Here is a 57671-nt window from a genome sequence, read left to right as displayed (position 1 = left end):
GTCGGTGAAGGACCGGCCGGGCACCGGCTTGGCGACGAGCGCGACGGCGGTGAAGAAGTTGACCTGGCCGATCGCGAACATCAGGGTGGCGAGCGCCTTCGGCTCGTAGTGCTCGGCCACCTGCGCGTACAGCGCGTCGGAGACCCGCTCGCCGTCCGTGGACGGCTGGAGCACGGCCTCCACGAGGGCCAGCGCGGCGCGCTCGGCACCGGTGAAGTACGGCGAGTCCCACCAGGACGCCACCGAGGCGATCCGCTCCTCCGACTGCCCGGCCTTGCGCAGGAAACCCGTGTGCAGGACGGTCAGGTAGGTGCTGCCGGCGATCTGACCGGCGCGCAGCTGGACCAGACTGATCGTGGAGCGCGGCACCGACCCGTTGCCGGTGACCTTGAACAGTGCCGCCGACACCTCCGCCAGCTCGGGGACGAGCTCCGCGGGGTCCTCGGCCATCCGCGGAACCATCGGGATCTCCGCCGTGATCGAACGCGTTTCCATCGCCGTCTCCTCAAGGTCGCTTCGCTTGCTGTCACCGACCTGACGGACCGCGGCGGAGAAGTGTGACGGAGGCCCCGGAGCGAGAACGGGCCTAGAGCCAGCTCGCGAACTCCAGGAGGAGTTCCGCGTCCCGTTCACGGCCCACGCGGCGGGCCCGCACCCCCGACTCCACCGCGCGGAACAGGGTCCAGCCCCGCAGCCGCTCCCGGTCGACCTCCAGCGACTCCGCCAGCCGCTTCACCCGCCGCCGGGTCGTCGTCGCCCCCGACGCCTGCGCGATGAGGTCCTCCACGCGGTCCCGCACCAGCCGGGCCAGGTCGAACGCGTGCTCCCCGACCACCGGGTCAGGCCCCACCGCCAGCCACGGCATGCGCTCCCCGGACAGCACCTTGCTCTGCCGGAACGTCCCGTGCAGCAGACGGTGCTCGGGCGGCGCCGCCACCAGCTCCTCGCGGGCCGTCAGCGCCGCCTCCACCAGCGGGGCCACCTCCGGGTCGGCCGCCGCGCTCGCCCGCATCGCCCGCGCCTGCCGCTCCGTCCGCTCGGCCACCGTCTCGAAACCGTGTCCGTCCGGCGGGTCCACCCAGAGCCGGCGCAGCGTTCCCGCCGCCTCCAGCAACGCCTTCGCCTCCGGCAACGACCGCACCGACACGTCCGGGTGCAGCCGCTCCAGCAGCAGTACCCCCTCGGTCGCGCCCGGGACCGGCTCCAGCAACTGGACCGCCCCCAGACCGCCCCAGTGGGCCAGCGCGGCCCGCTCGCTCTCCGGGCGCGCCCGGCGCGGCGCCAGCTTCAGCACGGCGGGCGTCCCGTCGGCCGTCCGGACCAGCACGACCAGGCTGCTGCGCCCGCCCGGCACCTGCACCCGCTCCACGGTCAACTCACGCTGTGCGACGGCCCCGCGCGCCGCCTCCGGCAGCTTCGCCAGCCAGTCGTCGCCCTCGGGCGCCGTCTCACCGAGCGCCCTCACCAGACGCTTCGGCGGTTCGAAAACCATGCGCGAGTCGTTCCCTTCCTGCTGTACGCGGTGCCCGTCACGCCGTCGGCGCCGGGGTCCCCGAAGCCGTACCGCCCCGCTCGGCGAGCCCAGGGAAGGCTACGCTCTCGCCGCTCCAGCGCACCGACCGCACCGCCGCCTCCCGCATCGCCTCGGCGGCTCCCCGCCGCCGCTCGCCCCCGCTCGCCCGCACCAGATCGGCGTACACCCCGGCCACCCGGTCCTCCAGCTCCGCCGCCAGCCGGACCGCCGCCGCCGCGTCCGGGACCGGGAACGGCAGCGCGTACCCCGCGGCGGCGGCGACGGGTGCGCCCCCCGCGTCCTTCACCGCGCGCACCAGTGCGTCCCTGCGCGCCCGGTGCGCGTCGTACGCCGTCCGTGCCTCGGTGCGCCGGTCCTTGCCGATCCGCCCGCCGACGACCCCGTAGCCGTACACCGCCGCGTGCTCCGCCGCCAGGGCGGCCTGCAGGGCCCGCAGTTCCCGGTCCTTCGCCTCGCGCGACTCGCTCACCCTCGTGCCTCCGTCAGCAGGTACACATGTGCCGCGCCGGCCGCCGCGACCGAGGCCAGCAGCCGGGCCAGCTCGCCCGGCGCGTCCAGCAGCGCCTCGGTGCGCCGGTCGGCGATCTCCCGCTCGGCGGCGGCGAGTCCGGCGAGGGCGTCCTTCTCCTTCGCGGGCACGGCGGCCGGCGGGGGGACCGCGGGCGCGCCCGACCCGGACGACGACGGCGCGGGCGACGGCTTCGCCGTGTCCCCGAACGCCTCCGCGTGCCGTACGACCTCCGCGCGCAGCGGCCGCAGCCGCTCCGCCAGCTTCGGATGCGCGGCCACGACCGCGTCGTACCGCTCGGCCAGCTCCCTGCTGTCCCGGGCCGCACGCGCGCGTGCCCGGTCGGCGGCCGAGGGACGGCTGCCGCCGGAGCCCTCGGGGTCCTCGGACCCGGCGGAGCAGCCCGCCACCAGCAGGGCCGCCGGGGCGACGGCGAGCAGACTCCTTCTGCGCGGCCCCGAACGGGCGCGCGGAGACGGGGGGAACGACACGGCAGACGTCCTCGGGGGCTCGTACGAACGTAGCGACGAAAAGCGGGGCGGAGGGCCCGTGATCACCGTACCCGTGCGCCCGCGCGGGGGCGCTCAGCGGCACCCTCCGTGACCGGGTGGACGGCAACACCCTCTGCGACCGGATACCCTTTGACCAGACACGCGCACCGTCCCACAACAGCACACGCGGCCGAGGAGTCACCCGGATGAGCACCACCCAGAGCGAGAGGCTTCGAGAACTTCTGGAACCGCTCGTCAGCTCCCAGGGTCTGGACCTCGAAGAGATCGCCGTGGACGCGGTCGGCCGCAAGCGTGTGCTGCGCGTCGTCGTCGACTCCGACACCGGAGCGGACCTCGACCGGATCGCCGATGTGAGCCGCGCGCTCTCGGCGAAGCTCGACGAGACGGACGCGATGGGCGGCGGGGAGTACACCCTCGAGGTCGGGACCCCGGGCGCGGAGCGCCCCCTCACCGAGCACCGGCACTACGTGCGCGCCACCGGCCGCCTGGTCCGGTTCCAGCTGGCCGAGGGCGGCGAACTGGTCGCCAGGATCCTCGAGGCGGACGACGACGGCCTCGACCTCGAGGTGCCCGGAGTGAAGGGCCGCAAGGCCACCACGCGCAGACTCGCCTTCGACGACATCACCAGGGCGCGTGTCCAGGTCGAGTTCAACCGCAAGGACAACGAGAAGGAAGAGGAGGCGTAATCGTGGACATCGACATGAGTGCACTTCGGCTCTTGGTGAGGGAGAAGGAGATCTCCCTCGACCTGCTGGTCGAAGCGATCGAATCGGCCCTCCTCATCGCCTATCACCGCACCGAGGGAAGCCGCCGGCACGCGCGCGTGGAGCTCAACCGGGAGACCGGACATGTGACCGTGTGGGCGAAGGAGGACCCCGAGGACCTCGAGGAGGGCCAGGAGGCCCGCGCGTTCGACGACACCCCGTCCGGCTTCGGCCGTATCGCCGCCACCACGGCCAAGCAGGTCATCCTGCAGCGCCTGCGCGACGCCGAGGACGACGCGACGCTCGGCGAGTACGCCGGCCGCGAGGGCGACATCGTCACCGGCGTGGTCCAGCAGGGCCGCGACCCGAAGAACGTGCTGGTCGACATCGGCAAGCTGGAGGCCATCCTGCCGGTGCAGGAGCAGGTGCCCGGCGAGACCTATCCGCACGGCCTGCGGCTGCGCAGCTACGTCGTCCGGGTGGCCAAGGGGGTGCGCGGCCCGTCCGTCACCCTGTCGCGCACGCACCCCAACCTGGTGAAGAAGCTCTTCGCCCTGGAGGTGCCGGAGATCGCCGACGGGTCCGTCGAGATCTCCGCGATCGCCCGCGAGGCCGGCCACCGCACCAAGATCGCCGTACGCTCCACCCGCTCGGGCCTGAACGCCAAGGGCGCCTGCATCGGCCCCATGGGCGGCCGGGTGCGCAACGTCATGGGCGAGCTGAACGGCGAGAAGATCGACATCGTCGACTGGTCCGACGACCCGGCCGAGATGGTGGCGAACGCGCTGTCGCCGGCCCGGGTCTCCAAGGTGGACATCGTCGACATGGCGGCCCGCTCGGCCCGCGTGACCGTGCCGGACTACCAGCTGTCCCTGGCGATCGGCAAGGAGGGGCAGAACGCCCGTCTCGCCGCCCGGCTGACCGGCTGGCGGATCGACATCCGGCCGGACACGGAACAGGCCGGGGAATAGATCCAGGCCGCAGGTCGCTGAGATCACGACAGCTTTGCGCGCGGCAAGTGTTCGATTCTTGCCCCAAAGGGGTGAGGTCGGCCCGGGGAGGTAGACTGAGGAGTGTCTGGCCGGACACGTGCTGGCGTATGCCCCGAGCGCACCTGCGTGGGGTGCCGGGAGCGAGCGGTCAAGAGCGAGTTGCTGCGCATCGTGGTGATCGAGGACGCGTGCGTCCCCGATCCTCGCGGTACGCTGCCCGGCCGGGGTGCGTATGTGCATCCCGTCCCGGTCTGTCTCGACCAGGCGGTGCGCCGCAGGGCGTTCCCGCGGGCGCTCCGCGTCCCGGGACCGCTCGACGTAAAGGCGTTGCGCCTCTACGTCGAGCAGGCACAAAGTTGCTGAGCAGCGGCTGACCGCCGACTGGACAGGCAACACGTAAGAACATGCCGCGCGGAAGCCCCCGTGCGGTCTGGTACCTCGCGAGTCGAAAGCAGGTCGAGATTGCGATGAGCACTCGATGAGTACGCGATGAGTACGCCCATGAACTAGCGACGGTCCGGACGCAACCCGGACCTCAAAGGAGCGAAGTGGCTAAGGTCCGGGTCTACGAACTCGCCAAGGAGTTCGGTGTGGAGAGCAAGGTCGTCATGGCCAAGCTCCAGGAACTCGGTGAATTCGTCCGTTCGGCGTCTTCGACCATCGAAGCGCCCGTAGTACGCAAGCTGACCGACGCCTTCCAGCAGGGCGGGGGCAACGGCAAGTCCGCCGCGAAGCCCGGTGCGCCCCGCAAGGCGGCCCCCAGGCCCGCCGCGCCGTCCCCGGCGCAGGCGGCCCGTCCGGCTGCCCCGAAGCCGCCGGCCGCGCCCAAGCCCGCCGCGGCCCAGCCGCCGGCGGCTCCGGCGGCCCCGTCCGCGCCCGCGCCGGTGACCCCCGGTCCGCGTCCGACGCCGGGCCCGCGCCCCGCGCCGCGTCCGGCTCCGGCGGCCCCGGAGTTCCAGGCCCCGCCCGCGGCGGCGGCCCCGGCTCCGTCCGGCCCGAAGCCCGGCGGCGCGCGTCCCGGTGCCCCCAAGCCCGGCGGTCGTCCCGCCGGTCAGGGCGGTCAGGGTGGTCAGGGTCAGGGCGGCCAGGGCCGTCCGGCCGGTCAGGGTCAGCGTCCCGGTGGCGGCGCACCGCGTCCGGGTGGTCGCCCGGCCGGTCCGCGTCCCGGTAACAACCCCTTCACCTCCGGTGGCTCCACCGGCATGGCCCGTCCGCAGGCTCCGCGCCCGCAGGGCGCGCGTCCCGGCCCGGGTGGTCCCGGTGGTCCCGGCGGTGCCGGTCCCCGTCCGCAGGCCCCCGGTGGCCAGGGCGGCGGTCCGCGTCCGCAGGCTCCGGGCGGGCAGCGCCCGACCCCGGGCTCGATGCCGCGTCCGCAGGGCGGTCCCCGTCCCGGTGGCGGCCCCGGCGGTCCGCGTCCGAACCCCGGCATGATGCCGCAGCGTCCCGCTGCCGGCCCGCGTCCCGGCCCCGGCGGCCGCGGTCCGGGCGGTGCGGGTCGTCCCGGCGGCGGTGGCGGCGGTCGTCCCGGTGGCGGCGGCTTCGCCGGCCGTCCGGGTGGCGGCGGCGGTGCCGGTCGTCCCGGTACCGGCGGCGGCTTCGCCGGCCGTCCCGGCGGCGGTGGCGGCGGCTTCGGCGGCGGCGGTGGCCGTCCCGGCTTCGGTGGCCGTCCCGGCGGTCCCGGTGGTCGTGGTGGCACGCAGGGCGCCTTCGGTCGTCCCGGCGGTCCCGCGCGTCGTGGCCGCAAGTCGAAGCGGCAGAGGCGCCAGGAGTACGAGGCCATGCAGGCCCCGTCGGTCGGCGGCGTGATGCTGCCTCGCGGCGGCGGCGAGACCATTCGCCTGTCGCGCGGTGCCTCGCTCACCGACTTCGCGGAGAAGATCAACGCCAACCCGGCGTCGCTCGTCGCGGTCATGATGAACCTCGGCGAGATGGTCACCGCGACCCAGTCCGTCTCCGACGAGACGCTCCAGCTCCTCGCGGACGAGATGAACTACACCGTTCAGATCGTCAGCCCGGAGGAGGAGGACCGCGAGCTGCTCGAGTCCTTCGACCTGGAGTTCGGCGAGGACGAGGGCGACGAGGAGGACCTGGTGGTCCGCCCGCCGGTCGTCACCGTCATGGGTCACGTCGACCACGGAAAGACCCGCCTCCTCGACGCCATCCGCAAGACGAACGTCATCGCGGGCGAGGCCGGCGGCATCACCCAGCACATCGGTGCCTACCAGGTCACGACCGAGGTCAACGAAGAGGATCGCAAGATCACCTTCATCGACACCCCGGGTCACGAGGCGTTCACCGCCATGCGTGCCCGCGGTGCGAAGTCGACCGACATCGCGATCCTGGTCGTCGCGGCCAACGACGGCGTCATGCCGCAGACGGTCGAGGCGCTCAACCACGCCAAGGCGGCCGACGTCCCGATCGTCGTCGCGGTCAACAAGATCGACGTCGAGGGCGCCGACCCGACCAAGGTGCGCGGTCAGCTGACCGAGTACGGCCTGGTGGCCGAGGAGTACGGCGGCGACACCATGTTCGTCGACATCTCCGCCAAGCAGGGTCTGCACATCGACAGCCTCCTCGAGGCCGTCATCCTCACCGCGGACGCCTCGCTCGACCTGCGGGCCAACCCCACGCAGGACGCGCAGGGCATCTCGATCGAGTCCCGGCTCGACCGCGGCCGCGGTGCCGTGGCGACCGTCCTCGTCCAGCGAGGCACCCTGCGGGTCGGCGACACGATGGTGGTGGGCGACGCCTACGGCCGCGTGCGCGCCATGCTCGACGACAACGGCAACAACGTCGCCGAGGCGGGCCCGTCGACGCCGGTCCAGGTCCTGGGCCTGACCAACGTCCCGGGTGCGGGCGACAACTTCATCGTCGTCGACGAGGACCGTACGGCCCGTCAGATCGCCGAGAAGCGCGCCGCCCGTGAGCGCAACGCCGCGTTCGCCAAGCGCACGCGCCGCGTGTCGCTGGAGGACCTGGACAAGGTGCTCAAGGCCGGCGAGGTCCAGCAGCTGAACCTGATCATCAAGGGTGACGCTTCCGGTTCCGTCGAGGCCCTGGAGTCCTCCCTGCTCCAGCTGGACGTCGGCGAAGAGGTCGACATCCGCGTCCTGCACCGCGGCGTCGGTGCGGTCACGGAGTCCGACATCGACCTGGCGATGGGCTCCGACGCCATCGTGATCGGCTTCAACGTGCGCGCCGCCGGGCGGGCACAGCAGATGGCCGAGCGCGAGGGCGTGGACGTCCGCTACTACTCGGTCATCTACCAGGCGATCGAGGAGATCGAGGCGGCCCTCAAGGGCATGCTCAAGCCGGAGTACGAAGAGGTCGAGCTCGGCACGGCGGAGATCCGCGAGGTCTTCCGCTCGTCCAAGCTGGGCAACATCGCGGGTGTGCTCATCCGCTCCGGCGAGGTCAGGCGCAACACCAAGGCGCGCCTGCTGCGCGATGGCAAGGTCATCGCGGAGAACCTCAACATCGAGGGTCTGCGTCGCTTCAAGGACGACGTCACCGAGATCCGCGAAGGCTTCGAGGGCGGTATCAACCTCGGAAACTTCAACGACATCAAGGTCGACGACGTCATCGCGACGTACGAGATGCGCGAGAAGCCGCGGGCGTAACACCCCCCGGTGCGTACCGGCCGGCGGGACCCACCCGGGTCCCGCCGGCCGGCGCGCGTGTGCGCGGCGGGGCGGTCGGCGGAGCACAATATCCGTCGATCGCCGCGCCCCCTTCGATGTACGGTTCTGATGTCCCTGCCCACCACGGATGGCGGGGCCATCGATCCCGTACCGGCGGGTGAACCGGTTGCACATGTATGTGGGGACGCTGTCCTTCGACCTCCTCCTCGGCGACGTACATTCGCTGAAGGAGAAGCGCTCCGTCGTCCGCCCGATCGTCGCCGAGCTCCAGCGCAAGTACGCGGTGAGCGCGGCCGAGGTGGACCACATGAACCTCCATCGCAGGGCGGTCATCGGCCTGGCCATGGTGTCCGGCGACGCGGGGCACCTGAGCGACGTACTGGACCGGTGCGAGCGGCTGGTCGCCGGGCGCCCCGAGGTGGAGCTGCTGTCCGTCAGGCGGCGCTTCCACGGCGAAGACGACTGACGACCACAGCCCAGAGACACGCAGACAGGAAAGAACGGGAGACGGACCAGTGGCCGACAACGCGCGGGCGAAAAGGCTGGCGGACCTCATCCGAGAGGTGGTGGCCCAGAAGCTGCAGCGCGGGATCAAGGACCCGCGGCTCGGCTCGCACGTCACCATCACGGACACCCGGGTCACGGGTGACCTCAGGGAGGCGACCGTCTTCTACACGGTGTACGGGGACGAGGAGGAGCGCAAGGCCGCCGCGGCGGGCCTGGAGAGCGCCAAGGGCGTCCTGCGCTCCGAGGTGGGCCGGGCGGCGGGCGTGAAGTTCACGCCGACCCTGGCCTTCGTCATGGACGCGCTCCCGGACACGGCCCGCACCATCGAGGACCTCCTCGACAAGGCGCGCCAGTCCGACGCCAAGGTGCGCGAGGCGTCCGCGGGCGCCGCGTACGCCGGCGAGGCCGACCCGTACCGCAAGCCGGGCGACGACGAGACGGACGACACCGCCGAATGACCCAGAAGCACACCACGCCCGACGGCCTTGTCATCGTCGACAAGCCGTCGGGCTTCACTTCGCACGACGTGGTCGCCAAGATGCGCGGCATCGCGCGCACCCGGCGCGTCGGCCACGCCGGCACCCTCGACCCGATGGCGACGGGCGTCCTCGTCCTCGGCGTCGAGAGGGCGACCAAGCTCCTCGGCCACCTCGCGCTGACCGAGAAGGAGTACCTGGGCACCATCCGGCTCGGGCAGAACACGCTCACCGACGACGCCGAGGGGGAGATCACCTCCTCCACCGACGCCTCCGCGGTCACCCGCGAGGCCGTCGACGCCGGCGTCGCCGAGCTGACCGGCGACATCATGCAGGTGCCGTCCAGGGTCAGCGCCATCAAGATCAACGGGGTGCGCTCCTACAAGCGGGCCCGGGAGGGCGAGGAGTTCGACATCCCCGCCCGGCCGGTCACCGTCTCCTCGTTCTCCGTGTACGACGTGCGGGAGGCGGTCGCCGAGGACGGCACCCCGGTGCTGGACCTGGTGGTGTCGGTCGTCTGCTCCTCCGGCACCTACATCCGCGCCCTCGCCCGCGACCTGGGCGCAGGACTGGGCGTCGGCGGGCACCTCACCGCGCTGCGCCGCACCCGCGTCGGCCCGTACAAGCTGGACTCCGCGAGGACGCTGGACCAGCTCCAGCAGGAGCTGACGGTGATGCCGATCGCCGAGGCCGCCACGGCCGCGTTCCCGCGCTGGGACGTCGACGACCGGCGGGCCAGGCTGCTCACCAACGGGGTGCGCCTGGAGATGCCCGAGGAGTACGCCGGCTCCGGAGCCGTGGCCGTGTTCGGCCCCGGGGACCGGTTCCTGGCGCTCGTCGAGGAGCAGCGGGGCAAGGCCAGGAGCCTGGCCGTCTTCGGCTGACCGCTTCCGCGGATCCGCCCGTGGAGCGGCGTCACGGGGACGGACGTGACGCCGCTCCACGGCCCCCCTCGGTTCCCCCACCCCTAGGGTGTATCCATCCACCCACGCCTGTTCACCCGTAAGTGCGGGCGCTCGGAGTGAAGCGGGGGAGCGGAAGGGGGCGCGTTCACCGGGCGATCTGTCCCGGTGATCATCCCGGCCCTACTGTCGCAGCCAAGGGCACGGATGCGCGACGGGAGGCTTCGACGATGCCGTCCCCCTACGAACCCCGTGACGAACGGGACATGCCGGACGGGACCCCGGGCCCGTCCGATGTCCTGGTCCGCCTGCACGACCTCGCCGGCCGGCCGCGCGGAACCGGCTTCGTGGCCGATCACCACGGCACGGTGCTCACCAGCCACGAGGCGGTCGACGGCCTGCCCCGGATCGTGCTGCACGCGGCGGGCGACCGCCGGTGCGTGGTGACCGCGGACGCGGTGACCCCGCTGCCCGCGCTCGGCCTGGCCCTGGTCCGCAGCGAAGGGCTCGGCGTCGCCCCGCTGCCGGTCACCGCGCGGCGCACCGTCCGGCCCGGCACCTATGTGCGGATCGCCGCCGGAGGCTGGCGCGAGGCGCGCGTGCTGGGCACGAGCGCCGTGACCTACACCGCCACCGACCGCGCGTACCCCCTCGGCGACGCCCTGGAGCTGGCGGTCGGCACCGCGGGCCGGGACGCGCTGCGGCTCGGCGGCGGCGCCACCGGCGGCCCGGTGCTCGACGCCACCACCAATGCCGTGCTCGGCGTCCTCGGCACCGCGCTCCGCTCGGGCGACCGCGACGGGGGCTTCGCCGTACCGCTGCCTCCCCCTGCCGCCACCGGAGGGCCGCTCGCCGAGCTGCTCGCCGAGAACGAGGCGACGGTCCCGGCCCACGGAGCCGACCTCAACCTCGCCGGGCTGGTGCAGCTCACGGCCTGCTCGGTCGGAGGGGACGGGGCGCCCGGTGCCGTGGGGTCCGTCGTCCGGTCCGCCGCGCGCGCGGGGTCCTCCTCGGCCGGCGGGGACGGGGCGCCCGGTGCCGTGGAGCCCGTCGTCCGGCCCGCCGTACTCGCGGAGTTCGCCGCGTTCGAGCGGGGCGAGGCCGCCGTCCTGGGCCTGGTCGGGCCGCCCGGCAGCGGTCGTACGACGCAACTCGCGGCGCTCGCCGCCCGCCGTCACCGCGCGGGCCGGCCCACGCTCCGGCTGCGCGGTGCCGACCTGGAGGAGGGCGACGGCTCGGTCGCGGACGCCGCCCGCCGGGCACTGGACCGGGCCGCCGCTGTCGTCGCCGCCTCCCGCACCCCGTTCCCGGCCGGCCCGGACGCCCTCGGCGACGTGAGCCCGGAGCACCTGGCCGGGTTCGCCCGCACGGCCGGCCGGCCCCTGCTGCTGCTCCTCGACGGCCCCGAGGAGGTCCTGCTCGACAGGCCGGCCGAGTGGACCGCCGGGACCGCGCGGTGGCTGCGGACGACGGGAGCCCGGCTGGTGGTGGCGTGCCGCGCGGAGCACTGGGAGGAGGCGGGGTTCCCGGAAGAGCTGCTGCACGCCGGCGCACCCCGCCCCGACGGGCTCCCCGCCTGCGTGGCCCTCGGCGACCTCACCACCGAGGAGGCCCACGAGGCGCGTGCCCGCCACGGCATCCCCGAGGGCGCGGTCGCCGACACCGACGCCCGCCACCCCCTGACCCTGCGGATGCTCGCGGACATCCGGTCCGCCCTCGCTGGTGCCACCCCCGACACCCCCGACACCCCCGTCGACCGCGACGACGTCTTCTCGGCCCACCTGGACCTGGTGTGCCTGCGGATCGCCGTCCGCCTCGCCGACGGGAACGGCATCCGCGGCACCGCCGTACGCCGACTCGCCGCCAAGGTCGCCGGGCAGGTGCACGAGGCCGCCCGGCGCAGCCTCGGCACGGGCGGGCTGGACCGGGAGACGTTCGACGCGGTGTTCCCCCGGGGACCCGCCCCCGGCCGGCTCGGCGGCGGCACCGGCTGGGCCTCGGCCGTGCTCGCCGAGGGGCTCCTCGTCCCGGCCGGGACGACCGGCTACCGGTTCGCGGACGAGGAGCTGGCCGACTGGCTCCACGGCACCCACCTCGACGTGGACGACGCCCTGCGCGCCCTGGTCCACACCGCCCCCACCACCCCGGCCACCCACGACGGCCGCACCCCGCGGCCCGCTGTCGCCGAGGACGGCTCCACGCCGCCCGGCCACCGGACCGGGCCCGCCGCCGCTTCCGGCGACCGGGATGCCACTGAGGGCTCTCTTCCGCCGGCCGGCCGCAGGACCGGCGCGGCCGACGGGTGCCGCACCGTGCCGGCCGCCCGGGCCGCCTCCGGCGACCGGGACGCCGCCGAGGTTCCTCTCCCGCGGTCCGGCCGCCGGACCGGTCCGGCGGCCGATCGTCGTGCTCTGCCCGCTGTCGCCTTCGACCCCTGGACCGTTGTCGGTCCCGACCCCTGGGCCGTCGCCGACACCGACTACCGGCCCGTCGCCGACACCGACTACCGGCCCGCCGACGACGGCCTTCTCCCGGCGCGGTCCTTCCGTCGCGGCGGTGCGGCGGAAGGCGCCCACCCGGGAACCGCCGCCGATGGCGGTGGGACGGGTGCGGCGGCCGGCCCGGGGCCCGCGGCCGACGGCGGCGGGGCCGTCGGACGCCCGCCACTGCCCGCCGTCGACTCCGGCGCACGGTCACGGTCCGCAGCCGGTCTCCGTCTCCCACCGGCCGGCCGTCGGGCCGCCCCCGACACCGAAGCCGTCCTCCCGGACGCCGCCCCCGTCCCGCACCACCGCGTCGGTGTCGTCGTCGAGGCCCTGCTGTTCCTCGCGCGGCGGCACGGGAGCCGGCGGCTCTCCTCGCGGCTCATGGATCTGGTGCACGCCCTCGACGCCGCTCCGGGTTCCTGGTGGGCCGCCCGCCTGCTCGGCGGAACCCTCACGCGCGTGGCCGACGCGACGCCGTACACGGACGTGCTGCGGCTGCTGGCCGACCGTCTCGTGGCCTGGCGGGAGCAGCGGCGGAGCGCGCCGCCGGAGCTGGGGCCCGCCTTCTGGACCGCTCTCCGGCTGCCGTTGGAAACGCGGTGCGCACTGCTGCGCCGGCTCGTCCACGCCGACGGCCCTCCGCGCGGGAACGGGCCCCGCTTCCTCGACGCCGCCGCCCGGCTGCTCGCCGCCGACCCCGTCGCCGTACTGCCGTACCTCATCCGCTGGTTCGAGGACGAGCGGCCGCTGCCCGCCACCCCGCACGCCACCGTGGCGACCGCCGCGCAGGCGCTCCTGCACACCCACCGGCGCGCGGCCCCGGACGCGTTGACGGAGGCGCTCGCCGACAGCGCGCACCGGCGGGCCGACCAGCTGCTCACCGTGCTGGCGGCGGAGGAGCCCGCCGCTATGTGCAGGGCCGTCGACCGGTGGGCGAAGGACGAACGACCCGCACGCCGGGCCACGGCCATCGCCTACGGCCTGCTCGTCGCGCCGTACGCGCGCGACGACACCGACCGCACCCTGCTGCGGTACGCGGCGCTCGCCGTCCTCGTCCGCACCGCCGACCGCGAGCTGCACGGCGGCGCCCTCGCCCTCCTCGTGCGCGACCCGAACAGCAGGGAGCGCCACCTCCCGCGGGCCCTGGAGCGCTTCGCGGCCGGCGACCCCCACCTCCCGCCGAGCGCGCTCGTCCCCGCCCTCGACACCCACCCGGAGCCCGTCCTCGACGCCTTCCGGACCAGGCTCGGCGGAGCCGGCGCGGGCGAGACGTTCCGTGTCCTCGCCGACGCCGCCCCACCCGCCCTGGCCCGCCCGGTCGCCGCACTCGTCCGGGAGACGGTGCGGCGGCGACCGGAGCTGACGGGACACGTGGCCGCGTACGCCGACGGGCGGCTGGAGGAGGGCCCGGCCGCCCGTGCCGTACTGAGGACCCTGCTCACCGACCTGCTCGACGGCGGCCCGCAACCACTCCGGGTGGCCCTCGCCGGCGTCCTCGCCGGCCCCGGGACACCGGCCTCCCGCCCGCTGCGCCGCGAACTGCTGGACACCCTGCTCGCCCGCGAGTCCGACCCCGCCGTCCTGGAGGCGGTGCTGCGCGCCGCGGCCCGGAACACCGGCCCCGAGCCGCGCGTCCTCGTCCACCGCACCGGGCTGCTCCTCGTCCGCACCACGGAGGGCGCCGCCCGCTTCGACCGCTGCCTGGCCGACCTGGGCCGTCATGTGCCGGGCTTCGCCGCCGCCCTGGCCGGCTGGCTGACGGACGCCCCGGGCGAGTGGGCCGTGCTCGTCGGGCCCGCCACCCGCCGGACGATCGAGAACCCGGCCGGCGCGGGCGTCCCCGCCTGACCCCGGCCGGCACGTGCGCCCCGTCACACAGCCCCCATGCCGGTGCGGGCCCCCGGCATACGGCATGGCACCCTTAGAGCTGCGCGGAGAAGTCCGCGGACTCGGGTTCGTCCGACGAGGTTTCGACAAGGAGCAGGCACAGTGCAGCGCTGGCGTGGCTTGGAGGACATCCCCCAGGACTGGGGGCGCAGCGTCGTCACCATCGGCTCCTACGACGGAGTCCACCGCGGGCACCAGCTGATCATCCGGCATGCCGTGGACCGCGCCCGGGACCTCGGCGTCCCCGCCGTCGTCGTCACCTTCGACCCGCACCCCAGCGAGGTCGTCCGCCCCGGCAGCCACCCCCCGCTGCTCGCCCCGCACCACCGGCGCGCCGAACTCATGGCCGACCTCGGTGTCGACGCGGTCCTCATCCTGCCCTTCACCACCGAGTTCTCGAAGCTGTCCGCCGCCGACTTCGTCGTCAAGGTGCTGGTCGACAAGCTGCACGCCAAGGCGGTCGTCGAGGGCCCCAACTTCCGCTTCGGCCACAGGGCCGCGGGCACCGTGGAGTTCCTCGCCGAGCAGGGCCGGGTCTACGACTTCGACGTCGAGGTCGTCGACCTGTACGTGTCCGGTGAGGCGGGTGGCGGCGAGCCGTTCTCCTCCACGCTCACCCGCCGCCTGGTCGCCGAGGGCGAGGTCGGGGGCGCCGCCGAGATCCTCGGCCGCCCGCACCGGGTGGAGGGCGTCGTCGTCCGGGGCGCCCAGCGCGGCCGCGACCTGGGCTTCCCCACGGCCAACGTCGAGACCCTCCCGCACACCGCGATCCCCGCCGACGGCGTCTACGCCGGCTGGCTGCACGCCCAGGGCGAGGCCATGCCGGCCGCGATCTCCGTCGGCACCAACCCCCAGTTCGACGGCACCGAGCGCACGGTCGAGGCGTACGCCATCGACCGCGTCGACCTCGACCTGTACGGGCTCCACGTCGCCGTCGACTTCCTGGCCTTCGTGCGCGGCCAGGCGAAGTTCGACACGCTGGAGGCGCTGCTGGAGCAGATGGCCGAGGACGTCGAGCGCTGCAAGGACCTCGTGGCCGCGGCCGGGAAGCCGTAGCCGGTCAGCTCCTCCCGGCGTGCGCCCAGTGGCACGCCACCTGGGCCGCGCCGCCCCCGCCGAGGATCCCCGGGTCCCGGCCCCGGCACGCCTCCGCCACCCCCGCCCGGTCCGCCTCACCGCCCGCCAGGACCTGGCAGCGGGCGTGGAACCGGCACCCGGACGGGACGCGGGACGGGTCCGGGGGCTCGCCCGTGAGGATCACCGGCTCGCCCGGCGCCTCGGGGAGGACCGACAGCAGGGCCCGGGTGTACGGATGCCGGGGGGCCGTCAGGACCCGCTCCACCGGCCCGGTCTCCACGATCCGGCCCAGGTACATCACCGCGACCCGGTCGGCGATGTTCCAGGCCAGCCCCAGATCGTGCGTGACCACCAGCGCGGACAGGCCCAGCTCGGCGCGCAGCCGCAGCAGCAGGGCGAGGATCTCCCCGCGTACGGACGCGTCGAGGGAGGCCACCGGCTCGTCGGCGACGAGGAGTTCGGGTTCCAGCACCAGCGCGCCCGCGATCACCACGCGCTGCCGCTGACCGCCGGACAGCTCGTGCGGATAGCGCAGGAAGAAGCGTTCCGGCGGGCGCAGCCCGGCCCGGGACAGGGCGCCGGCGACCGCAGCCCGCTCGTCACCGCCGTGGCCGTGGATGCGCAGCCCCTCGGCCACCGCGTCGTACACCGTGTGCCGCGGATTGAGCGAGCCGCTCGGGTCCTGCAGCACCAGCTGCACGCGCTTGCGGTACGCCTTCAGGGAGCGGCCGGAGTACTCCAGCGGCCGCCCGTCGAAGGTGATCCGGCCCGCGGTCGGCTCGACCAGGCCCAGCAGGGCGCGGGCCAGCGTCGTCTTGCCGCAGCCCGACTCGCCGACCAGGGCGACGATCTCACCGGGACGGATGTCCAGGTGGACACCGTCCACGGCCCGAGCGTCCGGGGCGCCGTGCCGGCCCGGAAAGGTGACGTGCACGCCCTCGGCACCGAGGAGGGGGGAAGTGGTCATGGGGTACGGGGCCTCGCTTCCTGCGGGGAGTCCGGTCCACCGGGCGCCGTACCTTCCGGAGCGACCCGCACGCACGCCGCCCACCGGTCCGTTCCCGCCTCCCGGAGCGGTGGGTCCTCCGTGGCGCAGGAGTCCAGGGCCACCGGGCACCGCGGACGGAACGCGCAGCCCGACGGCAGCGCCGCCGGGTCCGGCGGATCGCCCGGCAGACCGCGCGGCGCGAAGCGCGACGCCGGGTCGCCGATGCGCGGGAACGCGGCCGACAGCGCCCGGGCGTACGGATGACGGGCGGCCTCGTACACCTGTCCCGCCGGGCCCTCCTCGACCACCCGGCCCGCGTACATCACCGCGAGCCGGTCGCACGTTCCGGCGAGGACCGCCAGATCGTGGCTGATCATGATCAGCCCGACGTCCTGGTCCGCGACCAGCCGCTCGATCAGCCGCAGGATCTGCGCCTGGATCATCACGTCCAGCGCGGTCGTCGGCTCGTCGGCGATGATCAGCCGCGGATCGCAGGCCAGCGCCATGGCGATCATGACGCGCTGCCGCTGACCGCCGGACAGTTCGTGCGGGTAGGCCGTCGCACGGGCGGCCGGAAGACCGACCTGCTCCAGCAGCTCCCCGGTCTTCTTCCGCGCCCCCGCCACCGTGGCCTTCCGGTGCAGCAGGACCGGCTCGGCGATCTGGTCGCCGACGCGCCGCACGGGGTTGAGGGAGTGCATCGCCCCCTGGAACACGATGGACGCCCCGGCCCAGCGGACCGCCCGTACCCGGCCCCACTTCATGGCCAGCACGTCCTCGCCGTCCAGCAGGACCTCGCCGCCCACCCGGGTCCCCGCCGGCAGCAGCCGCAGCAGCGCCAGCGCCAGGGTGGACTTGCCGCAGCCCGACTCCCCGGCGATCCCCAGCTTGCGGCCCGCCTCCAGCCGCAGGTCCACCCCGCGCACGGCGGCCGCCCCGCCCGCGTACGTGACCGTCAGTCCCCTGACGTCGAGCAGAGTCAACGGGCCACCCCCAGCCTGGGGTTGAGGACGGACTCCACGGCCCGTCCGCACAGCGTGAACGCCAGCGCCACCACGGCGATGGCGATGCCCGGCGGCACCAGGTACCACCAGTGCCCGGCACTGACCGCACCCGCCTCCCGGGCGTCCTGCAGCAGCCCGCCCCACGACACCACCGTCGGATCGCCGAGCCCCAGGAACGCCAGCGTCGCCTCCGCCAGGATCGCCGAGGAGATGATCAGCGTCGTCTGCGCCAGCACCAGCGGCATCACATTGGGCAGCACGTGCCGGGACATGACGTGCCAGTGCCCGCCGCCGAGCGCCCGCGCCCGCTCGATGTACGGCCGGGTCTCCACCGCCAGCGTCTGCGCCCGCACCAGCCGTGCCGTCGTCGGCCAGGTCGTCACCCCGATCGCCACGACGATCGTCAGCAGTGAGCGGGACATCACCGTGGCCAGCGCGATCGCCAGCACCAGCGTCGGCATCACCAGGAACCAGTCGGTGATCCGCATCATCACCGTCGCGTACCAGCCCCGGAAGTGCCCCGCCGTCACCCCGATCACCATGCCGATCGCCACCGACAGCACGGCCGCGAGCAGCCCCACCAGCAGCGACACCCGCGACCCCCAGATCACCAGGCCGAGCAGGTTCCGCCCGAACCGGTCCGCGCCGAAGGGCAGTTCACCACTCGGGCGCTCCAGCGGGCTGCCCGGCGCGTCGGTCACGTCGGCCACGTCGGAGCCGACGAGCAGCGGAGCGGCCACGGCGAGCAGCACGAACAGCGCGAGCGTCGCCAGACCGAGGACACCGGCCCGGTGCGTACGGTACTGCCGCCAGAACCGCGCGGCCGAGGCCCGGCGCCGCTGCCACGCCAGGGCGCGAGGGCGCGCGGCCGGCATCTTCTCGGTCGTCATCGGCCCACCCGGGGATCGAACAGCGGATAGATCAGATCGGCGAGCGTGTTCATCAGGATCACCGCGGCGGCGAACACGAGGAACAGCCCCTGCACCAGCGGCAGATCGGGCACGCTCAGCGCCTGGTAGAACAGCCCGCCCAGCCCCGGCCAGGAGAAGACCGTCTCCACCAGGATCACTCCGGCCACCGTCCGCCCGAGGTTGATGAAGATCAGCGTCACGGTCGGCAGCAGCGCGTTGGGCACGGCGTGCCGACGCCGTACGAGGTCGTCGCGCAGCCCCTTGGCCCGCGCGGTGGTCAGATAGTCGCTGCCCATCTCGTCCAGCAGCGCCGACCGCGTCACCAGCAGCGTCTGCCCGTACTCCACGGCCACCAGCGTCACCACCGGCAGCACGAGGTGATGCGCCACGTCCACGACGTACGCGAAGCCCGCCTCACCGCCCGACTCCATGCCACCGGTCGGGAACAGCCCCGGCAGCGGACCGATCCCCACCGACAGCGTGACGATGAGCAGCAGCCCCAGCCAGAAGGACGGCAGGGAGTACAGCGTCAGCGCCAGCCCGGTGTGGAACCGGTCCCCGAACCGCCCGTGCCGCCACGCCGACCGGGTGCCGAGGACGATGCCGAGCACCGTGTACAGCACGAAGGCGGTGCCGGTGAGCAGCAGCGTGTTCGGCAACGCCTCCGAGATCTTGTCGACCACGGGCGCGTTGAACTGGTACGACGTGCCCAGATCGCCGGTGAGCGCCTTGCCGCAGTAGTCGGTGAACTGCTGCCACAGCGGCAGGTCCAGCCCGAACTGCTCCCGGTACACCGCCAGTTGCTCGGCCGAGACCTGCCGTCCCCCGGTCATGAACTTCACCGGGTCGCCGGGGATCAGCCGGAACAGGAAGAAACCGGTGATGAGGACGGCGAGGAGGGACACGGCCGCGCCGGCCACCTTGCCCGCCACGTACCGCGGATAGGCGGTGGTGGCACGGCCGCCGCGGGGCCCGCGGCCGGCCGCCGGTCCGTCCTGCACCGGACCGGCGGCGGCCCCCGTGCTCCCGCCGACCGATGCGGATGTCGCGTCGGAGGTCATGGGTTCCCGTCCGCCGCCTACTCGCGGTCCTCGGCCGTGGCCCGTCGCCGCAGCGCGACGAACGCCCCCAGCCCCGCGAGGACGACGACACCCGCGACGATCCCGGCGACCACGCCCGTCGACGACGAACCACCGCCCGTGTCCCCGGAGTCCGCCGCCGGCACCGCCGACCACCAGCTCCAGTAGCCGTCCTGGCCGTAGATGTTGCCCGCCTCCGCCGGCATGGTGGTGATCGACTCGATGTGGTCCGTGCGGTACGCCTCGACCGCGTTCGGATACGCCATGACGTTCATGTACCCGAGGTCGTACAGCCGCGACTCCATCTGCTTGACGATGTCCGCCCGCTTGCCGGCGTCGTACTCGGCGAGCTGCCGGGCGTAGAGCTCGTCGTACGTCTCGTCGCAGATGAAGTTGTCGGTCGCGCCGGTCTCCTCCGGGGTCGCCGGGAGCGCCGCGCAGGTGTGGATGGACAGTACGAAGTCGGGGTCCGGGTTGACCGACCAGCCGTCGAAGGCGAGGTCGTACTCGCCGGCGAGCCAGGGATCGGTCACGTTGTCCAGGCAGTTGAGCGTGACCCCGATACCGAGGTCGCCCCACCACTCCTCGAGGTACTGGCCGATCGCCTTGTCGTTCGGGTCGGTGGCGTGGCACAGCACGCGGTAGTCGATCGGCCTGCCGTCCTTGCCGACGCGTTTGCCGTCGCCGTTCTTCGTGTAGCCGGCCTCGTCGAGCAGCCGGGCCGCCCTGGCAGGGTCGTACGCCAGCTCCTGTTCGGCCGACGGTTCCCAGAAGTACTGGGAGAAGCGCGGCGGGATGTAGCCCGCTCCCTCCACGGCGTGCCCCTGGAAGACCTTCTCGATGATGGTCTTCCGGTCCACCGCCATGAACAGCGCGTTGCGCACCCGCCGGTCGAGCAGCGAGGGGTGCCCGTCACCCATCTTCTCGCCGTTCTTCGCCTTGGCGCCCGGGTTGGTGGCGAGGGCGTAGAAGCGGCGGCCCGGGGCGTCGTTGACGCGGATGTTCTTCTCGCCCTTCAGCGAGTCCGCCTGCGCGGGCGTCAGGGAGGGCGACCCGGCGACGAACGACACCTCGCCCTTGCGCAGCGCCGACACCGCGGCGTCCTGGTCCTTGTAGTAGCGGAAGACCAGCTCGTCGAACTTGGGCGCCCCGCGCCAGAAGTCCTTGTTCGCCTTCAGCCGCACATGGCTGTCCGCCTTGTAGTCGGTGAGGACGAACGGCCCGTTGCCGACGACGGGGAAGTCCTTGTCGTTGTTGAACTTCGCGTAGTCGTCGACCTTCTCCCACACATGCCGGGGCACGATCGGCACGTCCAGCGCCGTCATCGTGGCCTGCGGCTTCTTCAGCTCGATGACCAGCTTGGTGGGGCTCGGCGCGGTCACCTTCTCGAAGTTGGCGACGAAGCTGCCGTTCGCGGTGGCGGCGCCGGGGTCGGACATCATCGTGTTGAACGTCCAGGCCGCGTCCTCGGCCGTGGCCTGCTTCCCGTCCGACCACGTGGAGTCGGAGCGGATGGTGTACGTCCAGGTCAGCTTGTCCGGCGACGACTCCCACGCGGTGGCCAGACCGGGGACGACGTGGTTGTCCTCGGCGTCGTAGTTCGTCAGGTACTCGTAGGTGAGCCGGTGGATGCTCGTACTGAGCAGCCGTACCGCCAGGAACGGGCTGAGCGAGTCGACGCTCTGCGCCACCGCGACGGTCAGCACCTTGGTGCCGTCGTCGGCCGCCCGGGCCTGCTGCGGCGCCGGGCCGAGCGGGGTGGCGAGCCCGGCGCCGAGGGTGAGCGCGGCGGCGCCGGCCGCCATGACGAGCCGGGTGCGTCCCCGGGTGCGGTGGTGACCGCCGTACTGATCGTTCGTGTCCATGGTCGCTGACCTCACGTCATCGCTCGCACGGGAAGGACGGGCTGATCAGATGAGTGATGAGTGTGTCTATCAGCGACAGCTGCGAGCGTCAACGGCGCGTGCACCCCATGTGGCCTGCGAAAACAAGGAGTTGACGCACATGATGCCGCCCATTGGTCGAGACCACTGACGCGTTCCTGGCCAACGCCTGACGGCGGACTCCTCGGACCGAGGCCGGAGGGACCGCCGGTCCGCCCGGGCGGCCCCCTAGGCCAGGTCGACCGGCCGTGTCCGCAGCTTGGCGGCGATGCGGGCCAGGGCGCGCTGGTCCGAGGCGGTCAGCGGGTCGAGTACCAGCCGGCGCACCGCGTCCACATGGGTCGGCGCGGCCGCGACGACGACCTCGTAGCCCGCGTCGGTCAGGGCGGCGATGGTGAAGCGGCCGTCGTCGGGGTCGGGGTAACGCTCGACCCACCCCCGCGCCTCGAACCGCTTGACGACGTTGGACAGACGGGAGAGCGAGCCGTTCGTGAGATACGCCAGCTCGCTCATGCGCAGCCGGCGCTCCGGGGTCTCGGAGATGTGGCTGAGGGTCAGGTACTCGAAGAGCGTGAGGCCGGCCTCGCGCTGCAACGGCGACTCCAGCCGCCCCGGCAGCAGCAGGACGAGTGAGATCAGGCCGGTCCAGGCCTCCTTCTCGTCCGCGGTGAGCCACTGGGGTTCGTCGGGTGCGGCACCGCTGGTGTCGGGGACTGGGGCACTGCTCATCCGGACAGGTTACCAATCGGCCATGACTTCATGCATGAAGTCAACCGTGGTACGTTCACTTCATACGTGAAGTCAATCGAGAGGATTTCCCGATGTCTGGCACCACCACGGACGTCTCCCGTGCCCCGGAGTTCTTCGTCACCCCCGGCTACGGCCCGAAACACCTGGACCTGCTGCACTACAGCCAGGCGGTGCGCGTCGGCGACCGTGTCGAGATCTCGGGCCAGGGGGGATGGGACGACGACACGAACTTCCCGGAGGCCCTCGAGGACGAGATCGTCCAGGCCTTCGACAACGTAGAAAGGACCCTTGCCGAGGCGGGCGCCACCTGGCGCGACGTCATCGCCGTGGACTCGTTCCACATCCCCGGCGCCACGGACTCCATCGGCGAGGACCACAACCGGGTCATGGTCGACCAGTTCCGCCGGCGCATGGGTGAGCGCGCGCCCATCTGGACGCAGATCGGGGTGGCGGCGCTCGGCGCACCGGGCATGCGCGTCGAGATCCGCGTCACGGCCGTCGTCGGCCACGAGGGCTGACCCCGCCGCGAACAGCGGCAGGGGCGGGCCTCCCGTCACCCGGGAGATCCGCCCCTGCCACGTCGGAGCGCCCCTTACCGCTGCGGGGGCGGCTGCTGTCCGGGCGGGGCCGGATAGGGCTGGCCCGGGACCTGCGGATACGGGTGGCCGGGCTGGGCCGGGGGCTGTCCGGGCGGCGCCTGCTGGGGGTACGGGCCCGGCTGACCGGGGACGGCCTGACCGGGCATGGGCTGACCGGGCATGGGCTGACCGGGCATGGGCTGACCCGGGAAGGGCTGACCGGGGACGGGTTGCCCCGGGGCGGGGTGACCGGGGAAGGGCTGACCGGGGGCGCCCTGGCCCGGCAGCGGCGGGGCGGCGACCGGCGGCGGGTTGCCGTCGGAGGTCCACAGACCGTGCGACTGCTGATGCCGTACGAAGTCCTCGGCGACCATCGCCGCGAGGTTGAAGTACGCCTCCCGCACCTTCGGCCGCATCATGTCGAGGTCGACCTCCGCACCCGCGGCCAGGTGCTCGTCGAACGGTACGACGATCACGCCCCGGCATCGGGTCTGGAAGTGCGCCACGATGTCGTCGACCTTGATCATCTTGCCGGTCTCGCGCACCCCGGAGATCACGGTGAGGGACCGCGAGACGAGGTCCGCGTACCCGTGCGCGGACAGCCAGTCCAGCGTCGTACTGGCGCTGCTCGCACCGTCCACGGACGGCGTGGAGATGATGATCAGCTGGTCGGCGAGGTCCAGCACGCCGCGCATGGCGCTGTAGAGCAGACCTGTACCGGAGTCGGTGAGGATGACCGGGTACTGCTTGCCGAGCACGTCGATCGCGCGCCGGTAGTCCTCGTCGTTGAAGGTCGTGGACACGGCCGGGTCCACGTCGTTGGCGATGATCTCCAGACCGGACGGCGCCTGGGAGGTGAACCGCCGGATGTCCATGTACGAGTTGAGGTACGGGATCGCCTGGACGAGGTCGCGGATGGTGGCCCCGGTCTCGCGCCGCACCCGGCGGCCGAGCGTACCGGCGTCCGGGTTGGCGTCGATCGCGAGGATCTTGTCCTGCCGCTCGGTGGCGAGGGTGGCGCCGAGGGCGGTGGTCGTGGTCGTCTTGCCGACGCCGCCCTTGAGGCTGATGACGGCGATGCGGTAGCAGGACAGCACCGGCGTACGGATCAGCTCCAGCTTCCGCTGCCGCTCGGCCTCCTCCTTCTTCCCGCCCAGCTTGAAACGCGAACCGCCGGCCGCGGGGCGGCTGCTCTTCGCCTTCTGCTTCCGGCTGTTGAGCAGCCGGTCCGAGGACAGCTCCACGGCGGCGGTGTAACCGAGGGGCGCCGCACCGGGGTTGGTCGGCTGCCGCTGGTCGTGCTGTATGGGCTGCGGCCAGGCGGCCCCGGTACGCGGATCGACGGGCTGCTGCTGCGGCACACCGGGCTGCTGCCCCTGCTGCGGCTGCGGGGGGATGCCGGGCTGCTGCGGCTGCTGAGGGAAGCCGTAAGCGCCGGGCTGGGCCGGGGGAGCCGGGGCGGCACCCGGCTGGGGGAAGCCGTAGCCGGCCTGCGGGCCGGGCACGGGCGGGGTGCCGGGCTGGGGCTGCGCGGAGGGCTGCTGCGGGACTGCCGCACCGGGCTGCTGGGGGGCCGACGCCGGGCCGGGTGCGGGGGCGGCCTCGGGCTGCGGGTTCGCCGTGCCGGGGGCACCGGCGGGCGGGAAGCCGTAACCGGCGGGCTGGGCCGGAGGAGTCGGGGCGGCACCCGGCTGGGGGAAGCCGTAGCCGGCGGGAGCGCTGGGCGCTGGGGCCCCGGGCTGCTGTGCGGGGGGCTGGGGGAAGCCGTAACCGGCCTGTGGGGCGGTCGGCGGGTTCCAGGCGGCGGGGGCGGGCTGCGGTGCCTGGGGCTGGAACGGCGGCTGCTGAGCGGGGGCGGCCGGCTGGTCCTGCGCCGCCGCGGGCAGAGGCTGTGCGCCCGCGTCCGCCGGCTGGACGGGTGCCTGCGGTGGCTGCGCGGGCCACTGGTCGGGCGGCGCCGGGGCGGCGGGGTGCGCCGGGGCGGCGGGGTGCGCCGACGGCACCGGGGGCACGCCCTGCGGTGCCGGGAGAGTCCAGGCGGGCGGGGCGTCGGGCGCGGCCGGGGCGGCGTCCCGGGACGTGTCGCCCTCGGGAGCCGCGCCGGCCGGCGCCGGATCGTCCGCCGGTCCGGTGTCCTCGGGGCCGGTCTTCGGCTCCGCCGGAGCGGCGTCGCCCTCCACGTCGGTCACCGAGGACCCGGCATCCTCGGTTTCCGCCTCGTCGGCCGTGATGTCCTCGGGGCCGGAGACCGCGCCGGCGCCGGGCTCGTCGGCCGTACCGGAAGCTTCCTCGGAGCCGTCGGCGTCCGACGGGCCGTCGGGGGTCCCCGCAGCGCTCTCGGCGTCGTCGTGGGTTCCGCCCTCACCGTCGGACGGCTCCAGCCGCACCTCGGCCTCGGCCCCGGACTCGGCCTCGGCCCCGGACTCTGCTTCCGCGCCCGCCTCGCGCTCCGCGATCTCCCGCTTCAGCGCGGCGGCGGAGAAGCGGATCGTCGCACCGCTCTCCAGATCACCGTTGTCGGCCTGGAAACCACCGACCGGGCTGTCCGGCACGGCCGGAGGGAAAGCCGCCCCCGACTCCGCGGGCTCCTTCTCCGCTTCCGGCCGCTGTGGCTCGAACCCACTCCCCACCGGAAGCCTCGGCACGGCCACCGGCTCCCCGGAGGGCGGCGCGGGCGGCGTGAACGGCGCGGCGGGCGCGGGCGCCGGAGGCGTGAACGGGGCGCCCGATGAGGGCGCGGGCGCCGGCGGAGTGAAGGGCGCCCCCGGCGCGGGCGCGTGCGGCGGCGGAGTCGACCCCGGCAGCGGCGGAACGGGTCCACCGGAGGAAGGAGCCGAAGGAGCCGAGAAAGCCGGAGAAGCCGAAGGATCCGAAGCAGGCGAGGAGGGCGACGAACCGGATGAAGCGGACGACGCCCCCGGCTCCGAACTCCCCGAAGCGTTCTGCGTGTACCAGGCCGGCGGCGCGTAGTCGATGGTGAACTCGCCCGTCGTCTCGATGGCGGACTCCGCGTCGGGCTGGTCATCGCCGGGTGTCGCCCAGCCCCCGAGCGTCCCGTCCCGATCGCTGCTCACAGTTCCTCCTGGTGTGGTCGAGCACCCTTGTGCCGTGCTGGGGCGACCATTTCTCGTCGTCCGACGTGTCCGAAAAGGAAACGAAGTCGTCCGAACCGGCCCTCCCTGTGGGACGCCGATGCCCGGCCTCCGGGTTCTGGCGTCGCGCCGGGTACCACCCTAATCACCAGTAGCCCCGCCCCGTCAGCCCCGCCCACCGCGCAGCACCTGCGGTGGGCGTCACGCGCCGTCACCCACCGGTCGGCAAACACCTACAGATACGTCAAACCGCACATGACGCCCGAAGGGCTGTGAGTCGTCCGGTCAGTCCATACGACGCGGCGTTCCCACCAGACCGATCTCGGCGTCCGTCGGCTGCGTCATCACGTACTGCCGGTCCCGCTCCGTACACCACAAGGTGACGCCGTCGGCGAGCGTGGGAAGCGCCTCGTACTCGGCCCGGGGCAATCCCGTCACCCGCCCGATCTCCACCGCCTCATCAGGTGAGACGCGTTGCACACCCACCAGGCGTGCCTGACGCGCCAGCCTGGGCGCGACCGGACTCAGATAGGGCAGAAGCGTGAGGACGGACTGCCAGGGCGCCGAGGTCACCCGCCCGCGCGGCGGTCGCATGCCGCAGTCCCGGATCACCAGGACGGGACCCGTCGCCGAGGCACCGAGCGGCGGTACCCGGCCCACCTCGTGCACGGTCATCCCGGACTGGCCGCCGCCGACCGCCTGCACGACCTGCGCCCAGTGACCGGGCCGACCGGTCTCCACCGCGACCCGCGCCCCCGTCGCCGCCGCGCGCAGCGCCAGCACCTGCGTCGTCCACAGACCACCGATGAGCAGGATGTCGAACGGTGTCGGGCGGTTCACCCCGAGAACAGCGGGCTGTCCCTCGGCGTTCACACCCACCACGACTCCGTCGTCGCCTATGGGCAGGGCCAGCATGTCGGCCTCGGCCAAGGACAGTGTGTGCCGTGGGTGCCGGGGTCCCAGCAACCCGAACCCGGTGCGCAGGCGGTCCCGGAGACCGACGGGCGGCTGCGCACCGGCGACCGGACCGGCCGGTGTGGTGGATGTCGGCATGACCATCAGCGGGCACCTCCGAGCGGCAGAGTGGCGAGCACACCGGGCAGTTGCTCCCGGTCCAGGCGTACGATCCCGGTCCGCGCCCGGCGTGCGGTGTGCTCCAGTGCGCGGCGGGCCTCGGCCAGCTCGGTGCTGCTGCGACCGGTGACCCGCATGTGTCCGGTGACCGCCACGTCCCGCTGCCCGCTGCGGGCCAGGGTCAGGCTGAACGTCGTCGCCAGCGCGGGAACCGCCGTCAACTCGGCGACGAGCTGGGGCAGACCGTCGCCGGGACCGCCGAGCGGGGGCCAGCGACGGACCCAGTACGTGGTGTGCCTGCGGTTGTCGCACCGCCAGCTGCGGCTGGACTCCTCGGTCCGCCGCCGGGGCGCGTCGCTCTGTCCGGCCTGGGCGGTCACCATGGGGTTGGCGCACGCCGACGTACTGATGGCGGCCGTCAGTTCCTCCTCGGTCAGCAGGCTCGCCCGGAAACCGGCGCCCGTCAGCCGGCTGGACAGGTGCTCCGCCGACCGCACCAGGCACTTCTGCGCCCCGAGGAGCCCGCCACCACGCGCGGCCACCGCTTCAGGACAGAGCTCGTGGTCGAGTTTCAGCGCGATCCACATGATGCGGACCGCCGGCGAGACGCTTTCGGTCTGCAACTGCTGGTAGTTGGTCACCACGACGGACTGCTGGGGCAGGTGGGGCGCGGGCGCGGGCTGCGTGTGCAGCACGACCTGAGCCGACTCCAGCCGGATGCCGTCCACCTCCAGCGCGTCCCGGACCAGCGCGAGCGGAAGCGGCCTGCGACCGCGCTCGGCACGCAGGGCACCGGCGTCGGCCTCCACCTGGAGGACAGCGCTGAGGAAGCTCCCGTCACCCACCATGCCCACCGGCCGCCGGTCACGGTCGCCACCGTGGTCGTAGGTGTGCGTCCGCAGGTTCGGCTCACACTCCACCGCGGGCATCAGACCGGGGTCGACGTCCGGCGGTACCGGGGCTTTCGCCGCTCTCCGGAGGCGGGCACGCAGAGCCAGCCGACTGCTCAGCCAGTCCGGCAGGGAGTGTCCACGCCGCCGTACGACCGCGAGCACACAGAGGAGGACGGCGACGACGGCACCCGGTATCAGGACGAAAGGGCCGATGAGCCAGCCGCACACCACCAGGGCGGCCGCCAACTCCAGCAGCACCAGCCGTTGGACCAGGAAGGAGCCGCCGTGCCCCGAACGCGTCCGCAGACGGGGTACGGCGGCCCTCGATATCGCCGATTGCGATCGCGACCGGGTCCGTGGCGCGGAAGCCATCACTGAAAAACCCCCGAACTCTCCCTAAAACACTGCCCGCAGGAAACCGGCAGGGCCCCAGCACCCTACCCGTGCCACACACCCGAACGCGCAGCAGGCATAGTAGGGGCCGGGACTGACAGTCGGGGTTCCAGAGGCAGCCGGGGGTGCGGGGACTGATGTTCAGTGGCCACCCACTGAACATCCACCGGTCCTCCACTTCCTCGCACGGGGAGAGAACGAAAGCAGATGGCATCACGGCGCGATGAACTGAACGCCTACACCTTCGCGAAGCGCCGCACGCTCGCGTCCTTCCTGCAGCCCTCCCCCTCGGGTTCGGAAGAGGACGCCCCCAAACCACTCAGGGCGGTCGTGCCGGGCGTCATCGTCGGCGTGGTCGTCCTCGCCGTGTTCGGCGCGATCGGCCTGTTCAGTCCCACGGCCCCGAAGGGGTGGGACGAACCGGGGGCACACGTGATCGTGGCCAGCGACTCCACCACGCGGTACGTCGTGCTCAAGACGGACGGGAAGAAGCAGCTGCACCCCGTCCTCAACATGGCGTCCGCGAAGCTCCTCCTGGACCCCGACAAGGACAGCGTCATCACCGTCAAGGAGAAGGTCCTCGACAGCGGCGAACCACCGCACGGCGCCACGATCGGCATCCCCTACGCGCCCGACCGGCTGCCCTCGCCCGAGGAGGCCGAGGCCGCCAAGCGCTGGGCGGTCTGCGAACGGCCCGGCGCCGGCGGCCGCGCCATCCAGAAGGCGGCGTTCGTTCTCGCGGAGAAGGAGTGGTCCAGGACCGAGGGCTCCGGCAGGCTCACCGGGGGCGAGCTGATGTACGTCGTCGGCCCGGACGGCACCTCCCCGTACGTGGTCGACTCCCGCGGCTCCGCCTACCCGCTGGCCGACCCGGCCGACAAGGAACTCCTCAAGGCCCTCGACACCCAGGGGCGCGCCCCGCAGCGCGTGTCCCAGGAGTGGCTGGACACCCTTCACCAGGGCGACCCGATCTCCATCCCGGAGATCCCGGGCACACCGGGCGCGGAAGCGGGAGCCGCCGAGGCCCTCCGCCAGTACGACAAGGTCGGCATGGTCATCAAGGCGTACGACGGCCGGCGCATGCAGTACTACGTCGTCCTGCCCGGCGAGGTGGCGCGCATCTCCGAGTTCACCGCCACCCTGCTGCTCAACAGCGGCGACCTGGTCGGTGTCGGGCAGGCGGGCGAGGCCCAGCAGGTCAGCCCCGGCGCGGTCGTCGACAGCACGGACTTCGAGGGGGAGAGGAACTGGCCGTCGTACCGGCCGAAGACGGTCAACGACGGCACCACCGCGGCCTCCGGCCACAACACCGTCTGCAACGTCCTGCGCTCGGTGGACGCCAAGAACGGCAGGACGACCCTGTCCACCTGGGTGGGCACCGATTTCCCGGCGCAGTTGCCCACCGGCTCGTCCAGCGCCTACGTCACCCCGGGCTCCGGCCAGCTCTACCGGCAGTTCCAGGGCACGGAGACCGACGCCGGCGGGGTCTTCCTGGTCACCGACACGGGGCTGCGCTACGCCCTGCAGTCCAACAGCGACAGCGCCACGGACGACGAGGGGATCGGAACCTCCGACAAGCAGCGTGAGCAGGGACTCAACGAGGCCAAGATCGCCCAGACCCGCCTCGGCTACGAGAAGGTCGCACCCTCTCCCGTCCCGGCACAGTGGTCGACGTTCCTGCCCACCGGTCCGCGCCTGTCGGAAGCGGCTGCGCGGCAGCCGCAGGGTTCCTAACCGCCACGGCCCGTCAGGAAGCGACCAGCCATGCCGACACACACCCGCACCGGACGTGACGCCACCGAACGGACCGAGGACGCACGCGCGGTCCGACACCCCCGCGCACTGCCGCGCACGACGCTGACCGTGCTCGCCGCCACCGTCCTCACGGGGACCGTCCTGGTGTTCCCGGCAGCCCCCGAGGCACGGGCGGACGACGCCGGACGATGCACGTTCCCGTCCAAGAAGTACGAGGGCCGGCCGTGGGCGCTGCAACGCGTCAACCTCGACGCGCTGTGGGCACAGTCGAAGGGGGAGGACGTCCGGGTCGCGGTGATCGACACGGGCGTCGACGTGAAGAACCCCCAGCTCTCCGACGCCGTCGACGCGTCGAAGGGCAGGAACCTCCTGCCGTCGAAGAACGCCAAGGGCGAGAAGATCGAGCGCGGCAACGCGCAGGGCACCACCGACACCGTCGGCCACGGCACCCGCGTGGCCGGCATCATCGCGGCCCGCCCCGCCGAAGGCACCGGCTTCGTCGGTCTGGCCCCCGAGGCCACGATCATCCCGATCAAGCAGAACGACGCGGAGGGCAACGGCACCGCCGAGACCCTCGCGGCCGCGATCCGCCACGCCGTCCAGGCGGGCGCCGACGTCATCAACATCTCCCAGGACACGGCCAACGCCGTCCGGCCCGACCCGAGCCTGGAGGAGGCGGTCGACCACGCCCTGGACCAGGAGGTCGTGATCGTCGCCTCGGCCGGGAACGACGGCCTCGGAGGCAACGTCAAGGTCACCTACCCGGCCTCCTACGAGGGCGTTCTCGCCGTGGCGGCATCCGACCGCAACAACGAACGGGCGCCCTTCTCCCAGTCCGGTGAGTTCGTGGGCGTGGCCGCCCCCGGCGTCGACATGGTGTCCACCGTCCCCGGCAACGGCCACTGCGCGGACAACGGCACCAGCTTCTCCGCCCCGTACGTGGCCGGGGTGGCGGCACTGCTGAAGGCCAAGTTCCCGAAGTGGACCGCCCGCCAGATCGTCGCCCAGATCGAACAGACCGCGGAACGCTCGATCCCCGGCCACGACCGCCTGGTCGGCTGGGGCGTGATCGACCCCGTCAAGGCCCTCACGGACGTCGATCCGGCCCGCCCCGTGGAATCCCCCCGGGCCGAGGAAGGGGCGATCCGCGCGAAGGCGCCCGCCGTGGCCCCCCTGCACTTCGGCGAGACGGCCGAGGAACGCAACACCCGTCTGGGGACGTACGTGGTGGTCGGCGGCCTGGTCCTGGCGGCGGGCCTGACCGGTACGGCGGTCGCGGTGCGAGACGCACGACGCCGGCACGGAGGCCGGGGAGGCCACGCATGACACAACTGTCGATGATCTGTTTGGTCCTGGCCGCCGTGCTGCTCGCGATGGCCTGCGTCAAGGCCGACCGCGTACGGGCCTGGCGCGCGTCCCTCAACCCGTCGGCCCCCGACGTCCCGGACGCGGCCTTCGTCGTCACGCGCCTGGTGCTGGTCACGATGGCCGTGCTCCTGATCGTCGTGGGCTTCCGCGGCCTGGCCGTCGAGGACGACGCGGAGTGGAGCGCCGACGAACTGACCAGCGCCGTGGAGCAGGCGGTGACGGCCCTGGACGGCACGACGAGACTCGAGGGCTCCAGCGGCAGCGACTCCGCGGTCGACGAGGAGAACGCCACGATGATCGAGGACGAGGTCGTGGAACACGGCGGCGGCGACGCCCCGCAACTCGGAGTCGAGGCCCGCCCGACCGCCGGCAACACGGCCACCGACTCGACCTACACCGTCTCGGGCGACGGCGCGGGAGTCGCCTTCTGCGTCCACGTGCAGCGCACCCGCTCCAAGAAGCACGACCATCTGGTCCCGAGCCTCAGCGGAGGCGATGGAACGACGATACCGGGCTACGCGTACGCGGTGACGAGCCGCAAGGGCGCCTGCTGACCCTCCCGCCCGCCCCTCAACGACACACCGCGGAACGCTCGACCGCCCGGGTGTACGCGGTGAGCTTCCTCAGCGCTGACGCTCCAGGGTGAGGACGGCTGCGGCGATTGACGACAGGCGGTGCGGGCTGCAGCGGGCCCTGCGGAAGATCCGCCAGGACCTCAGCCTTGCGACACCTCGTTCGACTCTTGGTGAGCCCGTCGTCGGCGACCTTGGGGCCGCCGTACGTGCCCGGCCTGCCGGGGCCGCCGAAACCACCGCCCCCGTCCAGCTCGTTGAGCTGCATCTGCGGGGAACCCCGCTGTCGTCGCAGGGCATCGGCCTTGAGCTGCTCCCACTCGTCCCATGCCATGGACGGTTGCCTTCCCCGTGTACAGGACCGTCAGCGCCGTTGCCGGCCGGACGGCACCCAGCGGCGTCCGGACTCCGGCACAAGCCGGCGACCCACCCGAGCAACACCGAGACGCTGGGGCTTCCCTACCCTTGTTGCTGGCGTAAAGGTTCTGGGTGGATCCACCCGTTCCGGTCGAGATGACAGGTGAAGCGCACCTCGATGTCGACATCGTGTCCGCACGCGCGGTGTGATGAGGGCGCCGACCGGGCATCGGCCGAAAAGGCACCTCCAGGGCACAGCCGTAACTGAGTTGGCACACATCACGATTGGCTCTGTCGTACCCGTTGGTTAGAGTGGCGATCACGACTGGTTTGCGAACGTAGGGCGCACAACTGGCCAGCTGGTCGGTCTCGGCCGACGGTGTCACGGGGAAACGGGGAGGGAGCGACGTGCTTCCAGCAGACATGGTGGGTGGCGTGTCCGCCACCAGGGCACTGAACCTGGAAGTCGCCGACGAGGCGCTGACCACGTTCGTGAAGCGTGTGGACGGCGTACTGCGCGATCTGGAGGGCTCCGCCGCCCACCCCACGCGGGTCGGCGGCCAGACCATCAAGCCCACGTCGCTGAACAGCGGCAGTACGGCCGCTTTCCCGGAGGCGCACGGGCTGTACCTCCAGTACAACCGTGTCCACGAGGAACTGACCGCGCTCTCCAAGACACTGCACCTGCAGATCGAGGCGATCGGCATCGCCGTCAAGGGCGCGCACGTGGGCTTCGACAACCTCGAAGAGGAACAGCGCCGTCGTTTCTGGGCCATCCAGACGCAGATCGGACAGATTCAGGACGCCAGGGACGGCGAACAGCGTGCCAAGGGCGGGGACACCAGCGGGAGCCTGTGACGATGACCGACAAGAAGCACGAGGCGGACCTGGAGCGGGTCTCCCAGCAGAACTTCCTCACGGACTTCACCCGAGGCGTCGAGGAGCGGCCCGCGTTCGACCCTCTCAGCAGGCTGATGCGCACGGCGGTCGAATCGACCCCCGTCGGGCAGGCCCTGCAGGGGCGTACGAACTTCGAGAACCACAGCCTCAACGCCATGGTCGACCTGGTCGAGCAGACCGACCCCGAGGACCTGGAGTCCTCGGGCAAGGCTCTCTGGTCGGCGCGGGACGCCATCAAGGACGCGGCCAAGGAGTTGGACGGCCACATCGAAAGGGTCCACTGGGTCGGGGAGTCGGGCGAGGCGTTCCGCAAGTGGGGGCGTTCGCTCGTCACCGACACGTACGCGTTGAGCGACTTCGCCGGCGGAGCGGGTGACCAGATCACCGCCGCGGCCGTGGGTCTTGCGGACGTCCGCAAGGCGATGCCCCCTCGCGACACCCGCACGGAGGCCATGCGCCCCGGCCAGTTCCCGAAGGACGAGCGGGTCGAGAGCAACGACGAGTACACCGCGGCCCTGAAGGTGGAGAAGAACCGCCAAGAGGCGATCAACCAGATGAACCGGTTGTCGTCGTACTACGCGGTGTCCCAGGAGCAACTGGCGGCGCTGGAGCCGCCGAAGTTCAAGGCGATGCCGGATGTGGGGGTGCCGAAGCCGAAGGAAGGAGGCTATCGGGGGCCGGGTTCGCCCGAAACGCCGATTTACGGAACGATTCAGGAAACGGCAACAGGGGAAGTCGCGAGGCACCGTCCGGCGGTTGCTGTGGAAGCGCATGCTGCTCCGCAGAGCATGCGCGGTCTCGCGGTACCTGGGGATGTCACCACCGACAAGAGCGTCGACCTCGGCGCCTCCGTCGGGACGACCATTGACAGTGTCGGCACGCTGCCGCCCCCGACAACGGCCGCCGCGGGACAAACGACACCTATTGGTGTCCCCGGCGCCGCGGGTGGGGCAGCCAACCCCGCTACGAACGGCTTCGGCGCCCCGCTCCCTCCGGTTCTCTCGGGCCGTTCCGACGGGCGGTCAAGCGGTGCGCGCCCTTCCTTGCCCGTCGCGGCGCAAGGGCGGGCGGGTGCGGTCCGTGGGAGTGCTTCGGGCGTGACGCCGGGGCACACGGCGGCCGGAGCACCCTTGGGTCAAGTGGGTCGAGCAGCAGCCGCAGGAGTGACGGCGGCTCAGGGGAGAACCTCCGCTGCCGGGCCGCTGCCCATGGGACCGGGGGTGAGCGGTGGCACACCGCGGGCCGGCGGTGCGGCGACGCCTCGGGCGATGGGGAACACGGTCACGGGCGCCGGCAGCACAGGCGGCGTGGTGGGAGGTCGACCCTCGCCTGTGGCCGGGAGCCCGGTGAGAGGCGGACAGAGGATCCCTCCGGGCACGGTGGCCGGTGCTGAGACGACCTCCGGTTCCCGGCCCGCAGCCGGTCGGCTCGGGCAGTCTGGTGTCTTCGGGGCAGATGCTGCCCCAGCACGATCTGGTTCGAGCACAGTCAACGGGCGAGGAGGCTCGGCTGTGCCCGGAATTGTCGGGAACCCTGCTGGGCGACAATCCGCCTCCAACGCAACGCGCAACGGCATGACTCAGGGCGGAACCGGCTTGGTCCGGGGACCCGGTGGTCGTGGCAGGCCCGGTGATGCCCGTAGAGCGGAGAGAACACAGCGACCCTCGCGCGTGGCGGGGGACGAGGAGACGAGCGAAGCCGGCAAACCGCGGCACGACGCACCACCAGTCAACTAAAGCGCTAGCGAGGACTCACCACACCATGAAGTCAGGGACACGTCGAGGGCGACGCGTACGTGCCATGGGCGCCGTCGTGAGCGCCCTGGTCACGGCGAGCGTGGCGTTCGCCCCGGGCGCTGCTGCCGCCGATGTCCAGTCGGAGCAGTGGTACCTGGAGCCCATGCAGGCCGAGCAGATGTGGAAGGTCAGCACGGGCAAGGGCATCAAGGTCGCGGTCATCGACTCCGGAGTCAATCCCCGCACTGATTCGCTCAAAGGGCAGGTTCTCGTTGACGAGGTGCCTGAGAACGTTGCTTACGGCGCCACCGACGACTACGACGGCCATGGAACGACCATGGCCGAACTGATCGCCGGTACTGGAGCGAACGGTGGTATCCAGGGGCTTGCACCCGGAGCGAAAATCGTTCCGTACCGGATTCCATTCGAGAGCCAGCCGGACGGTGAGGACAAACGGAAGACGGCTACACCAGCGGAAGCCCTCCGAGCAGTTGCGGATACCGACGCGCAGATCGTCAGCATGTCATTTGGCGTAAATGCCGTTTACCCTGAGGTCGAAGCCGCGATCAAGTATGTTGCTTCGAAGGGGAAAATTTTGATTGCTGCCGTAGGAAACCACGGCGGTGAATTCATTGCATATCCGGCCGCCTACCCGTACGTCCTGGGCGTCTCGTCCATCGATGAGTCCAGCAAAGTATCGGACTTTGCTGCCTACGGCAACTACGTTGACCTTGTGGCTCCGGGGGAGAACATCCCGTCATACTGCCGACCCGATTTCAGTACCTACTGCCACGATAATCAGGGCACGAGCCATGCCACCGCCATCACCGCCGCAGCCGCCGCCCTCATCTGGTCCGCGCACCCCGACTGGACCGCGAACCAGGTCACCCGCGCGCTGATCGACACTGCGGGCCGCAAGTGGGCGAAGGACAAGCCGACGCAGAAGTCCGGGTACGGAACCATCCGGCCGCGCGCTGTGCTCGCGGACCCGAACTACGACGCCGGTGACCCCTACTCCGATCCGCTCGGCAAGTGGAACAAGAAGGATGGGGAGAAGCTGGTGACGGAGATCGCGCCGGCCTCGGCCTCTCCCTCCCCCTCTGCAACAGGCGCGTCACAGGGTGAGGGGTCCACTTCCGCGAACAAGGCGGCCGGAGCAGGATCGAAGGCGGAGACCGTGTCCGCGGAGTCGTCGGACGACAGCAACACGCTGTGGATCGCCGTGGGTGCCGCCGCGGCGGTGATCGTGATCGGCGGGGCCACCTTCGGAGTGCTGCGCGCACGACGCGCACGGTGACACCAGCTTCGCCGCCCGCTCGTACCCGCCCAGCTCGAGAAGGCCGAAAGACCGAACCGGGCGGACACCCCGTATCACCGCCGTAAGCCACTGAGCCACAACAGTTGGAATCCAGAACAGAGACAGGGAGGGCCGGCTGACCATGGCCGTCGACCAGAAACTCGAAGATGCAGCAGTAGTCAAGCTACAGAAGGACATGTACGAGAAGTTCGAGAACATCCGGAAGCGGGTGCGCAGCCTCCAGGGTGTGATCGACAGCCTCGAGGGGCAGTGGCACGGCATCGGTCGTGCCGCGTTCGACACCAAGCAGTACGAGATCAACACGTCCCTGCAGAACATGGGTCGCGTCCTCGCCGACGTCATCGACGCGATGACCACGGCGCGCAACATCAAGGACAGCAAGGAAGACGAAGTCCGCGCCTCCGTGAACAAGATCAACGTCCTGGACGGCGCTCCCACGGTGCAGCCGTCCCCGTTCAGCTCGTTCTGAGCCGGCGGAATTCCCGGTCATCGGTCAACAGCACACACGAGCGAGACGAGGTAGGCAGAGATGAGCCGTAACAACGAGGGACTGCAAGTCGGTTACGACGGTCTCGACATCGCGGCGACCACCATCGCCAACGAGGCGAAGCAGCTCGAGGAGGACCTCCAGCAGCTCCGGCAGATGGTGGTCAACAGCAAGCAGTACTGGGCGGGCAAGGCGCAGGACACCTTCGACGAGAAGCTGCGGCGCTGGGACAAGGAAGCCAGTGACATCCACCAGGCCCTGATGGGCATCGGCCAGGTCGTGGGTTCGTCCGGCGGTACGTACATGGAAGGCGACCTGGCGGCGTCCCGATACCTGCAGTAAGCCTTTCTCGTAACCGGCCGTCACTCGTCGTGATCGCCGGATTGGACTGGACTCCGCCGTCCTCAAGTCGGTACAGCCGTAAGGCCCCTGGCAGGAACGATCTTGCAAAAGAAGGATCCGGCCGAGGGGCCTCACGTGCTGACCGGTGTCACATACGCCGCCGTGCGACGAGCGACACCCGCAGGAGTGACGCGCGCCGACCCGCTTCCGTCGGGTCGTGCCGACCCTGATCAATCCCGAATACGAAAATGCGAGGGACGGCTTCCGTCACTCGGTCAAGAAGCCCTTGGAGGACAAGCCGACCGGGGCCCATGAAACCTACAGCAAGGTCATCCGAGGTCTCCGCGGAATGGGTAAATAGTCGGCTCCTAGCTCTGGAAAAGCTTCAAGGTGGGCCCTCAGGAATGGCAGCCGAGCTTTTTCTTGTAGGCGTCGAAGTAGGAAGGCACGAGCTTCTCCAGCAAGGCTTGTGACTTCCCGTTCCATTGGATGTCGTTCACCTCGACGGACAGCACATCACCTTTATCGCTGACCCCAGGGCATGGGATCACCGTTGCTACTCCGAAGTGCCATGAGGCATATTTGCCACCTTTTATGTAACGCAAGTTCTTCACTTCGTACGTCAGGAAGTGATCGCGTAGTTCATATCCGTTTTCGTGCCAACGGGCGTCACTGACTACGGAGTCGTTCCCGTCCACATACATGTGGCAGAACTGGCCTTCTGTGAAAGTAAAATGGCCGGTGTCCTGTTCCAGATTTTCGCCGTCGTCGAGCAGGGATTCCAAGACTTCCTTGTCGGCGGGGATTCCACAGATGTTGTCCGGGACGGGATATGAGAGCCCTTTGTCGTCGGATGCGCCACAGGCGGTGAGTGGCAGCGCAACGAGGATGGCTGACAGTAGCCTCTTCAGTGGCAAGGGTAGGTCCTGCTCTCTAGTGGTTCGACGAGTCGGATGCGGCTCATGTGCCATCTCCCGAGGAATTCCACTGAGCACCGTCGGAGTGACTCACGCCAGCCTGAGTGCGAATGCCTAGCAGGATGTGATCGCGTGTTACCTGGCCGATTCCCTCATGACGCGCGAAATAGCTCTCGGCGGCCGCCATCGATGCCGTTACGGCAGCCTCTCTTCCCTTGGAGTATTCTTTTCCTGCGTCGTGCTCGGCCTTGTCTGAAGTGTCCATCTCGATACTCTTCACGACGCTTTCGGATACATCTTCAGCCAGCCAATTGATCGGCTCTCCTACCACGGAGAAGGGGGCGGGAATAGCGCTTGTCCCCAGCCCCACGATTCGGTTGACCCATTTTGCGTTGTCAGCCACCGCCTCGTTGTACTCCTTGTTCGAGGCCGTGTGGTAGTCATAGATCGCATCAGCCCGCGAGTTGCTCATGATCCCCGCGATGGCGGCTCCCGGCGCCACCAGGTGCCCGACGCGCGCACCGTCCTCCGCGGTCAGATCCTTCCCCTCCGTCCGCAGGAACTCATGCACCACGTTCGTCGTGTACGCCTGCTGCGCGGAAGTGATCGCGTTGTACGCATCCGGATCCTGTCCGACCAGACCGAGGAACTTCTGGGCGTTTCCGGGATCCAGGTTGGCAGCCGCGCCATTGACCGGGAAAATCCTGCTGTCGGACGGCTCCATGTACATCGACCGCTGGAAGTCGCCGATGTAGTCCGCAGAGATGTTGCCCAGACTGTCCCGCAGCGCGTAGAGCGGGCCGGTCTTCTCCTCCTCCAGGTCCCCGTTCATGTTGTGCGTCAGCAGGTCCGGGTTTTTGGTGAACTTCTCCACGATGTCGTGGACCAGCTTCGCCTGCGCCTCGCTGTGCTTGACCGAGGGGTCGATCGTGTTGCTGTCGTACGGGTGGCCCGTCGCGGCGGCCTCCAGGGCGTGGCCGAGGGCGTTCGGCCCGAAGTTGAGCGCGTTCTTCGCCGCCTCCTCATCCGCGAGGACGTGATGGCTGTTCGTGTCGGTCGTCCACTCGAAGTCCTTCTTGGTGAAAAGGTCGAGGTAGGACTTGAAGTCCGTCTTCTCACCGGACTTGATCGTGCCGTCCTCGTTGTACGCCGTGGGCTTCTCCGTGAAGAACTGCTCGGCCGCCTCAGGGCTGTGTCCGAGCGCCTCGAGCACGCTGTTCAGCGGATCGTTGCCGCTGCCGAGCTTTCCGGAAGGGTTGAACCCGTAACGGTCGTCGCTGGTGCCGGGCCTGCTGGACACGAAGCGGTGCGGATCGTCCTGGTGGAGCTGGGTGATGTGCTCCGCGATGGGGGTCAGGAACGCCGGATCGTAGTTCCCGTAACGGAGCAGACCGCCCAGGACCTGGTATCCGTAGGGCTTGCTCCACATGCCGCGTTCCCACTCGATCTTCTGGGTGCCCAGCTTGCGGAACTCCGCCCCCCACCACGAGGGCAGATGCTGCCGGTCGCCCTTGACGCTCTGCGGGGTGTAGGGGTCGGTCGCGTTGGCCAGGGCATGGCCCATGTACTTCTGCAGGTCCTGCACGCCGGCCAGACGGGTCTTCGAGGCCTCCTCGTCGGTGCCGTGGATCGACATGGCCGCGTAGAACTCGAGCGTCTGCCTCGGTCCGCCCAGACCCTCGAAGAACTCGGTCGCGAACTCGCCGTCCTTCTCACGCCCGTTGTGGCGCAGTAGCCTGTTCAGTTCGGCGAGTTCGCGGTCGCTCATGTCCTCGCGCATCTTGGCGAGTTCCAGGGCCCGTTCGACCTGCGCGTCATCGAGCGAACCGTACTTCGCGTGACCGGCGTTGTGCGGGTCGCTCCCATGCGCCCGCTTGAGCGCCAGCTTGGTGGAGAGGTCGATGTCGTTGGCGTGGGCGACTTTCCCCGTGATGGAGTCGGCGTAGCGCTGCCGGTCCTGCTTCGTGTCGTCCTTGCCGTCCTTCGCATCGGCGCCCGACTGGGGCTGGACGCCCACACTCACCGTTCCGTCGCCGTTGTCCTGAACGGTGTAGCCCTTTCCCTTGGCCTCGTTGGTGAGTGTCCTGACGCTCTTCTGCAATGCTTCGAGCTCACGATGGGCGTCGTCCAGAACCTGGAAAATGCTGTTGGCCTCCGTGTGGAGGTCCGCGAACTCCTTGGCGGTCTTGTCCACGAACCCCCGTGTGACGCCGGCGTTCACACCTTCCCAGCGTGCGCGGTCGGACTTCTTCTTGAGGCCGTCACGTGCGTCGGTCTCAAGCTGTTTCAGGTTGGTGACCGCCTTCTTCCAGTCCGATACCGCGGTCCCCAGCCTGCCGAGGTCGACCTGCATCAGGTCGTTGTAGGTGACGGACATACCTGAGCTTCCCCTCCCCCCGTGCTACTTGAAGTACTTGCCGAGCTCCGAGACGGGCACTGCGGACCCGTTGCGGTTCCTGACGACGGCGGCGATCTCGGCATCGTCATCGGCGTGCCGCTTCTTGCTGAAGTCCAGGTGGTTCGAGATGTGGGCACATGCCTGACGAACCGCCTTCACCTGGCTCTCCCAGACCGTCAGCGTCGTCATGAGTTCGTCGCCCATGGTGAAGTTGGACTTCGACAGCGCCGATGCCGCCTGGTGCGTGGAACCGGCATGATCGGAGTTCATGCCGGAACCGGCGATGTCCACCTTCTTCACGAGGTCACCGTGCAGGACGAAAGCGTCATGCCCCACGGCGCCGAGATCGTCCTGCTGCACGACCAGGTCGGGCTTGCCGCCGGCGCCCGGCCCTTGAGTGGGAGCCTGGTTCACCTGCATGTGCGTCGACTGCCGGTCGGCAGCCTGCGCCTTTAACTGTTCCCACTCGTCCCACGCCATGGGTCTGCTCCTCCGTTGCTGTCAGCAGGACATGGTCTACCGGTTCTCTTCCGTGCGGCGCTTTCGGGAGAAGCCGCGGTGAAGTCCTCATCCATTCTCTGGCCCCACCGGACCGGAAACAGCCGATACCGGTCAGAAAGCCTCCTCCGCCACAAGCCCCGTCTGCACCAACGGCCGCCCCCGCCGCCGGGAGACGAACACGCCCCGCCCCGGAGGCATCGGACGCGGACGCACGCCGCCCAGCAGATCGCCCTCGGCCGGATCGCCGCTGAGGACCACGCCCTGTGCGCCGAGTTCCTTCAGCCGCTGCATGAAGGGCTCGTATCCGGAGCGGCTCGCGCCCGCGGTGGAACGGGCGATGATGAAGCGCACGCCGACGTCCCGGGCGAGGGGGAGCATCTCGGTCAGGCCGGCCAGGGGGTTGCCGCTCGACGTGGCCACCAGGTCGAAGTCGTCGATGACGATGTAGACCGTCGGCCCCCGCCACCAACTGCGGTCGCGCAGCTGCTGCGGCGTGACGTCCGCGGTCGGTGTGCGCCGCTGCATCAGTTCGGCGAGCGCGTCCATGTGGTGCTGCATCTGGTTCGACATGGGGACGTACTCGGCCAGGTGCGAGGGCGGGGTCACGCCCAGCAGGGAACGCCGGTTGTCGATGACGAACAACTTGCAGTTGTCGCCGTCGTAGCGCTCGGTCAGGCGCCGGATGAGCAGCTTCAGCAGGTTCGACTTGCCGGACTCGCTCTCCCCGAAGATCAGGAAGAAGGGGTCCTGCTCGAAGTCGACGAACACCGGTTCCAGGTTGTCCTCGTCGAGCGCGAAGGAGATCCCCTGACGGGGGAACCGGTCGCCCGGGGGGAGCTGGTGGGCCGGGAACTCCCTCGGCAGCAGGCGCACCACGGGAGCACCGGGCTGCTGCCAGTGCCGGGCCACCTCGGTCCCGAGCGCCTGGGTCGCCTCCGCGAGGTCCGTGTCGGAGGACAGGCCGTCCATCCGCGGGACCGCGGCCATGAAGTGCTGTTTCTGCGGGGTCTGACCGCGACCGGGCACCCCCGTCGGCACGTTGGCCGCGACCTTGCGGTCGAACTCGGAGTCCATGGGATCGCCGAGCCGCAGCTCCAGGCGGTTCATCAACTGGTCCTTGAGGTTGCCGCGGACCTCCATGGAACGGGAAGCGGTGAGGATCAGGTGGATGCCGTAGCCGAGGCCGCGCGTCGCGATGTCCAGCACGATCGGCTCCAGCGCGTCGTAGTCCGTACGGAAGTTCCCCCAGCCGTCGATGACCAGGAAGACGTCGCCCCAGGGCTGGTCGGTCACGGAGATGTCGCCCCGTGCACGGCGGGTACGGAACTCGGCGATCGAGGAGATGCCCGCCGTACGGAAGTACTCCTCGCGGCGCGTCATGACGCCGTACACCTCGGCCGCCGTACGCCGCACCTTCTCGGGGTCCAGGCGTGACGCCACCCCGCCCACGTGCGGGAGCCCCGCCACGGCGGACAGGCCGCCGCCACCGAAGTCCAGCCCGTAGAACTGCACTTCGTGGGGGGTGTGGGTGAGCGCGAAGGACGCGATGATCGAGCGCAGCAGCGTCGACTTCCCGGACTGCGGACCGCCCAGGATCTGCATGTGGCCGGCCGCGCCGCCGAAGTCCACCCACAAGGGGTCGCGACGCTGTTCGTACGGCTTGTCGACGAGGCCGACCGGGATGACGAGCCGGCCCGCGCCCTCGTAGCCGGGCTGGGTCAGGCCGCGGCCGGGCACCTCGGCGAGGCCGGGCAGCAACGCGTCGAGTGACGGCGGGCTGTCCAGCGGGGGCAGCCACACCTGGTGAGCCGCCGGGCCCTGCGCCTCCAGGCGCCGCACGACGACGTCGAGAACGGTGTCGGCCAGCGCGTCGTCCGTCTCGCCGTCCGTCACGCCGTCGGAGGCGTCGCGCTGTCGCGGAACCGCCACGTACCGCACCGGAACCTGCGCGGCCGTGAACAGCACGGGCCGGCGGTCGACGGGCAGGGGGCCGTCGTACGACGCCGCCCGGTCGGCGCCCGAGCGGTACACACCGGAGACGTACGCGGCCTTGAAGCGCACCATCTCGTCCGTACCGAACTTCAGGAAACCCGAACCGGGGACGTTCGGCAGCTCATAGGCGTCCGGGACGCCGAGGGCCGCCCGCGACTCGGCCGCGGAGAACGTGCGCAGACCGATCCGGTACGACAGATAGGTCTCGAGCCCGCGCAGCCGGCCCTCCTCAAGGCGCTGCGAGGCGAGCAGCAGGTGCACGCCCAGCGACCGGCCGATGCGGCCGATCTGCACGAACATCTCGATGAAGTCCGGCTTCGCGGTGAGCAGCTCGCTGAACTCGTCGATCACGAGCACGAGGGACGGGATCGGCTGCAGCGGGGCACCGGCGGCGCGGGCCTTCTCGTAGGCGTGGATGTTGGCGTAGTTGCCCGCGTCGCGGAGCATCTCCTGGCGCCGGTTGAGCTCACCGCGGATGGAGTCGCCCATCCGGTCGACCAGGGTGAGGTCGTCGGCCAGGTTGGTGATCACGGCCGCCACGTGCGGCAGTTGGGCCATGCCCGCGAAGGTGGCGCCGCCCTTGAAGTCCGCCAGTACGAAGTTGAGGGTCTCGGAGGAGTGGGTCACGGCGAGGCCGAGCACCAGGGTGCGCAGCAGCTCCGACTTGCCGGAACCGGTCGCGCCGACGCACAGGCCGTGGGGGCCCATGCCCTCCTGCGCCGCCTCCTTGAGGTCGAGCATCACGGGCCGGCCGTCCTCGCCGACGCCGATCGGCACCCGAAGCCGCTCGGACTGCGAGCGAGGCCGCCAGGTCCGTCGCGGGTCCACCGCCGCGGCGTCACCCAGGTTCAGCAGATCGGTGAACTCCAGGTTGGACAGGAGCGGTTCGTCGTTGTCCCCGCCCGACGCCATGCGCAGGGGGGCGAGCTGGCGGGCCAGGGCCTCCGCCGCCTCGTACGAGAGCCCTTCGGACGTGCCCTCGTAGACCATGCCGTGCGCCGACTCGAGGCGCAGCTCCTTCGGGCGGACGACGACGGAGAGGTCACCGCGTCCGGTGGTGAGGTTGCCGGGCACGACCTCCAGCACGGTCACGCCCTGCAGGCCCTCCGGACTCGCCAGCAGCGACGTCGGCGGCAGCGAGACGCCGTCGAGCACGACGACCAGGTGCGGCTGCTCGGGCACCGGCGGCCCGCCCGGGTGGAAGCGCGGACGGCCCTGGAGACGGGGCGAGAGCAGTTCCTCCAGCTCCACCGGGTCGGTCGTGACGAGGCGCATGCTGCCGGCGCCGTCCGCGGCCGTCGGACACTGCGCGTGGGGCAGCCACTTGGCCCACTCCCATTCGGGTGCCGACTCCTGTCCGGTGGCGACGGCGAGGACCAGGTCCTCGGGGGAGTGCAGCGAAGCCAGGGAGGCGGTGACGGCACGGGCCGTGCCGCGCACGCTCTTCGGGTCGCCGCTGAGTGTCACGTGGTAGAAGGCGCGCAGGGATATCGCCATCGGGAGGGCGTCGAGGGTGCCGTGGGTGGCCACGAAGCGCTGCATGGCCCCGGCGGTCAGCGGCTCCAGCTGATCCACCGGAGCGGTTTCCGGCGGAACCAGGGGAGTGGCCAGGGCCTGCGGGCCCAGGCCCACCCGTACCTGCCCGAAGTCCGCGTCACCCGAGCGCCGTTCCCACACCCGGCTGCCCTCGGCGACCAGGGCCCACAATTGCTCCGGTGAAGGGTGCAGGTAGTACTGGGCGTCACGCTGGGCCTTCGCGGTCTCCTGGGTGGTGTGCCGGACCTGCGACAGGTAGCGGAGGTAGTCCCGGCGCATGTCCGCCAGCTGCCCCTGGTTGCCGCGTCGGTAGCGAACCAGCATCGCGACGCCCATGGCGATGGTGGAGGCCACCATCACCATGCCCATGATCTTCATGAACGGCTGGGCCTGCGGATTGAAGAAGAACACCACGGACCCGCCCATGCCGAGCATGGGCAGGAGTTGCATCAGGGCGCCCTCCTGCTGGCCGCGCGGCAGCTCCGGAGGCGGTTGCAGCACGACTTCGTTCGTGGGCACGTCCTTCGGCAGCGCACGTGGTGGACGTTTGACGACGATGTGACTCACTCGCACCAATTCCCTTGCCGAACGGATCCGTTCCGCCCGCCGTCCCGTGTTCGGCGAACATTGATCGCGCTGCGCGATCCTACTGACAGCCGCCGACGGTGGTGAGCGGTAGGGTGCCGTGAGACGTGTGAGCAGTTGCGAATCGGCCGCCGAAATCGGTGCACCGCGCGACATGCGGCACACGTGCGGTCCGTCGGCCCGGGCTCGGACAGGGTGGTCGGCGGGCGGATCGGACGAAAGCACCGCCCAGGGACCGTGCGCGACGGTACGCGCGGGTCCACAGTACCGACGAGGGGGAACAACAGGTGAGTACGACGGCCTCCGCGCCGGCCGGCACGGCCGGCGGACCGGGCACCGGAGCCCCGTCCAGGGCAGGCACGGGGCTCGGCTTCTGCCGGGTCACCATCGTGGCCCCCGACAGCCGTGTCGACGTGGCGCTGCCGGACGACGTGCCGGTCGCCGACCTGTACCCGGAGATCCTTCGGTTCTCCCAGCAGAGTCCCGCCGAGGGGGCACCGGTCGGCTACCACCTCGTACGCCGCGACGGGACCGTTCTCGACAGCGCCCGGTCCTTCGCGGCCCAGCGCATCCTGGACGGCGAACTGCTCACGCTGCGCCCGTTCTCCGAGTCGCTGCCCCCCGCCGTCTTCGACGACGTGTCGGAGGCGGTGGCATCCGCCGTCACCCGCGACCGCACCCTGTGGGACGGCGATCTCACCCGCGTCGCCGGCCTCGTGGCGGGCGGTGTCCTTCCGGCGCTGCTGGCGTTCGTGGCCTGGAGCTCCCAGGTCCGCCACGACATGCACGGCCTGCAGGGCATCCTCGCCGCGATCACCGGAGTCCTGCTGATCACCTTCGCGTGCGTTCGCGCGCGCGTGTACGACGATCGCGGCTCCGCGGTCGCCCTCGGCCTGGGTGCCCTGCCCAACGTCGCCGTGGCCGGCTCGGGACTGCTGCCGCTCGCGGAGGGCCAGGGCATCGGGCGGCTCCAGTTCCTCCTGGCGTGCGCGGCGGTGCTGGTCGCCTCCATCGTGCTCGCCCTGGTGTCGCCGGGCGGCGACAGCCCGTTCGTGGCCTTCGTCCTCGCTTCCGCGATCGGCCTGCTCACGACGTTCCTCGCGATGCTGACGCGGCTGGAGCCCACGGAGACGGCCGCCGTGTGCGCGCCCCTGGCGGTGTGCACCCTCGCCTTCCTGCCGGGCCTGTCCGTGCGTTTCGCCCGGCTGCCCATCGGCTTCGAACCGCCCAGTGCGTCGCGCGGTTCCTACCTGACGGAGGAGCAGGACGCTCCGGAACCCGTCGACACCGAGCGCATCCTCGCCCAGGCCCGTCGCGGCCACGAACTCCTCGTCGGACTCGTCGGCGGATGCGCGTTCGTCTCCGTGGGGGCGTCGATCGTCCTCGGCTTCTCCGGCGGCGTCTGGGCGCAACTCCTCGCCCTGGCCACCGGCGTCGCGATGCTGATGCGGGCCCAGCTGTTCCGGTACACCGCTCAGGTCGCCCCCACGCTGGCGGCCGGACTCCTCTGCCTGGTCTTCCTCGGCCTGGGGCTGGCGATGAATCCTCCGGCGCACGACTGGCGGGACGCGCTCCAGGGCGACACCACCGCCCTCGACGTCCGCAGCGTGTGGCTGACGGCGGCCGTGGCCGTGACCATCGCCCTGGTCACCGCCATCGGTCTGATCGTCCCCCGTCGCGGAGTCACGCCCTTCTGGGGCCGGTTCATGGAGATCGCCGAGGGCTTCGTGCTGCTGACGCTGGTGCCGCTGGCGCTCGCCGTCTTCGACGTGTACGCGTCGGTGCGGTCGATGACCGGCTGACGTGCGACGCCCGGCAGGACGCTGACGCGCGACGCCCGGCGGAAGGCACCCGAGCGGGTGCCTTCCGCCGGGCGTCGCGGAGCGGTCACTCCGCCTCGGGGCCCGCCGGCTCCAGGTCGAACTCCCCGTCCCGCGCGCCCAGCACGAAGGCCCGCCACTCCGCCTCCGTGTACCGCAGCACGGTGTCCGGGTCGAGCGAGGACCGCATGGCCACGGCACCGCCGGGCAGGTACGCGATCTCGACCCGCTCCTCGTGCTCCTCGGTGCCCGGCGCGCCGTGCCACTCGACACCGGAGATGTCGAGGGCGTAGAGCTCGTCCTTCTCCCGCTCCTTGCGTGCCTTGATCTCCTCAGCCGTCTCCGCCATGCCGCAGCGACCCCTTCCCGACGTACGAACGGTCCGGAGGCTCACCCTAGTGGCCCACGACGTCCGGCCCGGCCGGTTCGGCGGACCGGGGGAGAGGCACCCGCCACCGCCTGGTATCCTGAGCGACGGCCGTTTGTGTACGCACCCCCGGAGCGAGTTCGCCCTGGAGGCCGCGCCCAGCGGATCCCCGCCTTCCGAGTCATGGAAGACCCCCCGAGACGAAGACCGGGGGCACTCGGTGGCCACTCACAGACTATGAGGAGTACGCGTGTCGCTCGACGCCGCAGTGAAGAAGCAGATCATCTCCGAGTTCGGTACCAAGGAGGGTGACACCGGCTCCCCCGAGGTCCAGGTCGCTCTGCTGTCCCGTCGGATCTCCGACCTGACGGAGCACCTCAAGACCCACAAGCACGACCACCACTCCCGTCGTGGTCTGCTGATCCTGGTCGGCCAGCGCCGCCGGCTGCTGCAGTACCTCGCCAAGAAGGACATCCAGCGCTTCCGTGCGCTGGTCGACCGCCTCGGCATCCGCCGCGGTGCGGCGGGCGCCAAGTAAGACGCCGTGAAGGGAGCGGTTCCCTGGAGAAAGGGGACCGCTCCCTTTGCTGTACGTGCGGAGTGTCACCGCGCCTTTGTAGTGTGGTAGCACAACGCAATAGCCACGACTCGGTGTGATGCCCCGCACCGCATGGGTATGCGGTCCCCAGGGCACCGCCGACCGACGTCATCGGACGTCACGACGCACGAGGAGAAGCGCACCTCGCCGCCGCCGGTCCTCGGTAGTGGCCCCCGGGAGAGTGACCCCCGGGAGCTTCGATCGAAGACCGGCCCGCACCAGTGGAGCGCTTCTCCGTCCCCGTCCCCCCGCCACACGGGCGAGGCGGGACGAAAGACGACAAAGTAACGGAGAAAACGCTAGTGGAGAACGAGACCCACTACGCCGAGGCCGTCATCGACAACGGCTCCTTCGGCACCCGCACCATCCGCTTCGAGACGGGCCGCCTGGCCAAGCAGGCCGCCGGCTCCGCCGTGGCCTACCTGGACGACGACACCATGGTGCTGTCGGCCACCACCGCCTCCAAGAACCCCAAGGACCAGCTCGACTTCTTCCCGCTCACGGTGGACGTCGAGGAGCGGATGTACGCGGCCGGCAAGATCCCCGGCTCCTTCTTCCGCCGTGAGGGCCGGCCCTCCGAGGACGCCATCCTCACCTGCCGCCTCATCGACCGCCCGCTGCGCCCGTCCTTCAAGAAGGGCCTGCGCAACGAGATCCAGGTCGTCGCCACCATCATGGCGCTCAACCCCGACCACCTGTACGACGTCGTGGCGATCAACGCCGCCTCCGCGTCCACCCAGCTGGCCGGCCTGCCCTTCTCCGGCCCGATCGGCGGCGTCCGCGTCGCGCTGATCAACGGCCAGTGGGTGGCGTTCCCGACGCACTCCGAGCTCGAGGACGCCGTCTTCGACATGGTCGTCGCGGGCCGCACCCTGGAGGACGGCGACGTCGCGATCATGATGGTCGAGGCCGAGGCCACCGAGAAGACCATCAAGCTGGTCGAGGGCGGCGCCGAGGCGCCGACCGAGGAGGTCGTCGCCGCCGGTCTGGAGGCCGCGAAGCCCTTCATCAAGGTCCTCTGCCGGGCCCAGGCCGACCTCGCCGCGAAGGCCGCCAAGCCCACCGGCGAGTTCCCGATCTTCCTGGACTACCAGGACGACGTCCTCGAGGCCCTCACCGCCGCCGTGAAGCCGGAGCTCGCCTCCGCGCTGACCATCGCCGGCAAGCAGGAGCGCGAGGCCGAGCTGGACCGCGTCAAGGCGCTCGCCGCCGAGAAGCTCCTGCCGGAGTTCGAGGGCCGCGAGAAGGAGATCTCCGCCGCGTACCGCTCGCTGACCAAGTCCCTGGTCCGTGAGCGCGTCATCAAGGAGAAGAAGCGCATCGACGGCCGCGGTGTCACCGACATCCGCACCCTGGCCGCCGAGGTCGAGGCCATCCCGCGCGTGCACGGCTCCGCGGTGTTCGAGCGTGGCGAGACCCAGATCCTGGGCGTCACCACCCTCAACATGCTGCGCATGGAGCAGCAGCTGGACACCCTCTCCCCGGTGACCCGCAAGCGCTACATGCACAACTACAACTTCCCGCCGTACTCCACCGGCGAGACCGGCCGCGTCGGCTCCCCGAAGCGCCGCGAGATCGGCCACGGCGCCCTCGCCGAGCGCGCCCTCGTGCCGGTCCTGCCGACGCGCGAGGAGTTCCCCTACGCGATCCGTCAGGTCTCCGAGGCGCTGAGCTCCAACGGCTCGACGTCGATGGGCTCGGTCTGCGCCTCCACCATGTCGCTGCTGAACGCCGGTGTGCCGCTCAAGGCCCCCGTCGCCGGTATCGCCATGGGCCTGATCTCCCAGGAGATCGAGGGCGAGACGCACTACGTCACCCTCACCGACATCCTCGGTGCGGAGGACGCCTTCGGCGACATGGACTTCAAGGTCGCCGGCACCAAGGAGTTCGTGACCGCCCTCCAGCTCGACACCAAGCTGGACGGCATCCCGGCCTCCGTCCTGGCCGCCGCCCTCAAGCAGGCCCGTGACGCCCGCCTCCACATCCTCGACGTGATGATGGAAGCGATCGACACGCCGGACGAGATGTCCCCGAACGCGCCGCGGATCATCACCGTGAAGATCCCGGTCGACAAGATCGGCGAGGTCATCGGCCCCAAGGGCAAGATGATCAACCAGATCCAGGAGGACACCGGCGCCGAGATCACGATCGAGGACGACGGCACGATCTACATCGGTGCCGCCGACGGCCCGGCCGCCGAGGCCGCCCGCACCACGATCAACAGCATCGCCAACCCGACGATGCCCGAGGTCGGCGAGCGCTACCTGGGCACGGTCGTGAAGACGACGACGTTCGGCGCCTTCGTCTCCCTGCTCCCCGGCAAGGACGGTCTGCTGCACATCTCGCAGATCCGCAAGCTGGCCGGCGGCAAGCGCGTGGAGAACGTCGAGGACGTCCTCGGCGTGGGCGCCAAGGTCCAGGTCGAGATCGCCGAGATCGACTCCCGCGGCAAGCTCTCCCTGATCCCCGTGATCGAGGGCGAAGAGGACGAGTCCGACAACGACAAGAAGGACGACGCCGACAAGTGACGTCCCGTAGCGCCAAGGCGACGGCCCGCACCTTCTCGGAGGCGCGGGCCGTCGCCCGTACCCAAACCCTGATCAAGGGCGAGAACGGCATCGGTACGGTCCGCAGGACCACCCTCCCCGGCGGCCTGCGCGTCGTCACCGAGACGCTGCCCTCGGTCCGCTCCGCGACCTTCGGCATCTGGGCCCACGTCGGCTCCCGCGACGAGACCCCGGCCCTCAACGGTGCCACCCACTACCTGGAGCACCTGCTCTTCAAGGGCACCTCCCGCCGCTCCGCCCTGGACATCTCCTCCGCCATCGACGCCGTCGGCGGCGAGATGAACGCGTTCACGGCCAAGGAGTACACGTGCTACTACGCGCGCGTGCTCGACACCGACCTGCCGCTCGCCATCGACGTGGTGTGCGACATGCTGACCGGCTCGCTGATCCAGGAGGAGGACGTCGACGTCGAACGCGGCGCCATCCTCGAAGAGATCGCCATGACCGAGGACGACCCGGGCGACTGCGTGCACGACCTGTTCGCGCACACCATGTTCGGCGACAACCCCCTCGGCCGCCCGGTCCTCGGCACGGTCGACACGGTCAACGCCCTCACCGCCGACCGCATCCGCCGCTTCTACAAGAAGCACTACGACCCGACCCACCTCGTGGTCGCCTGCGCCGGCAACATCGACCACAACAAGGTCGTACGCCAGGTCCGCGCCGCCTTCGAGAAGGCCGGCGCCCTCAAGAACCCCGACGCCGAGCCGATCGCCCCGCGCGGCGGCAGTCGCGCGCTGCGCACCGCCGGCCGGGTCGAGCTCACCGGCCGCAAGACGGAGCAGGCCCACCTCGTCCTCGGCATGCCGGGCCTGTCCCGCACCGACGAGCGGCGCTGGGCCCTGGGCGTGCTGAACACCGCCCTCGGCGGCGGCATGTCGTCCCGCCTCTTCCAGGAGGTCCGGGAGAAGCGCGGACTGGCCTACAGCGTGTACTCGTACACGTCCGGCTTCGCCGACTGCGGCCTGTTCGGCGTGTACGCGGGCTGCAGGCCCTCCCAGGTGCACGACGTGCTGAAGATCTGCCGCGACGAACTCGACCACGTCGCCGAGCACGGACTCCCCGACGACGAGATCGAGCGCGCCATCGGCCAGCTGAGGGGCTCCACCGTCCTCGGCCTCGAGGACACCGGCGCGCTGATGAACCGTATCGGCAAGAGCGAACTGTGCTGGGGCGAGCAGATGTCGGTCGACGACATGCTGACCCGGATAGCCTCGGTGACCCCGGACGACGTCCGCTCGGTCGCCCGTGACGTCCTGGGACGGCGGCCCTCCCTGTCGGTCATCGGCCCGCTCAAGGACAAACAGGCGTCCCGCCTGCACGACGCCGTCGCCTGACCCACCCCGTAAGGAAGCAACAGACATGAGCAAGCTGCGCGTGGCGGTCCTCGGTGCCAAGGGCCGGATCGGTTCCGAGGCGGTACGGGCCGTCGAGGCCGCCGACGACATGGAGCTGGTGGCCGCCCTCGGCCGGGACGACAGGCTGGAGACCCTCGCCGAGAACGGCGCCCAGGTCGCCGTGGAGCTGACCACCCCCGCCTCGGTCATGGGCAACCTCGACTTCTGCGTGCGCCACGGCATCCACGCCGTGGTCGGCACCACCGGCTGGACCGACGACCGCCTCGCGCAGCTGAGGGGCTGGCTCGACCAGTCCCCGGAGACGGGCGTGCTCATCGCGCCGAACTTCTCCATCGGCGCCGTCCTCACCATGAAGTTCGCGCAGATCGCCGCCCCCTACTTCGAATCCGTCGAGGTCGTCGAGCTGCACCACCCGAACAAGGTGGACGCCCCCAGCGGCACCGCCACGCGCACCGCCCAGCTCATCGCCGAGGCCCGCCGTCAGGCCGGCAGCGCACCCGCCCCGGACGCCACGACCACCGCCCTCGACGGCGCCCGCGGCGCCGACGTCGACGGGGTCCCGGTGCACGCGATCCGGCTGCGCGGACTCCTCGCCCACCAGGAGGTCCTGCTCGGCGGCGAGGGCGAGACCCTCACCGTCCGCCACGACTCCCTGCACCACAGCAGCTTCATGCCGGGCATCCTGCTCGGCGCCCGCCGCGTGGTGACCACTCCCGGCCTGACCTTCGGCCTGGAACACTTCCTCGACCTGAACTGAGCCCGAGCCGACCCCATGCGCGCGAAGATCTCCTACGCCGTCACGGCCGCCGTCCTGGTCGTCTACTTCGTCCTGGTCGGCAGCCGCGGCGTGCTGCTCATCGAGGCCGGTACGCCCCTCACCGTCACCTTCGGCGTGGCGGTGCTGATCCTGCCGGTCATCGGTGTCTGGTTCCTGTGGAAGAACACCGAGTTCGTCCGCGACGCCAACCGGCTCGCCGCCCTGCTCGACGCCGAGGGCGGCCTGCCCGTCGACGAGCTGAAGCGGCTGCCCAGCGGCCGGGTCGACCGCGATTCGGCCGACGAGGTCTTCGCCCGCCGCAAGGCCGAGACGGAGGACGCCCCCGACGACTGGCGCAGCTGGTTCCGGCTCGCCGTCGCCTACCACGACGCCCGCGACACCCCCCGCGCGCGCAAGGCGATGCAGCGGGCGATCGCCCTGCACAAGACCTCTCACTGAGCGCGCGGAGCGGTGCCGGGGTCCTGGGGCCGCTCAGTCGCGCCGGTACTCGGCGGCCCACGCCTCCACGGTGTCGGCCGCCCGGTCGAAAGCCAGCTGGTCCCGCCCCAGGAAGTCTGCGTTGTGCGAGGTCAGCAGCGGCGCCGACGACTCCGCCGAACGCCCCCGCCGGGTGAGGACCAGCGCCTGCCCCTGCACCGTCCGGGGCAGCCCCAGCCAGCGCACCGGCTGCTGCACCGTGCGCGCGGAGACGACCTGCTCCCAGGACGTCGTACGCGTGCTCACGAAGGCCACATGGCGCAGCCCCCGGGAGCTCACCCACACGCCCATGCGCAGCAGCCGCAGCGCGCAGACCACGACGACCAGTGCGATGGCGAAGACCGTCCCGGCGGACGCCGGCTTCGCCGTCGCCGCGATGATCACCGCGGCGAACAGCACGAACGACGCGAGCAGCAGCAGGAGCGCCGCCGCCCCCACCCGCCACGGCCCGGGACGGTACGGGCGCCGCCAGCGGTCCCGGTCGTCGTACGGCAGGGCGACATCGTCCGCCGTGTCGAAAGCGCGGTCGGCCGTCAGGAAGGGCAGGGGCACGACGGGTCCTCACTCGATCCATGCGTCAGCAGTGCCCGGTGAGGCTATCGATCCGTGCCGCCGGTCACCACCCTCGGGGGTCCGGATGGAGCCGGTGCCACGGCCGGGGGTGACTCAGCGCCCCTCGGTCGCCTGTGACTGCTGTGTCCCCGACCCCGAGGAGTCGGCGGACAGCGCCGGCATCCCGATGACCAGGGAGCCCACCAGCCCGGCCACGAGGGTGAGCCCCAGCAGCCAGCGCCCGGCCATCTGACCGACGGAGGCCCGCTCACGGGGCGGCGGGGTGACATTGCTGCGGAACCTGTCGGCCTCGGCGACAAAGGCGAACGGTACGGGTTCGCGCCGACCGAACATCTGGTGCACGTCTCCTTCGTGTGTCGAACGAATCACTGTCACCAACACAGACGAACGGCGGCCCCGAGAGGTGCCCACTTTCACCGAATTCGCAGAAGTTCGCCGCCGTTCACCGCTGTATGTCGCCCCCGGCGCCGAAGGCCCGGTTGTCGGTGCCGCGCCGTAGAGTGGGCGCCGCCCGAGAGACGTGATGGAAGGACCCCCCGCGCCGTGACCGACACCCCCTCCGACGACCTCAAGCCCGGCTTCCGCAGCGATGTGACCGTCGAGCTGGTCAAGCAGACCGCGTCCGACGCCGACGTGCTGTTCGCCGCCCGCGTCTCGACCATCGGCGAGCAGTCCCTGGCCGAGCTGGACAAGGACCCCGAGCGCTCCAAGGGCCTGATCAACTACCTGATGCGGGACCGGCACGGCAGCCCCTTCGAGCACAACTCGATGACCTTCTTCATCAGCGCCCCGATCTTCGTCTTCCGGGAGTTCATGCGACACCGCGTGGGCTGGTCGTACAACGAGGAGTCGGGCCGCTACCGGGAGCTCCAGCCGGTCTTCTACGTCCCGGACGAGTCCCGCAAGCTGGTCCAGGAAGGCCGCCCCGGCAAGTACCGCTTCGTCGAGGGCACCCCGGCCCAGCAGGAGCTCGTCGGCCGCGCCATGGAGGACTCCTACCGGCAGGCGTACGAGGCGTACCAGGAGATGCTCGCCGCCGGCGTCGCCCGCGAGGTCGCCCGTGCGGTGCTCCCCGTCGGCCTGTACTCGTCGATGTACGCCACCTGCAACGCCCGCTCGCTGATGCACTTCCTCGGCCTGCGCACCCAGCACGAGCTGGCGAAGGTCCCGTCCTTCCCGCAGCGGGAGATCGAGATGGTCGGCGAGAAGATGGAGGCCGAGTGGGCCCGTCTCATGCCGCTCACGTACGCCGCCTTCAACGCCAACGGGCGCGTGGCCCCGTAGAACCGCAGCTCAAGCCTGCGGGTACACAGGTACGGTTCAGTCTCGCGAGGTGTCCGTATTGCGGCATTTCGTGAAGTTCATCTAGCCTGATCAAACGGGCCCGGTACTGCCTGAACCCCCGAGCAGGCAGTACCGGGTCCCCCTTTGTCCCACCCTGTCGACTCCCCCGAGAGAAGACCCCGACCTGAGCAACGAGTAGCGTGTAACCCATGGCTCCGACCTCCACTCCGCAGACCCCCTTCGGGCGGGTCCTCACCGCCATGGTCACGCCCTTCACGGCGGACGGCGCACTCGACCTCGACGGCGCACAGCGGCTCGCCACCCACCTGGTGGACGCAGGCAACGACGGCCTGATCGTCAACGGCACCACCGGCGAGTCCCCCACCACCAGCGACGCGGAGAAATCGGATCTCGTACGGGCCGTCGTGGCGGCGGTCGGCGACCGCGCCCAGGTCGTGGCCGGAGTCGGCACCAACGACACCCACCACAGCATCGAACTGGCCCGCGCCGCGGAGCGCGCCGGCGCGCACGGCCTCCTGGTGGTCACCCCGTACTACAACAAGCCCCCGCAGGAGGGCCTCTACCGGCACTTCACGGCCGTCGCCGACGCCACCGAGCTGCCGGTCATGCTCTACGACATCCCCGGCCGCAGCGGCGTCCCGATCGGCACGGAGACGATCGTCCGTCTCGCCGAGCACCCGCGCATCGTCGCCAACAAGGACGCCAAGGGCGACCTCGGCCGCGCAGGCTGGGCCATCGCCCGCTCCGGCCTGGCCTGGTACTCCGGCGACGACATGCTGAACCTGCCCCTGCTCTCCATCGGAGCGGTCGGCTTCGTCTCGGTCGTCGGCCACCTCGTCACCCCCGAGCTGCGCGCCCTGGTCGAGGCGTACACCTCCGGAGACGTCCAGAAGGCCACCGAGATCCACCAGAAGCTGCTCCCCGTCTACACGGGCATGTTCCGCACCCAGGGCGTGATGACCACCAAGGCGGCGCTCGCCCTCAAGGGCCTCCCCGCCGGACCCCTGCGCGCCCCCATGGCCGAGTGCACGCCGGAAGAGATCGAGCAGCTCAAGATCGATCTTGCCGCCGGCGGGGTACAACTCCAGTAATCAGACTTCGCGCGCCCGGTCGCGCAGATGTACTTCACAACTGAATAAGCGGGCCACCGGTGCCCGCACCCCACACGACAACTGCTTCTGCACGAACGTCACGCGCGCCACGTGCCCCACCGGTACGTGGCGTGCGTGTTTGAGGAGAGTCTTTTGAGTCATCCGCATCCTGAACTCGGCCCGCCCCCGCAGCTCCCCGCGGGCGGCCTGCGCGTCACCCCGCTCGGCGGTCTCGGCGAGATCGGCCGGAACATGACGGTCTTCGAGTACGGGGGCCGCCTGCTGATCGTCGACTGCGGAGTGCTCTTCCCCGAGGAGGAACAGCCCGGAATCGATCTGATCCTGCCGGACTTCTCGTCCATCCGGGACCGCCTCGACGACATCGAGGGCATCGTCCTCACCCATGGCCATGAGGACCACATCGGCGGCGTCCCCTTCCTCCTGCGCGAGAAGCCGGACATCCCGCTGATCGGCTCCAAGCTCACCCTCGCCCTCATCGAGGCGAAGCTCCAGGAACACCGCATCCGCCCGTACACCCTCCAGGTGGCGGAGGGACAGCGCGAGCGCATCGGCCCCTTCGACTGCGAGTTCATCGCCGTCAACCACTCCATCCCCGACGCGCTCGCCGTGGCCATCCGCACGCCCGCCGGCATGGCGGTCCACACCGGCGACTTCAAGATGGACCAGCTCCCGCTGGACAGCCGTCTCACGGATCTGCACGCGTTCGCCAGACTCAGCGAGGAAGGCATCGACCTTCTGCTCGCCGACTCCACGAACGCCGAGGTCCCGGGCTTCGTCCCGCCCGAGCGCGACATCTCCAACGTCCTGCGCCAGGTCTTCGCCGGCGCCCGCAAGCGGATCATCGTGGCGAGCTTCGCCAGCCACGTCCACCGCATCCAGCAGATCCTGGACGCGGCGCACGAGTACGGCCGCCGGGTCGCCTTCGTCGGCCGCTCCATGGTCCGCAACATGGGCATCGCCCGCGACCTCGGTTACCTCAAGGTCCCGCCGGGCCTGGTCGTGGACGTCAAGACCCTGGACGACCTGCCGGACAGCGAAGTCGTCCTGGTCTGCACGGGCTCCCAGGGCGAACCGATGGCCGCCCTGTCCCGCATGGCCAACCGCGACCACCAGATCCGCATCGTCGACGGCGACACGGTGATCCTGGCGTCGTCGCTCATCCCCGGCAACGAGAACGCGGTCTACCGCGTGATCAACGGCCTGACCCGCTGGGGCGCCAACGTCGTCCACAAGGGCAACGCCAAGGTCCACGTCTCGGGCCACGCCTCGGCCGGCGAGCTGCTGTACTTCTACAACATCTGCCGCCCGAAGAACCTGATGCCGGTGCACGGAGAATGGCGCCACCTGCGCGCCAACGCCGAACTCGGCGCCCTGACCGGTGTCCCGCACGACCGCATCGTCATCGCCGAGGACGGCGTCGCCGTCGACCTCGTCGAGGGCAAGGCCAAGATCTCCGGCAAGGTCCAGGCGGGCTACGTCTACGTCGACGGCCTCTCCGTCGGTGACGTCGGCGAGCCGGCCCTCAAGGACCGCAAGATCCTCGGCGACGAGGGCATCATCTCGGTCTTCGTCGTCATGGACTCCTCCACCGGCAAGATCACGGGCGGCCCGCACGTCCAGGCCCGCGGGTCCGGCATCGAGGACTCCGCCTTCGGCGAGGTGATCCCGAAGATCACGGAGACCCTGGAGCGCTCGGCCCAGGACGGCGTCGTCGAACCCCACCAGATGCAGCAGCTCATCCGCCGCACGCTGGGCAAGTGGGTCTCCGACACCTACCGGCGCCGGCCGATGATCCTGCCCGTGGTGGTGGAGGTCTGACGGTCCGCCGGACCGCGCGCACGAGCGAACCAGGAGCGGGGCGCCTCGATTTGCATCGAGGCGCCCCGCTCCAGTACGTTTGCAACTCCTCCCGATCGGGCACCCGACCACCTCGTGCGTCGGAACCGTCGCCCGACAAGGGAGGGGGAAATCCGACTCAGAATCTCTGATAAAGTCGGAACCGCCGGAAAGGGAAACGCGGAAGCGGGAACCCGGAAAGCACCGAGGAAATCGGGTCGGAAAGATCTGATAGAGTCGGAAAC

At 71.0% G+C, this 57671-nt stretch carries 47 protein-coding genes and 1 pseudogene (1 of these 48 running past the window's edge); 27 read left to right on the top strand and 21 right to left on the bottom strand.

The window, feature by feature from the left end:
* From KUM38_RS16495 to KUM38_RS16480, 4 genes are all read right to left on the bottom strand, one after another.
* A protein-coding gene (locus tag KUM38_RS16495) for a carboxymuconolactone decarboxylase family protein (RefSeq protein WP_217130128.1) crosses the window boundary here: on the bottom strand, window positions 1-495 show its 5' portion. It extends 12 nt beyond the left edge of the window; the window shows 495 of its 507 coding nt (coding positions 1-495); it begins with the start codon at window positions 493-495; its stop codon lies off the left edge, out of view.
* A gap of 91 nt (window positions 496-586) precedes the next feature.
* Window positions 587-1492, bottom strand: a complete 906-nt coding sequence (locus tag KUM38_RS16490) for an aminoglycoside phosphotransferase family protein (protein WP_217130127.1) — start codon at window positions 1490-1492, stop codon at window positions 587-589.
* Between the two features lie 37 nt (window positions 1493-1529).
* On the bottom strand, window positions 1530-2003 hold the full coding sequence (locus KUM38_RS16485) for a ferritin-like domain-containing protein (protein ID WP_217130126.1): 474 nt from the start codon (window positions 2001-2003) through the stop codon (window positions 1530-1532).
* On the bottom strand, window positions 2000-2533 hold the full coding sequence (locus KUM38_RS16480; protein WP_217130125.1) for a hypothetical protein: 534 nt from the start codon (window positions 2531-2533) through the stop codon (window positions 2000-2002). Before KUM38_RS16480 ends, KUM38_RS16485 begins: the two co-directional genes overlap by 4 nt.
* Before the next feature lie 206 nt (window positions 2534-2739).
* On the opposite strand from KUM38_RS16480, the gene rimP reads away from it, so the two are divergent.
* The 9 genes from rimP to KUM38_RS16430 all read left to right on the top strand — a co-directional run bounded on the left by rimP (window position 2740) and on the right by KUM38_RS16430 (window position 15205).
* Complete coding sequence (gene rimP, locus KUM38_RS16475) at window positions 2740-3240, top strand: ribosome maturation factor RimP (protein ID WP_217130124.1); 501 nt, start codon at window positions 2740-2742, stop codon at window positions 3238-3240.
* 2 nt (window positions 3241-3242) lie between these two features.
* Window positions 3243-4229 (top strand): transcription termination factor NusA, encoded by a 987-nt coding sequence (gene nusA / locus KUM38_RS16470; RefSeq protein WP_217130123.1) that lies wholly within the window; start codon window positions 3243-3245, stop codon window positions 4227-4229.
* Window positions 4230-4331: 102 nt separating this feature from the next.
* Complete coding sequence (locus tag KUM38_RS16465) at window positions 4332-4613, top strand: YlxR family protein (RefSeq protein ID WP_217130122.1); 282 nt, start codon at window positions 4332-4334, stop codon at window positions 4611-4613.
* Window positions 4614-4798: 185 nt separating this feature from the next.
* Window positions 4799-7870 carry a translation initiation factor IF-2 gene (gene infB / locus KUM38_RS43295; protein WP_217130121.1) on the top strand — a complete coding sequence of 1024 codons (3072 nt, stop codon included), beginning with the start codon at window positions 4799-4801 and terminating at the stop codon, window positions 7868-7870.
* 193 nt (window positions 7871-8063) lie between these two features.
* Window positions 8064-8357 (top strand): DUF503 domain-containing protein, encoded by a 294-nt coding sequence (locus tag KUM38_RS16455; protein WP_019330973.1) that lies wholly within the window; start codon window positions 8064-8066, stop codon window positions 8355-8357.
* Window positions 8358-8406: 49 nt separating this feature from the next.
* Window positions 8407-8856: a 30S ribosome-binding factor RbfA gene (gene rbfA / locus KUM38_RS16450; protein ID WP_217130120.1), complete on the top strand. Its 450-nt coding sequence runs from the start codon at window positions 8407-8409 to the stop codon at window positions 8854-8856.
* Window positions 8853-9758: a tRNA pseudouridine(55) synthase TruB gene (gene truB, locus KUM38_RS16445; RefSeq protein WP_217130119.1), complete on the top strand. Its 906-nt coding sequence runs from the start codon at window positions 8853-8855 to the stop codon at window positions 9756-9758. Before rbfA ends, truB begins: the two co-directional genes overlap by 4 nt.
* A 248-nt stretch (window positions 9759-10006) precedes the next feature.
* Window positions 10007-14110, top strand: a complete 4104-nt coding sequence (locus tag KUM38_RS41890) for a trypsin-like peptidase domain-containing protein (protein ID WP_374227057.1) — start codon at window positions 10007-10009, stop codon at window positions 14108-14110.
* Window positions 14111-14251: 141 nt separating this feature from the next.
* A complete protein-coding gene (locus tag KUM38_RS16430; protein WP_217130118.1) occupies window positions 14252-15205 on the top strand; it encodes a bifunctional riboflavin kinase/FAD synthetase in 954 nt (317 codons plus the stop codon).
* Between the two features lie 4 nt (window positions 15206-15209).
* On the opposite strand, the gene KUM38_RS16425 is transcribed toward KUM38_RS16430, so the two are convergent.
* The 6 genes from KUM38_RS16425 to KUM38_RS16400 form a co-directional block, all read right to left on the bottom strand.
* On the bottom strand, window positions 15210-16193 hold the full coding sequence (locus KUM38_RS16425) for an ABC transporter ATP-binding protein (RefSeq protein WP_217130117.1): 984 nt from the start codon (window positions 16191-16193) through the stop codon (window positions 15210-15212).
* Window positions 16190-17197 carry an ABC transporter ATP-binding protein gene (locus tag KUM38_RS16420; RefSeq protein WP_217130116.1) on the bottom strand — a complete coding sequence of 336 codons (1008 nt, stop codon included), beginning with the start codon at window positions 17195-17197 and terminating at the stop codon, window positions 16190-16192. Before KUM38_RS16420 ends, KUM38_RS16425 begins: the two co-directional genes overlap by 4 nt.
* Window positions 17194-18108: an ABC transporter permease gene (locus tag KUM38_RS16415; protein WP_217130115.1), complete on the bottom strand. Its 915-nt coding sequence runs from the start codon at window positions 18106-18108 to the stop codon at window positions 17194-17196. Before KUM38_RS16415 ends, KUM38_RS16420 begins: the two co-directional genes overlap by 4 nt.
* Complete coding sequence (locus tag KUM38_RS16410) at window positions 18105-19190, bottom strand: ABC transporter permease (protein ID WP_254397278.1); 1086 nt, start codon at window positions 19188-19190, stop codon at window positions 18105-18107. The genes KUM38_RS16415 and KUM38_RS16410 overlap by 4 nt, the downstream gene beginning before the upstream one ends.
* Before the next feature lie 17 nt (window positions 19191-19207).
* Entirely contained in the window at window positions 19208-21073 is a 1866-nt protein-coding gene (locus tag KUM38_RS16405) for an ABC transporter substrate-binding protein (protein WP_217130114.1), read from the bottom strand.
* Between the two features lie 246 nt (window positions 21074-21319).
* On the bottom strand, window positions 21320-21820 hold the full coding sequence (locus tag KUM38_RS16400; protein WP_217130113.1) for a MarR family winged helix-turn-helix transcriptional regulator: 501 nt from the start codon (window positions 21818-21820) through the stop codon (window positions 21320-21322).
* A 92-nt stretch (window positions 21821-21912) separates the two neighbouring features.
* Here KUM38_RS16400 and KUM38_RS16395 point away from each other — a divergent pair, with 92 nt between their 5' ends.
* Window positions 21913-22359, top strand: coding sequence for a RidA family protein (locus KUM38_RS16395; RefSeq protein ID WP_217130112.1), 447 nt, complete (start codon window positions 21913-21915; stop codon window positions 22357-22359).
* A 74-nt stretch (window positions 22360-22433) separates the two neighbouring features.
* Here KUM38_RS16395 and KUM38_RS16390 read toward each other — a convergent pair whose 3' ends face one another.
* The 3 genes from KUM38_RS16390 to eccE all read right to left on the bottom strand — a co-directional run bounded on the left by KUM38_RS16390 (window position 22434) and on the right by eccE (window position 27850).
* Window positions 22434-25493, bottom strand: coding sequence for an SCO5717 family growth-regulating ATPase (locus KUM38_RS16390; RefSeq protein ID WP_217130111.1), 3060 nt, complete (start codon window positions 25491-25493; stop codon window positions 22434-22436).
* Between the two features lie 303 nt (window positions 25494-25796).
* A complete protein-coding gene (locus KUM38_RS16385; RefSeq protein WP_217130110.1) occupies window positions 25797-26570 on the bottom strand; it encodes a hypothetical protein in 774 nt (257 codons plus the stop codon).
* Window positions 26570-27850 carry a type VII secretion protein EccE gene (eccE, locus tag KUM38_RS16380; protein WP_217130109.1) on the bottom strand — a complete coding sequence of 427 codons (1281 nt, stop codon included), beginning with the start codon at window positions 27848-27850 and terminating at the stop codon, window positions 26570-26572. Before eccE ends, KUM38_RS16385 begins: the two co-directional genes overlap by 1 nt.
* A gap of 228 nt (window positions 27851-28078) precedes the next feature.
* Here eccE and eccB point away from each other — a divergent pair, with 228 nt between their 5' ends.
* Genes eccB through KUM38_RS16365 form a run of 3 tightly spaced genes read left to right on the top strand, consistent with a single transcriptional unit; the run spans window position 28079 to window position 31548 of the window.
* Window positions 28079-29605, top strand: coding sequence for a type VII secretion protein EccB (gene eccB / locus KUM38_RS16375; RefSeq protein ID WP_217130108.1), 1527 nt, complete (start codon window positions 28079-28081; stop codon window positions 29603-29605).
* A gap of 30 nt (window positions 29606-29635) precedes the next feature.
* Window positions 29636-30952, top strand: a complete 1317-nt coding sequence (gene mycP / locus KUM38_RS16370; RefSeq protein WP_217130107.1) for a type VII secretion-associated serine protease mycosin — start codon at window positions 29636-29638, stop codon at window positions 30950-30952.
* Window positions 30949-31548, top strand: coding sequence for a hypothetical protein (locus KUM38_RS16365; protein ID WP_217130106.1), 600 nt, complete (start codon window positions 30949-30951; stop codon window positions 31546-31548). Before mycP ends, KUM38_RS16365 begins: the two co-directional genes overlap by 4 nt.
* A 69-nt stretch (window positions 31549-31617) precedes the next feature.
* Here KUM38_RS16365 and KUM38_RS16360 read toward each other — a convergent pair.
* Window positions 31618-31770, bottom strand: a pseudogene (locus tag KUM38_RS16360) (IS5/IS1182 family transposase); the annotation flags it as partial.
* 561 nt (window positions 31771-32331) lie between these two features.
* Between KUM38_RS16360 and KUM38_RS16355 the strand changes: the two are divergent.
* The 5 genes from KUM38_RS16355 to KUM38_RS16335 all read left to right on the top strand — a co-directional run bounded on the left by KUM38_RS16355 (window position 32332) and on the right by KUM38_RS16335 (window position 36706).
* A complete protein-coding gene (locus KUM38_RS16355; RefSeq protein ID WP_217130105.1) occupies window positions 32332-32781 on the top strand; it encodes a hypothetical protein in 450 nt (149 codons plus the stop codon).
* A 2-nt stretch (window positions 32782-32783) separates the two neighbouring features.
* Window positions 32784-34559, top strand: a complete 1776-nt coding sequence (locus KUM38_RS16350; RefSeq protein ID WP_217130104.1) for a WXG100 family type VII secretion target — start codon at window positions 32784-32786, stop codon at window positions 34557-34559.
* Between the two features lie 64 nt (window positions 34560-34623).
* On the top strand, window positions 34624-35856 hold the full coding sequence (locus tag KUM38_RS16345; RefSeq protein WP_217130103.1) for a S8 family serine peptidase: 1233 nt from the start codon (window positions 34624-34626) through the stop codon (window positions 35854-35856).
* Window positions 35857-35998: 142 nt separating this feature from the next.
* A complete protein-coding gene (locus KUM38_RS16340; protein ID WP_217130102.1) occupies window positions 35999-36346 on the top strand; it encodes a WXG100 family type VII secretion target in 348 nt (115 codons plus the stop codon).
* Window positions 36347-36406: 60 nt separating this feature from the next.
* Window positions 36407-36706, top strand: a complete 300-nt coding sequence (locus KUM38_RS16335; protein WP_217130101.1) for a WXG100 family type VII secretion target — start codon at window positions 36407-36409, stop codon at window positions 36704-36706.
* 398 nt (window positions 36707-37104) lie between these two features.
* On the opposite strand, the gene KUM38_RS16330 is transcribed toward KUM38_RS16335, so the two are convergent.
* From KUM38_RS16330 to eccCa, 4 genes are all read right to left on the bottom strand, one after another.
* The gene (locus KUM38_RS16330) at window positions 37105-37623 is read right to left on the bottom strand and encodes a hypothetical protein (protein ID WP_217130100.1); all 519 of its coding nucleotides are present in this window, start codon (window positions 37621-37623) and stop codon (window positions 37105-37107) included.
* A 43-nt stretch (window positions 37624-37666) separates the two neighbouring features.
* Window positions 37667-40000 (bottom strand): DUF6571 family protein, encoded by a 2334-nt coding sequence (locus tag KUM38_RS16325; RefSeq protein WP_217130099.1) that lies wholly within the window; start codon window positions 39998-40000, stop codon window positions 37667-37669.
* A gap of 24 nt (window positions 40001-40024) precedes the next feature.
* Window positions 40025-40501: a hypothetical protein gene (locus KUM38_RS16320; protein WP_217130098.1), complete on the bottom strand. Its 477-nt coding sequence runs from the start codon at window positions 40499-40501 to the stop codon at window positions 40025-40027.
* A gap of 132 nt (window positions 40502-40633) precedes the next feature.
* On the bottom strand, window positions 40634-44617 hold the full coding sequence (eccCa, locus tag KUM38_RS16315) for a type VII secretion protein EccCa (RefSeq protein ID WP_217130097.1): 3984 nt from the start codon (window positions 44615-44617) through the stop codon (window positions 40634-40636).
* Between the two features lie 305 nt (window positions 44618-44922).
* Between eccCa and eccD the strand changes: the two genes are divergently transcribed.
* The gene (gene eccD / locus KUM38_RS16310; RefSeq protein ID WP_217130096.1) at window positions 44923-46437 is read left to right on the top strand and encodes a type VII secretion integral membrane protein EccD; all 1515 of its coding nucleotides are present in this window, start codon (window positions 44923-44925) and stop codon (window positions 46435-46437) included.
* Between the two features lie 85 nt (window positions 46438-46522).
* Here eccD and KUM38_RS16305 read toward each other — a convergent pair whose 3' ends face one another.
* Window positions 46523-46804, bottom strand: a complete 282-nt coding sequence (locus KUM38_RS16305; RefSeq protein WP_055570621.1) for a DUF397 domain-containing protein — start codon at window positions 46802-46804, stop codon at window positions 46523-46525.
* Between the two features lie 268 nt (window positions 46805-47072).
* On the opposite strand from KUM38_RS16305, the gene rpsO reads away from it, so the two are divergent.
* From rpsO to KUM38_RS16280, 5 genes are all read left to right on the top strand, one after another.
* Window positions 47073-47360, top strand: a complete 288-nt coding sequence (gene rpsO / locus KUM38_RS16300; protein ID WP_004924725.1) for a 30S ribosomal protein S15 — start codon at window positions 47073-47075, stop codon at window positions 47358-47360.
* 362 nt (window positions 47361-47722) lie between these two features.
* Entirely contained in the window at window positions 47723-49948 is a 2226-nt protein-coding gene (locus KUM38_RS16295) for a polyribonucleotide nucleotidyltransferase (RefSeq protein WP_217130095.1), read from the top strand.
* A complete protein-coding gene (locus tag KUM38_RS16290) occupies window positions 49945-51324 on the top strand; it encodes a pitrilysin family protein (protein WP_217130094.1) in 1380 nt (459 codons plus the stop codon). Before KUM38_RS16295 ends, KUM38_RS16290 begins: the two co-directional genes overlap by 4 nt.
* Window positions 51325-51349: 25 nt before the next feature.
* Window positions 51350-52102: a 4-hydroxy-tetrahydrodipicolinate reductase gene (gene dapB / locus KUM38_RS16285; protein WP_217130093.1), complete on the top strand. Its 753-nt coding sequence runs from the start codon at window positions 51350-51352 to the stop codon at window positions 52100-52102.
* 15 nt (window positions 52103-52117) lie between these two features.
* Window positions 52118-52561, top strand: a complete 444-nt coding sequence (locus KUM38_RS16280) for a hypothetical protein (protein WP_217130092.1) — start codon at window positions 52118-52120, stop codon at window positions 52559-52561.
* Window positions 52562-52594: 33 nt separating this feature from the next.
* Here the strand turns inward: KUM38_RS16280 and KUM38_RS16275 are convergent, their stop codons facing one another.
* Window positions 52595-53152, bottom strand: coding sequence for a hypothetical protein (locus KUM38_RS16275; RefSeq protein ID WP_217130091.1), 558 nt, complete (start codon window positions 53150-53152; stop codon window positions 52595-52597).
* Between the two features lie 114 nt (window positions 53153-53266).
* Window positions 53267-53506, bottom strand: a complete 240-nt coding sequence (locus KUM38_RS16270) for a hypothetical protein (RefSeq protein WP_217130133.1) — start codon at window positions 53504-53506, stop codon at window positions 53267-53269.
* 210 nt (window positions 53507-53716) lie between these two features.
* On the opposite strand from KUM38_RS16270, the gene thyX reads away from it, so the two are divergent.
* The 3 genes from thyX (at window position 53717) to KUM38_RS16255 (ending at window position 57408) form a co-directional block, all read left to right on the top strand.
* The gene (gene thyX / locus KUM38_RS16265; protein WP_217130090.1) at window positions 53717-54457 is read left to right on the top strand and encodes an FAD-dependent thymidylate synthase; all 741 of its coding nucleotides are present in this window, start codon (window positions 53717-53719) and stop codon (window positions 54455-54457) included.
* A 209-nt stretch (window positions 54458-54666) separates the two neighbouring features.
* Window positions 54667-55569: a 4-hydroxy-tetrahydrodipicolinate synthase gene (gene dapA / locus KUM38_RS16260; protein ID WP_217130089.1), complete on the top strand. Its 903-nt coding sequence runs from the start codon at window positions 54667-54669 to the stop codon at window positions 55567-55569.
* Window positions 55570-55722: 153 nt separating this feature from the next.
* A complete protein-coding gene (locus KUM38_RS16255) occupies window positions 55723-57408 on the top strand; it encodes a ribonuclease J (protein WP_217130088.1) in 1686 nt (561 codons plus the stop codon).
* The last annotated feature ends 263 nt before the right edge of the window (window positions 57409-57671 follow it).

The sequence above is a fragment of the Streptomyces sp. AC558_RSS880 genome, from assembly GCF_019049255.1.
In the GTDB taxonomy this organism is placed as follows: Bacteria; Actinomycetota; Actinomycetes; order Streptomycetales; family Streptomycetaceae; genus Streptomyces.
Note: the sequence above shows the minus strand (reverse complement) of the source record. Positions and strands in the feature narration are given on the sequence as shown.

What these genes read in the sequence shown, in the direction of transcription:
- KUM38_RS16410 (WP_254397278.1), bottom strand. Translation starts at nt 19,190, where the DNA reads ATGACCTCCGACGCGACATCCGCATCGGTCGGCGGGAGCACGGGGGCC.
- KUM38_RS16340 (WP_217130102.1), top strand. Translation starts at nt 35,999, where the DNA reads ATGGCCGTCGACCAGAAACTCGAAGATGCAGCAGTAGTCAAGCTACAG.
- KUM38_RS16320 (WP_217130098.1), bottom strand. Translation starts at nt 40,501, where the DNA reads ATGGCGTGGGACGAGTGGGAACAGTTAAAGGCGCAGGCTGCCGACCGG.
- rimP (WP_217130124.1), top strand. Translation starts at nt 2,740, where the DNA reads ATGAGCACCACCCAGAGCGAGAGGCTTCGAGAACTTCTGGAACCGCTC.
- KUM38_RS16280 (WP_217130092.1), top strand. Translation starts at nt 52,118, where the DNA reads ATGCGCGCGAAGATCTCCTACGCCGTCACGGCCGCCGTCCTGGTCGTC.
- KUM38_RS16335 (WP_217130101.1), top strand. Translation starts at nt 36,407, where the DNA reads ATGAGCCGTAACAACGAGGGACTGCAAGTCGGTTACGACGGTCTCGAC.
- KUM38_RS16305 (WP_055570621.1), bottom strand. Translation starts at nt 46,804, where the DNA reads ATGGCGGAGACGGCTGAGGAGATCAAGGCACGCAAGGAGCGGGAGAAG.
- dapA (WP_217130089.1), top strand. Translation starts at nt 54,667, where the DNA reads ATGGCTCCGACCTCCACTCCGCAGACCCCCTTCGGGCGGGTCCTCACC.
- KUM38_RS16395 (WP_217130112.1), top strand. Translation starts at nt 21,913, where the DNA reads ATGTCTGGCACCACCACGGACGTCTCCCGTGCCCCGGAGTTCTTCGTC.
- KUM38_RS16415 (WP_217130115.1), bottom strand. Translation starts at nt 18,108, where the DNA reads ATGACGACCGAGAAGATGCCGGCCGCGCGCCCTCGCGCCCTGGCGTGG.
- KUM38_RS16405 (WP_217130114.1), bottom strand. Translation starts at nt 21,073, where the DNA reads ATGGACACGAACGATCAGTACGGCGGTCACCACCGCACCCGGGGACGC.
- KUM38_RS16350 (WP_217130104.1), top strand. Translation starts at nt 32,784, where the DNA reads ATGACCGACAAGAAGCACGAGGCGGACCTGGAGCGGGTCTCCCAGCAG.
- KUM38_RS16365 (WP_217130106.1), top strand. Translation starts at nt 30,949, where the DNA reads ATGACACAACTGTCGATGATCTGTTTGGTCCTGGCCGCCGTGCTGCTC.
- KUM38_RS16425 (WP_217130117.1), bottom strand. Translation starts at nt 16,193, where the DNA reads ATGACCACTTCCCCCCTCCTCGGTGCCGAGGGCGTGCACGTCACCTTT.
- KUM38_RS16400 (WP_217130113.1), bottom strand. Translation starts at nt 21,820, where the DNA reads ATGAGCAGTGCCCCAGTCCCCGACACCAGCGGTGCCGCACCCGACGAA.
- KUM38_RS16455 (WP_019330973.1), top strand. Translation starts at nt 8,064, where the DNA reads ATGTATGTGGGGACGCTGTCCTTCGACCTCCTCCTCGGCGACGTACAT.
- KUM38_RS16325 (WP_217130099.1), bottom strand. Translation starts at nt 40,000, where the DNA reads ATGTCCGTCACCTACAACGACCTGATGCAGGTCGACCTCGGCAGGCTG.
- KUM38_RS16270 (WP_217130133.1), bottom strand. Translation starts at nt 53,506, where the DNA reads ATGTTCGGTCGGCGCGAACCCGTACCGTTCGCCTTTGTCGCCGAGGCC.
- truB (WP_217130119.1), top strand. Translation starts at nt 8,853, where the DNA reads ATGACCCAGAAGCACACCACGCCCGACGGCCTTGTCATCGTCGACAAG.
- eccE (WP_217130109.1), bottom strand. Translation starts at nt 27,850, where the DNA reads ATGGCTTCCGCGCCACGGACCCGGTCGCGATCGCAATCGGCGATATCG.
- eccB (WP_217130108.1), top strand. Translation starts at nt 28,079, where the DNA reads ATGGCATCACGGCGCGATGAACTGAACGCCTACACCTTCGCGAAGCGC.
- dapB (WP_217130093.1), top strand. Translation starts at nt 51,350, where the DNA reads ATGAGCAAGCTGCGCGTGGCGGTCCTCGGTGCCAAGGGCCGGATCGGT.
- KUM38_RS41890 (WP_374227057.1), top strand. Translation starts at nt 10,007, where the DNA reads ATGCCGTCCCCCTACGAACCCCGTGACGAACGGGACATGCCGGACGGG.
- KUM38_RS16385 (WP_217130110.1), bottom strand. Translation starts at nt 26,570, where the DNA reads ATGGTCATGCCGACATCCACCACACCGGCCGGTCCGGTCGCCGGTGCG.
- mycP (WP_217130107.1), top strand. Translation starts at nt 29,636, where the DNA reads ATGCCGACACACACCCGCACCGGACGTGACGCCACCGAACGGACCGAG.
- KUM38_RS16345 (WP_217130103.1), top strand. Translation starts at nt 34,624, where the DNA reads ATGGGCGCCGTCGTGAGCGCCCTGGTCACGGCGAGCGTGGCGTTCGCC.
- KUM38_RS16490 (WP_217130127.1), bottom strand. Translation starts at nt 1,492, where the DNA reads ATGGTTTTCGAACCGCCGAAGCGTCTGGTGAGGGCGCTCGGTGAGACG.